Origin of the sequence: Allobosea sp. UNC402CLCol (assembly GCF_000745475.1) — a bacterium.
GTDB classification, from domain to species: Bacteria; Pseudomonadota; Alphaproteobacteria; order Rhizobiales; family Beijerinckiaceae; genus Allobosea; species Allobosea spartocytisi.
The window spans coordinates 56,361-113,876 of the sequence record NZ_JQJJ01000016.1; the positions used below are offsets into that span (position 1 = coordinate 56,361).

The following is a 57,516-nucleotide window of genomic DNA, read 5'->3' on the forward strand; positions in this document are numbered from 1 at the left end:
GCGCGACGAGACCGCACGCGCCATGCGGCGCCAGATCAGGCCGAGACGGCGCCGCAGAGCCGCGCTCCAGCGGCTTCCCGCCGATGACGCAGGTGCTTCGTTGTCGACCGTTGCCATGCCTTGGGTCTGTACTCGCTCCAGCCGCGCCCCAGCCCGATCCGGCACGCGGGATCCCAGCATCGATATCCGGCAGGCTCGCCTCAGGTTTCCTTGAAGCGATAGCCCACGCCGTAGAGCGTCTCGATCATGTCGAACTCGGGATCGACCTGATTGAACTTCTTGCGCAGCCGCTTGATGTGGCTGTCGATGGTGCGGTCATCGACATACACCTCATCGTCATAGGCCGCATCCATCAGGGCGTTGCGGCTTTTGACCACACCGGGACGCTGCGCCAGCGACTGCAGGATCAGGAATTCCGTGACGGTCAGCGTCACCGGCTCGCCCTTCCAGGTGCAGGTATGCCGCTCGGGGTCCATGCGCAGCAGGCCGCGCTCCAGCGCCTTGGCATCCTCGGAACGGGGAACGGCGGTGGGGTCCTTGGCGCCGGCGCGGCGCAGGATCGCCTTGACGCGCTCGACCAGGAGGCGCTGCGAGAACGGCTTCCGGATGAAATCGTCGGCGCCCATCTTGAGCCCGAAGAGCTCGTCGATCTCCTCGTCCTTCGAGGTCAGGAAGATGACGGGCAGGTCGGATTTCTGGCGCAGCCGGCGCAGCAGTTCCATGCCGTCCATGCGCGGCATCTTGATGTCGAAGATCGCGAGGTCCGGCGGGTTCTGCTTCAGCCCGTCGAGGGCCGAGGCACCGTCGGTATAGGTCATGATGCGGTAGCCCTCGGCCTCGAGCGCGATGGATACCGACGTCAGGATGTTGCGGTCGTCATCGACCAGCGCAATCGTTGGCATAAGGGTTTCATCTCTTGCTCTTGTTGCAATAAAGGGGTCCACTCCCCTGCGAGAGCGGCCAAAGCATGGCAGCAATCTAGCGCCTCGGAGGCGGATTCGCTATGGCGCAACGCTCGAACGCCCCAAGCGTTCATGTTTTTGCAGAAGAAATCGGACCGGCAGGAAGCAAACGGAGATGACCGAGGCCGTCGCCCCCTCCGCCATCACGCCGCGCGGCCTCGAACTCGGCGGCTCCGCGCCGGATGATTTCGACGCCGTCGCCATGGCTCGCGCGACATTGCGCAAGGCGCGGATCGCGGCGCTGGCGACGCTCGACCCGATGAGCGGCTTCCCGCTCGCGACGCTGACGAACATCGCCACCGATGTCGATGGTTCGCCGCTGTTCCTCGCCTCGAAGCTTTCGCTCCACACCCGCAACATCGAGGCCGATCCGCGCGTTTCTGTTCTCGTCTCGTCGCTGGGCAAGGGGGATCCGCTCGCCAATTCCGCCCGGCTCAGCGTCGTCGGGCGGGCCGAGCGCTGCGCCGACGAGAACGCCAGGCGCCGCTTCCTCGCGCGCCACCCCAAGGCGAAGCTCTATGCCGACTTCCCGGATTTCTCGCTGTTCCGCCTCTCCGTCCAGGGGTTCCACCCCAATGGCGGCTTCGCCCGTGCCGGCGAGATCGCGGTCGGTGCGGTGCTGCTCGACCTTGCCGGCTGCGAGGCGCTGATCGCGGCCGAGGACGACGCGATCGCCCATATGAACGAAGACCATGCCGAGGCGCTGAGCCTCTATGCGACGAAGCTTCTGGGCCTCCCCGAAGGACGCTGGAAGGTGACCGGCCTCGACCCGGAAGGGCTCGATCTCATCTGCGGCGACGAGAACGGGCGGCTCGTCTTCCCCTCGCGCGTCACCGAGCCGGCCGGGCTGCGGCATGTCCTCGTCGCGCTCGCGCAGGAGGCACGGGCGCGCGGATGATCGGGGCGCGGGGATATTCACCATCCTCGCTCACCATCCCCCGCGAATTCAAACGATTTAGCCGAAGTTGCGAAGTTTTTTGCGATTTCCGTGACTTGAGCGCCGTGCCGCCGAGGCTTAAAGACCGGACACGGCCGCAAGGTCTCCGCCCGGCGCTGGATCTTCTTCAAGGTCCGAGCGTACGCGTTCGACAACAGGCTGCCACGATGCGGCGGCTGCCGGAGGATTTCAGTGAACACGATCGGTCAGTTCAACGCCGCCCAGGGTGCCGAGGGCTTCGGCTTCCGCAAGCTCAAGGCCGTGTACTGGAACCTGGAGGCGCCACAGCTTTACGAGGAGTCGCTGCGCCGGGGCGAATCCCAGCTCGCGCGCGGCGGTGCGCTCTGCGCCGATACCGGCAGCCATACCGGCCGCTCGCCCAAGGACAAGTTCACGGTGCGCGACGCGCTGACCGAGAACACGGTCTGGTGGGACAACAACCAGGCGATGAGCCCTGAGCATTTCGAGACGCTGCTCGCCGATTTCCTGGCGCATGCCGAAGGCAAGGAGCTGTTCGCGCAGGATCTCTATGGCGGTGCCGACCCGGCCCATCGCGTCAAGGCCCGGGTCTATACCGAGATGGCCTGGCACTCGCTCTTCATCCGCAATCTGCTGATCCGCCCGGCGCGCGGGGAATTGGACGATTATGTCCCGCAGATGACGATCGTCGACCTGCCGAGCTTCAAGGCCGACCCGGCCCGGCATGGCTGCCGCAGCGAGACCGTCGTCGCGATCGATTTCACCCGCAAGATCGTGCTGATCGGCGGTTCGGCCTATGCCGGCGAGATGAAGAAATCGGTCTTCACCTATCTGAACTACGTGCTGCCGACCAAGGGCGTGGTGCCGATGCACTGCTCGGCCAATGTCGGCCCCAAGGACGACCCGGCGATCTTCTTCGGCCTGTCGGGCACCGGCAAGACCACGCTCTCGGCCGACCCCGCGCGCACGCTGATCGGCGACGACGAGCATGGCTGGTCGAAGGAGGGCATCTTCAACTTCGAGGGCGGCTGCTACGCCAAGACGATCCGTCTCTCGGCCGAGGCCGAGCCCGAGATCTTCGCCGCCTCGCTGCGCTTCGGCACGGTGCTCGAGAACACCGTGATGGACGAGCTGACCCGCGAGGTCGATTTCGACAATGAGAGCAAGACCGAGAACACCCGCTCGGCCTATCCGCTCGACTTCATCCCCAACGCCTCGCGCACTGGCCGCGCCGGCATCCCGAAGAACATCGTGATGCTGACCGCCGACGCCTTCGGCGTGATGCCGCCGATCGCCAAGCTGACCCCGGCCGAGGCGATGTACCACTTCCTCTCCGGCTACACCGCCAAGGTCGCCGGCACGGAGCGCGGGCTGACCGGCGTGCAGCCGGAGTTCTCGACCTGCTTCGGCTCGCCCTTCCTGCCGCGGCACCCGTCGGAATACGCCAATCTGCTGCGCGACTTCATCGCCAAGCACCATGTCGATTGCTGGCTGGTCAACACCGGCTGGACCGGCGGGCAGTACGGCACCGGCCGGCGCATGCCGATCCGCGTGACGCGCCGGCTGCTCTCGTCCGCGCTCGACGGCTCGCTCAACCGCGCCGATTTCCGCCGGGATCCCTATTTCGGTTTCGCCGTCCCCACGTCGGTGCCCGGCGTCGAGCCGCACATCCTCTATCCGGTGAAGACCTGGGCCGACAAAGCCGCCTTCGCCGAGACGGCGAAGAACCTCGTCGGCATGTTCGCCAAGAACTTCGCGAAGTTCGAGGCCCATGTCGACGACGCGGTGAAGGCGGCGGCGCCGAGCAATTCGCTCGCAGCCTGACGTCAAGCGGCTGCGGCTATGCTAGGAGAGGCGGCCATGCGCCGCCTCTTTCTCATTGTGCTGAAGCTCGTCCTGACCCTCGTGATCCTCGGTGCCGCGCTCTGGGGCGCGGGCTTCCTTTATTTTCGCCTGTCCGGTGCGACGGCCGGCATCGCGGCCATCGGCTTCGGCATCGCCGCGTTGGCCGGGCTCGTCGGCATCTGGACGAGCGAGGCGCGGCTGCCGCTGGGCTTCGCCGCCCTCTTCATTGGCCTTCTGTCCTGGTGGAGCAGCTTCCTGCCCTCGCATCAGCGCGATTGGATTCCCGAGCTCGCCCGCCTGCCGAGCATCGCTCGCGAAGGCGAGGTGCTCACGGTTTCGAATGTCAGGAACTTTCGCTGGCGCAGCGAGCAGGATTACGACCAGCGCTGGGAGACGCGCCGCTATGACCTCGCCGCGATCAGCGGCGCCGACATCGTCCTGAGCTACTGGTCGGGCGAGGCGATCGCGCATCTGCTCGTCAGCTTCACCTTCTCCGACCAGCCGCCCCTGACCTTCTCGGTCGAGATCAGGCGCGAGAAGGGCGAGGAGTATTCGGCCATCGCCGGCTTCTTCCGCAGCTACGAGATGGCCTATGTCGCCGCCGACGAGCGCGACATCGTCGGCCTGCGCACCAACGCACGCAAGGAGGATGCGCGTCTCTTCCGGCTGAGTGCCTCGCCGGCCCAGGCGCGCGACCTGCTGCTGGCCTATGCCAAGGACGTGAACGACCTTGCCGCCAAACCGCGCTGGTACAATACGCTGACCACGAACTGCACCACCGTGGTCTACCACCTCGTCGGCACGGTGGCGCCCGAATGGAAGTTCTCGCTGCCGCTCGATCCGCGCGTCCTGCTCTCGGGCTATTTGCCGGGCTATCTCCAGCGGATCGGCGCGATCCGGCAGGATGTGCCCCTCGACGAGTTGGTCCGCCTCGCGCGCATCGGCGACAAGGCGCGAACGCTCTCGCTCGACGATCCGGATTTCTCGGCGAAGATCAGGGAAGGCGTGCCGACGGGGCGGCCGTAGCAGCGCTCTCCCGTCATGGTCGGGCTTGACCCGACCATGACGGAAACCAGTGCCCTCTCGTCCAGCGCTTCTCGGGTCTGCGCCCGAGAATGACGATTGGATGCCCGGCGTTACCGGAAGAACAGGAAGGTCTGCAGGATGAACACCGGGATCAGGATCGCGCCGGACCAGAGCATGTAGCCGAAGAAGCTGGGCATCGCGATCTTGCGGTCCTTGGCGATGGCGTAGACCATGAAGTTCGGCGCGTTGCCGATATAGGTGTTGGCGCCCATGAAGACCGCGCCGCCCGAGATCGCCGCCAGCGTCAGCGCGCCCGTCGTCATCAGTTCCTTGGCATTGCCGCCCGCCAGCTCGAAGAAGACGAGATAGGTCGGGGCGTTGTCGAGGAAGGAGGAGAGCAGCCCGGTCAGCCAGAAATAGGCGACGGTGTTGTGGCTACCGTCGGGATGGTTGACCAGCGCGACCAGCGACGAGAAGGCGCCCTCGCGTCCGGCCTGCAGCATCGCCAGCACCGGGATGATGCAGATGAAGATGCCGGCGAAGAGCTTCGCGACCTCGAGAATCGGCCCCCAGGAGAACTCGTTGCCGGCGCGCACCTGCTTCGGGGTCAGCACCAGCGAGAGCCCGGCGAGCCCGAGCAGAATGACGTCTCGGACGAGGTTTTGCAGCTCGACATGCACGCCGTGGATATCGAAGACGACGCCCGGCTTCCAGTTGGCGGAGAGCAGGATCGCGGCGATGACGCCGGCGAGCAGGGGGATGTTGACCTTGCCCCAGAGCTTCAGGTTGCGGTCCGGCGTCGGGTCCTTCAGCGACGGCAGGCTGTCGTCCTTGCTGTAGAGATAGCTGTCGAGCGCGTAGAACAGCGGCAACAGGACCACGACGGCGAAGCCGGTCTCCGGCAGCAGGTGCCAGGTCGTCCAGAAGAAGTCGACCCCGCGCAGGAAGCCGAGGAAGAGCGGCGGGTCGCCGAGCGGCGTCAGCGATCCACCGATATTCGAGACCAGGAAGATGAAGAAGACCACGACATGGACGTTGTGGCGCCGGTTGTCGTTCGCCCGCAGCAGGGGCCGGATCAGGATCATCGAGGCGCCGGTCGTGCCGACGATGCTGGCCATCACCGTGCCGATCGCGAGGATGACGGTGTTGGTCGCCGGCGAGCCGTGCAGGTTGCCGGTGATCAGGATGCCGCCCGCGATGGTGAAGAGCGCGAAGAGCAGGATGATGAAGGGCAAATATTCGAGCAGGGCCGTATGGAGCACGGCGCCGAGCGAGGCGTCGAAGCCGCGCAGGGCGACGAGCGGCACCAGCAGCAGGAGCGCCCAGAAGGCCGCGAACTTGCCGTAGTGCAATTCCCAGAGATGGTGGAACAGGATCGGCCCGAGCGCGATCGAGAGCAGCATGCCGGCGAAGGGCAGCGCCCAGAGCGGCCCCATCGTCGCGCCGCCGATATCCCCGGCCGCGAGCGCGGCTCCTGGCAATAGGCTGATCACACCGGCGCCGGCCAGCGCCTTCCACCATTTCGCCATGCTGTCTCCTTGCTCAGGGCTTGGGTGGATCGATCGCCGGCGGCGCGGTGAAATCGAAGCCGCCCGGACCGCCGATGGTCGGAACCTGGATCGAGTCGAACTGCTTGTCGATCGCCTTCTGGTCGAGCTGCACGGCCGAGGCCTTGTAGTGCATCACCATCTGCGGGAAGAGCACGACGAGCGCGACCATGATGCACTGGATCACGACGAAGGGCACGGCGCCCCAGTAGATCTGCCCGGTGGTGACGGGCTGCATCATCCTGCCGGTGATCTTGTCCTTGTAGGGGTTCTTCGGCGCGACCGAGCGCAGGAAGAACAGCGCGAAGCCGAAGGGCGGGTGCATGAACGAGGTCTGCATGTTCACGCCCAGAATGACGCCGAACCAGATCAGGTCGATGCCGAGCTTGTCCGCCGCGGGGCCGAGCAGCGGCACGATGATGAAGGCCAGCTCGAAGAAGTCGAGGAAGAAGGCGAGCAGGAACACCATCACGTTGACGACGATCAGGAAGCCCGTCGCGCCGCCCGGCAGGCCGACCAGCAGGTGCTCGACCCAGACATGGCCGTTGACGCCGTAGAAGGTGAGCGAGAAGACGCGCGCGCCGACCAGGATGAAGAGCACGAAGGCCGAGAGCTTGGCGGTCGACTCCGTCGCCTGCCGGAGCAGCTCGAAATTCATGCGCTTCTTGCCCCAGGCGAGCAGGATCGCGCCGGCCGCGCCCATGGCGCCGCCCTCCGTCGGCGTGGCGACGCCGATGAAGATCGTGCCCAGCACCAGGAAGATCAGAGCCAGCGGCGGCACCATCACGAACACGACCTGCTCGGCCATGCGCGAGAGCAGGTTGAGGCCCAGCGCCTTGTTGATGAGCGCGATCACGAAGGACACGCCGACCGCGATCGACATCGTCAGCACGACGAAGTCCGACCCCGCCGTCACCTTGGTGAAGAGCTTCATATAGGCGTAGGCGATGGCGAAGGAGATGACGGTGACGACGAGCAGCGAGAACCGCCGGGTCTTGCCGTCGGCGTCGCGCAGCGTCTGCGCTTCCGGCGGCAGGCCCGGGGCGCGCTTCGGATAGACGATGGTGACGAGGAAGACGTAGAGCGCGTAGAGGCCGGCCAGGACGAGGCCGGGAATGAAGGCGCCCTCATACATGTCGCCGACCGAACGGCCGAGCTGGTCGGCGAGCACGATCAGCACCAGCGAGGGCGGGATGATCTGGGCCAGCGTGCCCGAGGCCGCGATGACGCCCGAGGCGAGGCGCCGGTCATAGCCGTAGCGCAGCATGATCGGCAGCGAGATCAGGCCCATCGAGATCACCGAGGCCGCGACGACGCCGGTGGTGGCCGCAAGCAGCGCGCCGACGAAGATCACGGCATAGGCGAGGCCGCCACGGACCGGGCCGAAGAGCTGGCCGATCGTGTCGAGCAGGTCTTCGGCCATGCCGGAGCGCTCGAGGATGAGGCCCATGAAGGTGAAGAACGGGATCGCCAGCAGCACGTCGTTGTTCATCGTGCCGTAGATGCGCTCCGGCAGAGCCTGCAGGAAATTCTCCTGGAACAGGCCGAGATCGATGCCGATCAGCGCGAAGAGCAGGCCGTTGGCCGCGAGCGCGAAGGCGACGGGATAGCCCAGCAGCAGGAAGACGACGAGCGTGGCGAACATCACCGGCGCCATGTTGACGCGCAGGAAATCGCCGATGCCGCCGCCCGCCGCGAAGGCGTCGCCGGTGTGCAGGCTGAAGAAGGCGAGGACGGTGAGCGCGAGCAGCAGGCCGGCGGCGCGCGGAAGGCGAAATGCGTGCATGGCGAGTTTCCGGACTTCTTGCGGGCCGCTCACGAAGCGAGGCCCTGTTCCTTGGCTTGATCGAGCAGGCGCTGGGCTTCCGCCTCCGCCGCGGCGGCGTGACCGGCAGCCACCTCCTGATCCTCGAGATCGCCGCGCATGATCGCGATCTGCTTGATGATCTCGGAGACGCCCTGGATCGTCAGCATCAGGAAGCCGACGATGACGAGGCCCTTCGCCGGCCATTGCGGCAGGCCGCCGGCCGAGAGCGACTGCTCGTTGATCTCGTAGGAGCGCAGGAAGAACGGCCAGGAATGGTAGACGATCAGCAGGCAGAACGGCATCAGGAAGAAGAGATGGCCGAGCAGCTCGATCCATTGCCGCACGCGCTTCGGCAGCATGCTGTTCACGATGTCGATGCGGATGTGCTCCTTCACCTGCATCGTCCAGGAGGCGCACATCAGGAAGACCGCGCCGAACAGCATCCATTGCAGTTCGAGCCAGGCATTCGACGAGACGTTGAAGACCTTGCGGATGACGGCGTTGACGGTCGCGACGATCACCGCCGCAAGGATCAGCCACGCGATTTTCCGGCCGATGAAGCCGTTGACCGCGTCGATCACGCGGCTGACTGCAAGAAGGCCCTTCACGTCCCCGCTCCCATCGAGATGCGCGCAGGCCCGGTCATGCTTCGCCCGTCTGCCGGTTATGCGCCGTTTACGTGCTGGGTATAGGAGCACATGCAGCGGCGCAAGACGGGGGACGCCTTATCCATTAGACGAAAGAAGCACGTGTCCGGACGGGCTGCGAGAGGGTTCCGCAGGGCGCCCAGCTTCCGTCCTCACGGTCGCGGCGCCATGGCGGGGAACGATCATTATGTCGCCATTCATTTTTGAAGAATATTATTCTCGACCATCCGCCCCGGCCGATTCGAGCCCTTCATGTGCCGCTTCCTTGCCTATTCCGGCGTGCCCGTCTTTCTCGAGGACTTCATCGCCTCGCCCTGCCACTCGCTGATCCACCAGTCGCTCCATGCCGAGGAGGCCAAGACCGGCACGAATGGCGACGGCTTCGGCGTCGGCTGGTACGGGGAACGCTCCGAGCCCGGGCAGTATCGCGAGGTCAGGCCGGCCTGGTCGGACGAGAACCTGCTCTCGATCGCGCGGCAGGTGCGCTCGCATCTGTTCTTCGCCCATGTCAGGGCCGCGACCGGCACGGCGACGACGCGCGCCAACTGCCACCCCTTCGTCCATGGCCGCCATCTCTTCATGCATAACGGCCAGATCGGCGGCTATGGCGCGATCCGCCGCAAGCTCGAGAACCTGATTCCCGACGCGCTCTACGGCGTGCGCGCCGGCACCACCGATTCCGAAGCGATCTTCCTGCTGGCGATGGCGCAGATGGCGCGCGGGCTCGCCGCCGGCGAGGCGCTGGCTGCGGCGCTTTCGACGGCGCTGTCCCTGATGGAGGAGGCCGGCACGCGCGAGCCGCTGCGCTGCGCGGCGGCCCTCGCCGATGGCGAGACCATCCATGCCGTGCGCTGGTCCTCCGACGACCGGCCGCCGAGCCTCTATGTCTGCCAGAAGGCCGACAGCGTCGTCATCGCCTCCGAACCCGTCGATGCGGCGCGCGAATGCTGGCAGGCGCTGCCCTGCAACACGCTGGCCACGGTGCGGGGTGGCACGGTCAGCCTCACTCCCTTCGAGATCGCGCTGCGCCAGGCGGCCTGATCGAGGGGTGTCCACGCGTCGCGGAAGCGAAAAAAGGGGCCGTGCGGGACGGCCCCTCTTCGGTTCTGCTCGACGAGCGCTCAGTTGTGGTGCGGCAACGTTCCGGCCGGAACGAAGGGCCGGGTCGGCTGCCCCTTGAAGTGCTCGTGATAGGCGAGATACTGGCTCTGCTCGGCCAGGGCGCGGTTATTTTGCGCCTGCTCATGTACGATGCTTTCCGCCCCGAGCTCGGCGGCATAGGCCGTGGAACCGGCTGCGGACAGCAGAAGCGCGGCGGCGACGGCAATAGTCTTGCGCGAAATCATGACAATCTCCTGTTCTTACGCCCACAAGCACCCAGCTAATTGTCGGAACCTGATTTCCAATGCCTCCGCGAATTCACTAGCATTCACGTCACCGTGAATGGCCGTCGTCGGCATGAATACAAGCGACGACTTGCCGCATTTACTTTTCTTCCTCCGTCAGGCGGCGCCTCCGGGCCACGCGAGTGCCTGGTCGGGGCCACGGCGCCCAGGCGGAAGCCGCCATGCGCGAGGCGCGCTCGTAACTCCGTGGTTGCCTTCCTACGTCGGGAGCCTAGCGTTGCTGACCTGGCAGGGCAGCTCGACGGAAAGGCGACGACGATGAAGAAGGGTTCCGATCTTCTGGTTGCGGCTTTGGAGAATGAAGGCGTCGACCGCGTTTTCGGCGTTCCGGGCGAGGAGAATCTCGATGTCGTCGAGTCCCTGCGCAAATCCAAGATCGAGCTGGTTCTGACGCGGCACGAACAGGCGGCGGCCTTCATGGCCGCGACCCATGGCAGGCTCACCGGCAAGCCCGGTGTCTGCATCGCGACGCTCGGCCCCGGCGCGCTCAATTTCTCGACCGGCGCGGCCTATGCCCATCTCGGCGCCATGCCGATGATCCTGATCACCGGGCAGAAGGCGATCATGACCGCCAAGCAGGCGCGCTTCCAGATCGTCGACGTCGTCGCCTCGATGCGCCCGCTGACCAAGATGACGCGCCAGATCGTCAGCCCGGCCAGCATCCCCTCCGTGGTGCGCGATGCCTTCCGCGTCGCGATGGAGGAACGGCCGGGGCCGGTCCATCTCGAACTGCCGGAGGATGTGGCCGCCGAGGAGATCGACGACATCCCGCTCATCCCCGTCCATCCGCTCGACCAGCCCGTCGCCCCGGCTGTCGCGCTCGACCGCGCGACGCAGATGATCCTCGCGGCCAAGCGCCCGCTGGTGATGATCGGTGCCGCCGGCAACCGGCCGCGCCTGGTCGAGCCGCTCTCGGCCTTCGTGCGCAAGATCGGCGTGCCGTTCTTCAACACGCAGATGGGCAAGGGCGCCGTCACCGGCGGCTCCAACCTCTATCTGGGCACCGCTGCCCTGTCCGAGGGCGATTATGTCCACGAGGCCGTCGCCGCGGCGGACCTCATCATCGCGGTCGGCCACGACACGGTCGAGAAGCCGCCCTTCCTGATGCGCAGCGCCGGCGGGCCGAAGGTCATCCATGTCGGCTACCAATCGGCCAATGTCGAGCAGGTCTACCATCCCGATGCGGAGGTGATCGGCGATATCGGCGCGAGCGTCACCGCGCTCGGCGACAGGCTCGGCGGCAAGCTTCCGGAGCAGGCCAAAATGCTCGAGCTGCGCCAGCGCATCCTGGCGAAGATCAACGACCGGGCCGAGGAGGACCGCTTCCCGGTGACGCCGCAGCGGCTCGTCCATGACGTGCGCGCGGTGATGCCGGAGGACGGCATCGTCTGCCTCGACAACGGCATGTACAAGATCTGGTTCGCGCGGAACTACCGCACCCATGTCGCCAACACGCTGCTGCTCGACAATGCGCTGGCGACGATGGGCGCCGGCCTGCCCTCGGCGATGATGGCGGCGATGCTGCATCCGCGCCGGCGCGTCATGGCCGTCTGTGGCGATGGCGGCTTCATGATGAACTCGCAGGAGATGGAGACGGCGGTCCGCCTGGGCCTCGACCTCGTCGTGCTCGTCCTCAATGACGGCGCCTATGGCATGATCCGCTGGAAGCAGGCCGTCGACAAATTCCCCGATTACGGCATGACCTTCGGCAATCCCGATTTCGTGCGCTATGCCGAGGCCTATGGCGCCAAGGGCTCGCGCGTGACCTCGGCGGAAGCGCTGGTGCCGACGCTCGAAGCCGCGTTCAAGGGCGGCGGCGTCCATCTCGTCGATTGCCCGATCGACTATTCCGAAAACACCCGCGTCCTCGTCGAGGAACTGCGCAACCGCGTGCCCGACGTCGATCTGGCCTGAGCTTTCACATTCATCGCGTTTTTAAAGGAGACGACCATGCTTCAGGTTGTTCAGGCTTATGACCGCGCGCCGATCACCGAGATCGAGACCGACGACGCAGCCGCTCTGGAACGCAAGCTGCAGGCCGCGCAGGCCGTCTTCAAGGACCGCGACAACTGGCTGAAGCCGCATCAGCGCATGGCGATCCTGCGCAAGCTCGCCGGGTTGCTCGAGGCGAAGCGCGACCATTTCGCCATGCAGATCGCCCGCGAGGGCGGCAAGCCCCTGCCGGACGCCATCGTCGAGGCCAATCGCGCCGTCGACGGCGTCAACAATGCCGCCGACGAATTGCGCAATTTCGCCGGCCGCGAGATTCCGATGGGGCTGTCCGCCGCGGCCGATGGCCGCTGGGCCTTCACCACCAAGGAGCCGATCGGCATCGTCGCGGCGATCTCGGCCTTCAACCACCCGCTCAACCTGATCGTTCACCAGGTCGCGCCGGCGATCGCGACCGGCTGCCCGGTCATCGTCAAGCCGGCCGGCACGACGCCGCTTTCCTGCATCGACTTCGTCAGGCTGGTGCATGAGGCCGGGCTGCCCGAAGCCTGGTGCCAGACCTTCGTGCCGGCCGAGACCGCGCTGGCGGAAAAGCTCGCGACCGACCCGCGCATCGCCTTCCTCAGCTTCATCGGCTCGGCCAAGGTCGGCTGGTACCTGCATTCGAAGCTTGCGCCCGGCGCGCGCTCGGCGCTGGAACATGGCGGCGTCGCGCCGGCGATCGTCGACAGGAGCGCCAATCTCGAGGCGATCATCGAGCCGATCGTGAAGGGCGGCTACTACCATGCCGGCCAGGTCTGCGTCTCGACGCAGCGCATCTATGTCCATGATTCCATCGTCAACGACTTCACCGAGCGCCTCGTCGCGCGGGTGAAGAAGTTGCGCACCGGAGACCCCACGCTCAAGGACACCGAGGTCGGCCCGCTGATCACCCCGAAGGAGGCCGACCGCGTCGCCGACTGGATCGACGAGGCGGTGAAGGGCGGCGCCAAGCTGCTCGCCGGCGGCAAGCGGCTCTCCGAGACGACGCTGGAACCGACCGTGCTGGTCGATCCGGCGCCGGAAGCGCGCATCTCGCAGGAGGAGATCTTCGGGCCGGCGGTCGCGATCTATCGTTTCCGCGATCTCGACGACGCCATCGCCCGGGCCAATTCCCTGCCGGTCTCGTTCCAGTCCAGCATCTTCGCGCAGGATATCGATGTCGCGCTCCGGGCCGCCAATCGGCTCGATGCCTCCGCCGTGATGATCAACGACCCCACCACCTTCCGCACCGACTGGATGCCTTTCGCCGGCCGGCGCGTTTCGGGCTACGGCACTGGCGGCATCCCCTTCACCATGCACGACATGACGCAGGAGAAGATGATCCTGATGAAGCGGCGCTGAGGGGCCCGGGGCCCGGCCGCCGCGGCTCCGCCGCGTCGCGACCACGCGGTGGGCGTGCCTGCCGGGGAAGCCGCCACGGCCGCGACGCCAAGCTGCCGATTGTGGCAATAATACAGTGATATCAGTAGTTTATTATGCTTCTAAACTGAACGGTTTTGGTTGACCGGCCGGCGCGGGATGCCTAGGCAACAGGGCATCTGCGCCGCGAACGGCATCGGCCGCGACGCGCAACCGGACCTGGTTCGCCGTGATCGTACCGTTTCTCATCATGCTTCGTGAAGGCATCGAGGCCGCGCTGATCGTCGGCATCGTCGCGAGCTATCTGGTCAGGACCGGGCGGTGCGAATGGCTGCCGGCGCTGTGGGTCGGCGTCGGCCTCGCCTGCGCCGCGAGCCTGGTGGCCGGCGCGGCGCTCGACATCGTCGCGGGGGAATTGCCGCAGCGCGGGCAGGAACTGTTCGAGGCCGTCATCGGCCTGATCGCCGCCGCCATGCTCGTTTCGATGGTGTTTTGGATGCGCAAGGCGGCGCGTTCGATCAAGGGCGAATTGCAGGCCGGCGTCGATGCCGCGCTTTCCGGCGAGCATCAGGGCTTCGCTCTGGTCGGCCTCGCCTTCCTCGCCGTGGTGCGCGAGGGGCTGGAATCGGTCTTCTTCCTGCTCGCCATCTTCCAGCAGAATGGCGGCTGGGGACCTGCGCTCGGCGCCGGGCTCGGCATCCTGCTCGCCGTCGCGGCCGGCTACGCCATCTATGCGCTCGGCGTGAAGCTCAATCTGCGCGTCTTCTTCCGCTGGACCGGCATCCTGATCCTGTTCGTCGCGGCCGGGCTCGTCGCGAATGCCGTGCGCTCGCTGCACGAGGCCGGGCTCTGGAACCACCTGCAGCAGAACGTCTACGATCTCGGCACGACCTTGCCGGCCGATGGCCCGCTGGGCGCAATCCTCTCCGGCTTCTTCGGCTATCAGGAACGGGCCGCGCTCGGCGAGGTCATCGCCTATCTCGCCTTCCTGGTGCCGGCGCTCGTGCTTTTCCTCAGGGCGGGCGGCCAGGACCAGGCCGCCACGGTGGCGCGCGCCGGAACCCGCCATTCGCCGCGCCTGAAGCTTGCTGGCATCGCCACGCTGCTGCTGATCTGCGGCGGCATCAGTGCCTTCGTCTATGCCGCCGGCAACCGGCGCGCCGCCACGCCGGACCGGAACGAGATCGCCGTCGCCATCACCGACAAGAGCTGCGAGCCGGCAACGCTGACGGTCCCCGCCGGCAGGCTGAGCTTCGTCGTGACCAATCGCGGCGCACGCGTGCTGGAATGGGAAATCCTCGACGGCGTCATGGTGCTGGAGGAGCGCGAGAACATCGCGCCCGGCCAGTCGCGGCGTCTGACCACGCAGCTCCATCCCGGCGAGTACAGCATCACCTGCGGCCTGCTCAGCGCCCCGCGCGGCCGCCTGATCGTCCAGGCTTCGACGGCGCAGCCGCGCGTGGCGCTGACGCTGATGGACATGGTCGGCCCGGCCGCCGAATACCGCGCCGTCCTGAGCGAGCGCTCGGCCGCGTTCGGCAGCGCGCTCGATGCCTTCGAGCAGGCGCAGGCGGTAGGAGACGCGCAGGCCGCGAGCAAGGCCCGCCATGACGCCATTGCGCTCCTCCCGGTGCTGCGTCCCGCGACGGCGGGCGATAGCGAGCTCGAAACGCTCTTCGCCAAGGTGCAAACCGCCCTTGCCGGCGACACAGCGGCCGTCCCCGCCGAGATCCGGCAGGCGGGCGAGGCTTTCCGCACGGCGCTCAGCCAGCGCACCGTGCTGCCCGATACCATGCTGGCCGGGGCGATCACACTGTTGTCGCCGCAGGATGGCGAGACGGGCGCGCCCGAGGATGTCGCCGCCGCGAGTGCCATCGCGCGGCTGCTGCTGCCGCTGACGGCGCGCATCGATCCCGATCTGGCGGCGCGGACCGGGGCCGATCTTGCCGGCCTGCCGCGCGACGCCAAGCCGGGCGGCGCGACGCGGGCGCTGGCCGAGGATCTCGCGGCCATGCGCAAGGCGCTCGCCCTGCCCGAGACGGAGCGCAGATCGTGACGAAACCGGGCAAGGGCTTCGCCCCCTCGCGGCGTTCGCTGCTGACCGGCGGCGCGGCAACCATCGGCGGCGCCACGCTGGCGCAGGCGGCGCCTCAACCGGCCCAAAACCCGGCCGCAGCGCCCGAGAGCGACGCGACCGCCCAGCGCCAGCCCTTCCACGGCCTGCACCAATCCGGCATCGTGACGCCGCGTCCCGCGACCGGTCTCGTCGCCGCCTTCGATGTCGCGGCCACCTCGCTCGACGAGCTCGACCGGCTCCTGCGCATCCTGACCGAGCGCATCGCCTTCCTGATGCAGGGCGGTCCCGCCCCGACCGCCGATCCCGGCTTCCCGCCGCCCGACAGCGGCATCCTCGGCCCGGTGATCGCGCCCGACAATCTCACCGTCACCGTCGCGCTCGGCGCTTCCCTGTTCGACGAGCGCTTCGGCTTGAGCCCGTTGAAGCCGAAGCGCCTGCAGCGGATGAAGCGCTTTCCGAACGACGCGCTCGACGGCGCGCTCTGCCATGGCGATCTCCTGCTGCAGATCTGCTCGAACACCGCCGACACCAATATCCACGCGCTGCGCGACATCCTGAAGAACACGCCCGATCTGTTGCTGCTGCGCTGGAAGCAGGAAGGCAGCGTGCCGGTGCGCCAGGCCAGATCGACCGATGCCAGGCCGGGCGAACCGCCCGAAAGCGCGCGCAACCTGCTCGGCTTCCGCGACGGCACGGCCAATCCCGACACCACCGACAAGGCGCTGATGGGCCATCTCGTCTGGGTGCAGGAAGGCTCCGACGAGCCGGGCTGGGCAGCGCATGGCAGCTATCAGGTCGTGCGTATCATCCGCAATTTCGTCGAGCGCTGGGACCGCACCGCGCTCAGCGAGCAGCAGGACATCATGGGCCGCATGAAGGCGTCGGGCGCGCCGATGGGCGGCAGCCGCGAATATGACGAGCCCGCCTATGCCGACGATCCCGAAGGCAAGCGCACCAGGCTCGACGCCCATATCCGGCTGGCCAATCCGCGCCGGCCGGAGACGGAACCGAGCCGCATGCTGCGCCGGCCGTTCAACTATTCCAACGGCGTCACCCGCGCCGGTCAACTCGACATGGGGCTGCTCTTCATCTCGTTCCAGCAAGATCTGGAGCGCAGTTTCATCGCCGTGCAGAAGCGCCTCGATGGCGAGCCGCTCGAGGAATACATCAAGCCCGTCGGCGGCGGCTACTTCTTCGCGCTGCCTGGCGTGCCTGACGCGGGCAGCTATCTCGGCGCAGGCCTGATCCGGGCCGCGCGCGGCATCGTTCCCGCCGCGGCTTCGACTTCCCCCCGCAAGACAGGAGATTGATATGAGCTTGCGCTTCGCATGGCTGGCCGGCGCCAGCCTGATCGCCGCTGTGACAGCCGGATCGGCGCAGGCCGCCTCGCCGCTCGATCTCGTCGCACCCGTCGCCGCGTACAAGCTCTATGTCTCGCAAGGCGTCGACAAGCTGGTGAAGGACACCAAAGCCTTCACCGACGCGGTCAAGGCCGGCGACCTCGCCAAAGCCAAGGCCCTCTATGCGCCCACCCGCGTCTCCTACGAGATGATCGAGCCGGTCGCGGAATTGTTCAGCGATCTCGATGGCAAGATCGATTCGCGCGCCGACGATCACGAGAAGAAGGAGGAGGACCCGGAGTTCACCGGCTTCCATCGCATCGAATACGGGCTCTTCGCCAAGAACAGCACCGAGGGGCTTGGCCCCTTCGCCGACACGCTCATGGCCGACGTCACCGAGTTGCAGGGCCGCATCAAGGGGCTGACCGTTCCGCCGGACAAGATGGTCGGGGGCGCGGCGGCGCTGATCGAGGAGGTCGCCGCGACCAAAGTCTCCGGCGAGGAGGATCGCTACAGCCACACCGATCTCTGGGACTTCCAGGCCAATGTCGACGGCGCCAAGACGATCGTCGACCTGCTGCGCCCGCTCGTCGTCAAGGACGACAAGGCGCTGGCCGAGAAGATCGACGCCAATTTCGCCACGGTCGACAAGACGCTGGCCAAATACAAGCTCCAGGACGGCGGCTTCGAGACCTATGACAAGCTGAGTGAGGCCGACCGCAAGGCGCTCGCCGCGACGATCACCACGCTCGCGGAAGACCTCGCCAAGCTCAAGGGCGTGCTCGGCCTCGGCTGAGCGCCCCCGACACAGAACGGTCACGCTGGCGCGGCACTCGACAGGTGGAAGCCGATGCGCCAATGACGGCACATCGGCGTCACCGCCTTTCAAGCCACCATCAACGGACTGCCAGCATGACCGCCTCTTCCGCGAACGCACCCGCCTCCCAGGGCCGCATCGCCCTGCTCGGCGCGCCGATCGAGGTCGGCGCCTCCCGTCGCGGCGCGCTGATGGGCCCCGCCGGACTGCGCACCGCCGGGCTCACGCGCGTGCTGGAAGAGCTCGGCTACACCGTCGAGGACCATGGCGACATCCTGCCGCGCGACCTGACGCCCGTCGACGGTCCGGCGCCCGAGAACGCCCGCTTCTACCCTGAGATCGCCGCCTGGATGCGCGCGCTCAGCGCCCGCGCCTATGAGCTCGCCCGCACCGGCGCGACACCGATCTTCCTCGGCGGCGACCACAGCCTGTCGATGGGCTCGGTCAACGGCGTCGCGCGGCACTGGCAGGAGCAGGGCCGCAAGCTCTTCGTGCTCTGGCTCGACGCCCATGCCGATTTCAACATGCCGGCCATCTCGCCCTCCGGGAACATGCATGGCATGTCCTCGGCCTTTCTCTGCGGCGAGGCGGGCCTCGACGATCTGCTCGGCACGGAACCCCGCGCCTCGATTACCCCGGCCCAGCTCAGCCTGTTCGGCATCCGCTCGGTCGATCCGCTCGAGAAGGCGGCCGTGAAGGCACGCGGCGTCGATGTCGCCGACATGCGCGCCATCGACGAGCACGGCGTCGGCGTGCTGATCCGCCAGGTCATCGAGAAGGTGCGCGCCGCCAACGGCGTGCTGCACGTCTCCTTCGACGTCGATTTCATCGACCCGCCGCTGGCGCCGGGCGTCGGCACCACCGTTCCGGGCGGGGCGACCTATCGCGAGGCGCATCTGGTGATGGAGCTGCTGCACGATTCCGGGCTGGTGCGCTCGATGGACATCGTCGAGCTCAACCCCTTCCTCGACGATCGCGGCCAGACGGCGCGTCTCGCCGTCGAGCTGGCGGGCAGCCTGTTCGGCCAGCAGATCACCGACCGCCAGACGCCGTCCAACGCGATCGGCGCGGCCTGAAGTCGCGCTTTCGCGAAAGCCGATCTTCATTCTTGGATGGCATAGCCTGTTTCGCCGGCTGCAAGGCTGGCGGAACGGAACCGCATCATGAAGATCGCGCTCGTCGGCACGGGCTTCGTCGCCGACTATTACATGACGACGCTCGCGAACCACCCGGCACTGTCGCTCGCCGGCGTCTGGGATCGCGACGGCGCGCGTCTCGAAGCCTTCCGCAGCTTCCACAATGTCCCGGCCTATCCCGATCTCGGCACCCTGCTGGCCGATCCGGCCGTGCAGATCGTCGTCAACCTGACGACGCCCGAAAGCCATTACGAGATCACCCATCGCGCGCTGGCTGCCGGCAAGCATGTCTATTGTGAGAAGCCGCTCGCCATGGAGCTGGCGCAAGCCGAGGCGCTGGTCTCGCAGGCGCAAGGCTCCGGGCTGACACTGGCGACGGCCCCTGCCAACGGGCTCAGCGACGCGCATCGCCTTGTCGATGAAACGCTGCGTGCGGGACGTATCGGCGCGCCCCGGCTGGTCTATGCCGCCATGGAGGACGGACCGGTCTTCCGCGACAATTGGGCTCGCTGGCGCTCGCGCTCGGGTGCGCCCTGGCCGGGGCTGCACGAATTCGAGATCGGCTGCACGCTGGAGCATGCCGGGTACGCGCTCTCCTGGCTGGTGACGCTGTTCGGCCCGGTCGAGAGCCTGACCGCCTTCTCCGCCGTGACATTTCCGGACAAGGGGCCGGGCACCGGGCATATCGCGATGGCGCCGGATTTCTCGGTCGGCTGCCTGAGCTTCCGCTCCGGCGTCGTGGCGAGGCTGACGAACGGGCTGGCAGCACCGCGCGACCGCTCATTGCAGATCTTCGCGGAAAAGGGCTCGCTCACGGTGCGCGACCTCTGGGACAACCGCTCCACCGTCCATGTCGAGGAAACCGACGCGCCGCGCCCGCTGCTCGGCCGGCTCCTGACCCGCGCCGAGGCGAAGCTCGGGCGTGCCTTGCCCTGGAAGCCGACGCCCGGCCGGCGCCTGCCCTATCCGGCGCAGGCAGCGAGCAAGGCCCTGCCGAACTTCCCCTCGCAGATCGATTTCATGCGCGGCATCGCCGATCAGGCCGAGGCGATCGCTCGCGGAGAGGCGCCACGCTTCTCCGGCGCGCTGGCGCTGCACATCACGGAACTCGCGCTGGCCCTGAACAATGCGCGCGACCTGCCGCAGCCTTATCGGGTGAGGTCGCGTTTCTGATCAGTCGCGCCCTGCCGGCGGCTGGGCCAGCACGGTTTCGATGATGCGCAGCACGGCCGCGCTTTCCGAGAGCGGCATCGTCGCGCAACGCGTCTCTCCGGCCCGAACCGCAGCCATCACCGCCTCCGCCTGAAATTGCAGGCCGTGACCGGGAAAGGCGAAAACCTCGCTGCGGCGTCCGACCTTCGGAATGCGGTCGAGAAAGCGCGTGGCGAGACCCTGTCCGCGCTCATAGACCGCTGAAGCCCGAACGGGATCGCTGACGAAGCTCAGGCGCTGCCCCTTCAGAAACGGGGTTTCGATCAGCAGCGACCCTCGCGTGCCTTCGATCAGGAAACGATTAGTGCCATTGCGGTCGAAGCCGCAGGAAAGCTCGGCCACGGCCTGCGGATAATCGAGCCTGAATTCGCTGCGCAGATCGACGCCGCTCGCCGCGGCGAGCCAGCGCCCGCTGGCGGCCTGCGGCTCGCCGAGCAGATGCAGCACCAGCGACAGCGGATAGACGCCGAGATCGAAGGCCGCGCCGCCGCCCAGCGCCGGATCGAAGAAGCGGCTGCCCGGTTCCTGCGGGTGGGCATAGGAGAGATCCGCGCGAATGCGCCTGATGTCTCCGATCCGCCCTGCCGCGAGCTGTTCGCGGACCGCGCGGACCGCTGGCAGGAAGCGGCTCCACAGCGCCTCCATGGCGAAGACGCCGTGCTCGCACGACGCCTGCGCAATCGCCTCGACATCGCCGCTCCTCAGCGCGATCGGCTTCTCGATCAGCACCGGCTTGCCGGCGGCGATGACCTTCAGCGCCAGCGCGGCATGGAGATGGTTCGGCGTCGCGATATAGACCGCTGCGACGGCCGGATCGGCGAGAAAGGCTGTTTCGTCGTCATAGGCCGTCGCACTGAGGCGGCCGGCGAAGGCCTGCGCCTTGTCCTGCGAGCGCGAATGAACGGCCGCGATGCGTGCCTGCGGCAGCAGGCCGAGATCGGCGGCGAAGAGCCCGGCGATGGCGCCGGTGCCCATGATCCCCCAGCCGAATGACCGTTCCTGCGCCACGCGCCCCTCCGTCGCTGTCGCCAGCGATAGCGGGCACGCGGTTAAGGGGGCGTTCCTCAGACCGCCAGCGCCATGCCGTCCTTGCGATGGTCGGAGGCGCCGAACATCACGCCGCGGGCGTGATCGACCCAGATCGCCTGGCAGCCGCCGAGCGGCTCCTCGGCCCAGACCACGTCATGGCCGCGTGCCTTGAGATCGGCCGCGACGCTTTCGGGGATCGTCGGCTCCAGCGAGAGCTTGCCGTCATAGGCGAAGCTGCGGGCTGTGTCGGATGCCTGCTGCGGATCGAGGCCGCGATCGAGAATGCCGGAGATGAAATGGGCGTGGCCGGTCGACTGGTACTGCCCGCCCATCACGCCGAAAGGCATCACCGCACGACCACCCTTGGCGAGCATGCCGGGGATGATGGTGTGGAAGGGGCGCTTGCGCGGCGCGATGGCGTTGGGATGGCCCTCGATCAGGCGGAAGCCCGAGCCGCGGTTCTGCAGCATGACGCCGGATTTCTCCGCATAGATGCCGCTGCCGAAGGCCGAGAAGATCGAGTTGATGAAGGAGATCATGTTGCCGTCGCCGTCGACGACGCAGAGATAGATCGTGTCCTTGTGCAAGGGCATGTCGAAGGCTTCAGGCTTCGCCGCCTTCTCCAGGCTGATCTGCGCCCGCAGCCGGCCGACGAATGCGTCGGACAGGAACGCCTCGGTGTCGAAGGGGCTCGCAGCCGGATCGGCGACCAGCGCGTCGCGCTGGCGATAGGCCGCCTTGCTGGCCTCCGCGAGGAGATGGATGCGGTCAGCTTCGCCGAGCTTGCCGTCCTTCAGGTCGAAGCCGTCGAGGATGCGCGCGATCAACAGCGCCGCGATGCCCTGGCCGTTCGGCGGGCACTCCCAGAGATGGTGGTCGCGATAAGTGGCGCCGATCGGATCGACATAATCCGGCTTCGCGGTGGCGAAATCCTCGACCGCCATCAGGCTGCCGGCCTTGTTCAGGACGGCGACCATCTCCTCCGCGGCCTCGCCCTCATAGAAGGCGGCACGGCCTTCGCGAGCGATGCGGCGCAGCATCCTGCCGAGAGCGGGGTGGACCATCTTGTCACCCGTCACCGGCGCCTTGCCGCCGGGCAGGTAGACGGCATTGCCGAGGCCGTGCTTCTCGATGCGGCCGCGATAGCGGTTCCAGTCGAGCGAGACGCGCGGCGTCACCACGAAGCCCTCCTCGGCGGCGCGGATCGCCGCAGTGAAGATCTCGTCGAGGCTCTTGCTGCCGTGATCGGCGTTGAGGCGGCACCAGGCGTCGATCGCGCCCGGCACGGTGACGGCATGAGGCGAATCCGGCGCGATCGCGGTCAGGCCCTGGTCGAGGAACCAGCCGAGCTCGGCCTTGGCGGGCGCGCGGCCCGAGCCGTTGATGGCGACCATCTTGCCGCCGGCCGGGGCATAGATCGCGAAGCAGTCGCCGCCGATGCCGGTCATGTGCGGATCGACCACCGCCTGCACCGCGACCGCCGCGATGGCCGCGTCGACGGCGTTGCCGCCGGCGCGCAGGATGTCGACGGCCGCCAGCGTCGCCGCCGGATGCGAGGTCGCGGCCATGCCGCGCTCGCCGACCGCCACCGAACGGCCCGGCACCATGAAATCGCGATTGCCCCAGCTCATATCCCGCTCCATCCGTTCCCGGTGCCGATTCCGGCATCCTCGTTTCGGGCAAGGCTTTGACCGCAGAAACCGGCGCTGACAATCCCGTGCCGCGCATGGCCGGCATGGTTCCGCGGTGCCGGCAGGAGCGAGCGCCGCCTGGCCGGGACCCGCGGCAGGGACGGTGTGGTCTGCGGCCTTGTCTGCTAGCTTCGGTCGACGAACAGGGAGAGATTCGCGTGACCAAATCCGCCACGCCGCCGATCCGCCGGGCCATGGTGCTCGCAGCGGGCCTCGGCCAGCGCATGCGCCCGATCACCGATACGCTGCCGAAGCCGCTGGTGAAGATCGGCGGGCGAGCCATGCTGGACCATATGCTCGACCGGCTGGCCGATGCGGGTGTCGAGGATGCGGTGGTCAACGTCCATCACCTTGCCGGCCAGGTCGAGGCCCATCTCGCCGCCCGGCAATGGCCCCGCATCACCATCTCCGACGAGCGCGCCGAATTGCTCGAGACCGGCGGCGGCGTGAAGAAGGCGCTGCCCCTGTTCGGCACGACGCCGTTCTTCCACACCAATTCCGACGCGCTCTGGCGCGAGACGGGCCGGCCGGCGCTCCCGGCGATGGCGCGGAGCTGGGACCCGGAGCGCATGGACATCCTGCTGCTGCTCGCCGATCTCGAAACCAGTCTCGGCTTCGACGGTGCGGGCGACTTCTTCCGCGGCGCGGACGGGCGCCTGACACGCCGTGGTTCGGCCGCGCGCGCGCCATGGGTCTATGCCGGCGTCGCCATTCTGAAGCCCGGGCTCTTTGCCGACACGCCCGACGGTCCGTTCTCGCTCAACCTGCTCTTCGACCGTGCCATCGCGCAGGGCCGTCTCTTCGGCGAGGTGCTGGAAGGCCGCTGGCTCCATGTCGGCACGCCCGACGCGATCGCGCCGGCCGAGGCCGCGCTCGCCGCTCAGCCTGTCGATGCCTGAGCTCAACCTGTTCAGCATCCCGGCCGGCGCGCCGTTTCTGGAGGTGCTGGCCGGGGCGATGGTCGAGGGCCGCTTCGGCCCGGTCTACGACCCGGCCGATCCCGCCGCCATGGCGCGCGCGACGCTCTATCTGCCGACGCGCCGCGCCGCCCGCGCCTTCACCGCGATCCTGGCGGGCAGGCTCGGCGGCAGGCCGTTGCTCCTGCCCCGCATCGTCCCGCTCGGCGATGTCGACGAGGCCGAGACGGCCCTGATCGGCTCCGGCGCCTGGGCGGGCGAGCGCGTCGCGCCGATCGAGCCGCTGACGCGCCGCATGCTGCTGACCAGGCTGGTCGATGCGTGGGGGCGCACAGCCAATCGCAGCCATCTCCGGCTCGACCCGTCCGAGCCGTCATTGGTGCCGGCGACGCTGGCCGAGGCCTATGGGCTGGCCGGCGATCTCGCCGCCCTGCTCGACCAGATGCAGACCGAGGGCGTGCCTGTCGAGCGGCTGGGCACGCTCGATGCCGCGCGCTTCGACAAGGTCTGGCAGCTCAATGCCGGCTTCCTCGGCATTCTCGGCGAGGCCTGGCCGCAGATCCTTGCCGAACTGGACGCTTGCGATCCCGCCGATTTCCGCAACCGGATGCTGGCGGCCGAACGCGAGCGGCTTCTCGCGGGCGAAGCGAAGGGGCCGATCATCGCCGCCGGTTCGACCGGCACCGTGCCCGCGACGGCGGAACTGCTCGCGGCGATCGCCCGGCTGCCGAACGGGGCCGTGGTGCTGCCCGGCATCGACCTCGGGCTCGACGAGCGGAGCTGGACGGCGATCGAGGCCGAGCCCGCGCCGTCCCACCCGCAAGCCGCGCTGCACCGCCTGATGGAGGTGCTTCAGGCGACGCGCGCCGATGTGCGCGAGCTCGCCGTGCCCGATGCCGCCCGCAGCGCCCGTGCCGACCTCGTACGTGAGGCGACGTTGCCTGCCTCGGTCACCGAGCTCTGGTCCGATCTCGGCCGGCGCGTGCGGCAGGATATGGCCGAGGCCGCCTTCGATGGCCTGCGCATCGTCGAGGCGGCGGATGAGCGTGAGGAGGCGCTGGCCGTGGCGCTGGCGCTGCGCGAGACATTGGAGCAGCCGGGGAGCCATGCGGCACTGGTGACGCCGGACCGGGGTCTCGCCGAGCGCGTGGCGGTCGAGCTGAGGCGCTGGGGCGTCGAGGTCGACGATTCCGCCGGCCTGCCGCTGGGCCGCTGGCCCGCGGGCGCGCTGCTGCGGCAGATCCTGGAGGCGGCGCTGGCGCAGATGACGCCGGCGACGCTGGTGCCCTTGCTCGCCCACCCGCTCTGTCGATTGGGCTTGAGCCGCGAGGCGGTCGCGCGTGGCGCGGCGGCGCTGGAGATCGGCACCTGGCGCGGCAATGCGGTCGGCAAGGGGCTCGCCGGCCTCAATGTCGCGCTCGACCAATGGGACGAATTGCGCAAGGACCGGCACGTGCCCGGCCCGCAGGCGCGGCTGACGGCGGAGGATCGTGCCACTGCGGCCACGCTGCTGCACGCCATCGAGCGGGCGAGCGCGCCCCTGCTCGAAGCCTTGTTTCTCGAAGAGCCGTCGCTTGCCCGCGTGGTTCGGGCGGCCCGCGAGGCCGTCACCGCCTTCAGTGCGGGCGAAGCCGGTCAACCGCTCGCCTTTGTCGGGCCGGATGGCGAGGCGCTCTCCGGGCTGTTCGACGAGCTGGTTGCTGCCGAAAGCGTGATGCCGCCGGGCGGCCGGGCGCAGGATTTCGTCGCGATCCTCGACGGCTTGCTGGGCGAGCGCGCAGTCGCGCGCAAGGCGCCGGGCCATCCGCGCGTCGCCATCTGGGGCTTGCTCGAGGCGCGCCTGCTCGAAGCCGACCATATCGTGCTGGGTGGGCTGAACGAGACGGTCTGGCCGCCGCAGACCACGACCGATTCCTTCATCAACCGCCCGATGCGCGCCGAGCTCGGCCTGACGCCGCCGGAGCGCCGCATCGGCCAGACGGCGCATGACTTCATCCAGGCGCTGATGGCGCCGACCGTCACGCTGACGCGCCCGCGCAAGGCAGGGGAGGCGGAAACCATCGCCTCGCGCTTCTGGCAGCGCCTGCAGGCGGTGGCGCCGGCGGAGATCTGGAAAGCCGCCGTTGAGCGAGGCGATCGGTTGCGCGGCTTTGCGGCCCTGCTCAGCGCGCCGGCGGCTGCGAAACCCGTGGCGCGCCCGGCGCCGCGCCCGCCGCGCGAATGGCAGCCGCTCTCGCTCAGCGTCACCGAGGTCGAGACGCTCTATCGCGACCCCTATCAGATCCATGCCCGCAAGATCCTGAAGCTCGATGCGCTCGATCAGCTGATCGAGGACCCGACCGCGCAGGATCGCGGCAAGCTGCTGCACGGCATCGTCGAGGACTTCACCAGGACCTATCCCGAGCAATTGCCCGCCGATGCCTTGGGGCAGGTCGTCGCCATCGGCCATCGCCTGTTCCAGGCCTATGACGACGTGCCCGAGGTGCGCGCCTTCTGGTGGCCGCGCTTCCTGCTGACGGCAGGCCACTTCGTCCGCTGGGAGGAGCGCCGCCGCGGCGAGATCGCCCGCATCGGCGTCGAACTCGGCACCGGCGCGAGCTTCACTCTGGCCGATGGCAGCGAGTTCCGCCTGCATGGCCGCGCCGACCGTATCGAATTGACCCGCGAGCCGAGCCTGCGCATCGTCGATTTCAAGACCGGCGCACCGCCGAGCAAGGCGCAGGTGGAAAAGGGCTTCGCCCCCCAGCTCACGCTCGAAGCCGAACTTGCCGCCCGCGCCGGCTTCAAGGGGTTGGCCGGCCCGACGCCGGTCTCAGGCCTGCTCTACATGAAGCTGCATCACGATCCGAAGGGCTGGGCCAAGGACAAGCCGCTCGATTTCGACGGCGAGCCGCTGGCGGATGTCGCAGCCCGGCACCTCGACAACCTGCTGAAGCATCTCGATGCGCTGCGCTCCGGCCGCGAGGCCTATGTCTCGCGCCGCGCGCCGGACTATATCCGCTACGCCAGCCCCTACGATCATCTCGCCCGGGTCAAGGAATGGTCGGCCGCTCCCGCCGGAGACGAAGGGGGCGAACCATGAAGCCGGGCTGGATCGTTCCGCCGCTGACCAATCAGCGGCAGGCGCGGGCCGCCGATCCCGGCCTCTCCGCCTGGGTCTCGGCCAATGCCGGCTCCGGCAAGACCCATGTGCTGGTCAACCGGGTGCTGCGCTTGCTGCTCGACGGCGTTCCGCCCGGCCGGATGCTGTGCATCACCTATACCAAGGCGGCGGCCGCCAACATGGCGAACCGCATCTTCAAGGCGCTCGGCAACTGGGCGACGCTCGACCCGGAAGCCTTGCGCCGGGAGCTGACGCGACTGACCGGCGGTATGCCGACCATGGCCGAGCAGGCCAAGGCGCGCCGCCTTTTCGCGGAATCGCTGGAGACGCCGGGCGGCCTGCGGATCGAGACGATCCACGCCTTCTGCACCCGCGTGCTCCAGGCGGCGCCTTTCGAGGCGAACGTGCCGCCGCGCTTCGAGGTCGCGGATGATCTCGCCCAGGCGCAGATGCTGCGCGAGGCGCGGCGCGAATTGCTCGCGCTCGTCGCGGCCAATCCGCAAGGGCCGGAGGCGACGGCGCTCGACCTGCTGGCGCGGCTCGCGGCGCAGGACTCATTCGAGAGCATGGTGCAGGAGGCGCTGCGCCAGCGCGCCTTGTTCAGCGATGCGAACGGCCGTGCCCGTGATCCCCAGGAGATGCGCGCCGGCATCGCCGCCTTCCTCGGCATCGCGCCCGATCTGACAGCCGATGCGGTCAAGGCCGCCTTCCGCGCGGAATTCACCGCGCTGTCCGGCCTGCAGGCGCTGATCGAGGCGCTCGCCGCCGGCAGCAAGACCCGGCAGGATTTCGCCGCGACCTTGCGCGCGCTGCTCGCCGGGCAGGATGACGGCGACCCTGTCGCCTTTTGCCGGCGCGGCTTCATCACCGCGGAAGGGGCGATCAACAGTAATGTGCGTGGGCGGGGCAACTCCGCCTTCGACGGCGCCCTGCTTGCGACGCTCGAGGCGCTGGCGGATTGTCTGCTGACGGCGTCCGACCGGCTGAACGCCATCGCCATCCGCGACCGCAGCGCGGCGCTCGCCTTGCTGGTGACGCGCATGCTGGCTTCCTACCAGCGCCAGAAAAGCCTGCGCTCGCTGCTCGACTATGACGACCTGATCGCGCGGACGCGCTCGCTGCTGGAGCGGGTCGAGGCCGCCTGGGTGCTCTACAAGCTCGACGCCGGCATCGACCACATCCTGCTCGACGAGGCGCAGGACACCGGCGAGGCGCAATGGGCGATCCTGCGCAAGCTCGCCGAGGAGTTCACCAGCGGCGGCGACCTCAGGGCGAAGCCGCGCACCATCTTCGTCGTCGGCGACGAGAAACAGTCGATCTATGGCTTCCAGGGAGCCGCGCCCGCAGCCTTCGGTGAGGAGAGGCGCGCATTGGAAAGGCGAATCGAGGCCGCGCAGCTGGATTTCGAGGCGATCAGCCTCAACACCTCCTTCCGCTCGGCGCCGGACATCATGCAGGCGGTCGATGCCGTCTTCGCCCTGCCCGGGCATGCGCGCGGACTCGTCTTCGACGGTGCGGCGCGGCCGGAAACGCACGACACCGTGCGCCGCAGTGCGCCCGGCACGGTCGATATCTGGCCGCTCGCCGCCAACGATACCGGCGAGCCGCCCGATGCCTGGACGACGCCGGTCGACGCGCCCGAGCGCCGCAGCGGCACGGTCAAGCTCGCCGAACGCATCGCCCGCACCTTGCAGCGCTGGCATCGCGACCGCCGCGACGATCGCGGCAATCCGTTCAAGGCCGGCGATGTGATGATCCTGCTGCGCCAGCGCGGCGCACTGTTCGAGGCGATCGTCAAGGCGCTGAAGGATGCCGATGTCCCCGTCGCGGGGCGCGACCGCCTGACGCTGGCCGAGCATCCGGCGGTGGAGGATCTCGTCGTGCTCGGCCGCGCTTTGCTGCTGCCGGATGACGACCTCACTCTGGCGACCGCGCTCAAGACGCCATTGATCGACCTGAACGACGACGATCTTCTGCGCCTCGCCCCCGGCCGCAAGGGCTCCTTGCGCGCCGCCTTGCAGGAGGCCGCCGGAACCGAGCCGCGCTATGCCGCCGTGGAAGCGAAGCTGATCCACTGGACCCGTGAGGCCGGGCGTTGTGGCCCCTTCCGCTTCTTAGCCGATCTGCTCGGCCCCGGTGGCGGGCGCAGTCTCGCTCTGGCGCGGCTGGGCGCCGAGGCCGGCGACGCGCTCGATGCCTTCCTTAATGCCGCGCTCGACTATGAGCGGCGCTACGGCCCCTCGCTCGCGGGCTTCCTCCAGCATGTCAGCGGCAGCGCCGCCGATGTGAAGCGCGACCTCTCGGCCAGCGCTGGCGAGGTGCGCGTCATGACCGTGCATGGCTCGAAGGGGCTGGAGGCGAAGATCGTCATCCTCGCCGATCTCGGTCCCGAGCCTGGCGCCAAGCGCCTGCCGAAGATCATGGCCGTTCCGGCACCGGGCGGCTCACTCGTGCCGATCTGGCCGCCGGCCAGCGCCGAGGACATCGCCGCGACGGCTGGCGCCAAGGCGGTCGTGGTGGCGCAGATGGTCGAGGAGCATCACCGCCTGCTCTATGTCGCGATGACCCGCGCCGAAGACCGGCTGATCGTCTGTGCCGCGCAAGCCAAGGGCGAGGCGCCGGAGGGAAGCTGGTACGCGATGATCGCCGAGGGGCTCGCAGCCTCCGAGGCCGGCCTGCGCGAGATCGGGGAGGGGGATGAGGCGATCCTGCGCTTCACCGTGACGCCGCCGGCGCCCCCGGAGGATGAGCCCGAACCGACCCCCGCTCCGGCAGGGCTTGCGCCCCCCGATTGGCTGGCGCGCCCGGTCGTGCGGGAGGCCGAGCCGGCCCCGCCGCTGAAGCCGTCCGGCGCGCTCGCCGCCGCCGATCGCGAGGAGCGTCCGGGCGATGGGCCGTTCCTAGCCGAGGCCGCTGCGGCCGGCCGGCTGGCGCATCTCCTGCTCCAGCTCCTGCCCGATGTCCCGGCCGAGCGCCGCGCTGCAACAGCCGAAGCGCTGGCGCAGGCGCGCGGCGGCGCGCTGCCGCCCGAGCACCGCGCCCGTCTCGCCGCCGACGCCTTGCGCCTGCTTGCGGTGCCCGATCTCGCTGCGCTCTTCACCGAGGGGGCGCTGGCGGAGGTTCCGGTCGCCGGCATGATCCGGCTTCCGGGCGGGATCGAGCGGGCTGTGTCGGGCCGGATCGACCGGCTGGCGATAACGCCCGACAGCGTGATCGTCGCCGATTTCAAGACGACGGCGAACCCGCCGCGCGGCATCGAGGCGATTCCGGCCGGCACGCTGGCCCAGCTCGCGGCCTATGCCGCGCTGTTGGCGGATATCTATCCCGGCCGGCAGGTGCGGGCGCTGGTGGTCTATACGGCGAACCTCGCCTGCTTCGAGTTTTCCGCTGAGCGCCTCTCGGCGGCGCTCGCGACCTTGGCCGGGGCGGCGCCGGGCGCTACGGTCGAATTCCCTGCTGGATCCCGCCCATGAAACTCCTGCCGTCGCTGCTCCTGCGTCCACGGCTTCTGGTGGCACTGGCCGCGGGCGCCGGGCTCACCGTCCTGCTGCCCGGCGACTGGCGCTGGGCGACGCGATTGCTGATCGCCTGGGATGTCGGCGCGGTCTTCTATCTCGTTCTGCTCGCCTCGACCATGTTCACCGAGAGCGTCGATGAAATCCGGGCGCGCGCCGAGCGACAGGACGAGGGCGCCTTCGCGATTCTCATCATCGCCTGCCTGGCGGCGAGCGCGAGCCTGGTCGCCATCGTGCTTCAGCTCACCGGCATCGGGGCGGTGCCGGCGCCGGATCGCGGCCTGCATCTGGCGCTCGGCGGCGCCACGATCCTGTGTTCGTGGACGCTGCTGCATGCGTTCTTCGCCCTGCACTATGCCAGCATCTATTATCGCGGCGGCAAGACCACGCCCTGCCTCGGCTTTCCGGGCAAGGGCGACCCGGACTACATCGATTTCCTGTATTTCTCCTACACGATCGGCTGCACCTCGCAGACCTCCGATGTCGGCGTGACCACGCGCGAGGCGCGGGCCGTCGTGCTGCTGCACTCCGTCCTGACCTTCATCTTCAACACGTCGATCCTGGCGATGGCGATCAATGTCGGGGCAAGCCTGGTTTCGGGGGGATCGTGACGCGTCAGCCTCGCCTCTGCCCTGCGATACACGCGTCTTGACCGAAGGGGCGGTCGTTCATAGCTTCGCTGCGAAGGGTGGCATTGCCTCCCACTGAAACCGAAAGGCGGCCAGTCATGGCAACGAGCAAGGTAACCGACCAGAGCTTCGAGGCCGATGTCCTCAAGTCCTCCGAGCCGGTGGTTGTGGATTTCTGGGCGGAATGGTGCGGCCCCTGCCGCATGATCGGCCCGGCGCTTGAGGAGATCGCGACCGAGCTCAACGGCAAGGTCAAGATCGTCAAGATGAATGTCGACGAGAATCAGCAGATCCCGGCTCAGTTCGGCATCCGCTCGATCCCGACGCTGATGCTGTTCAAGGACGGCAAGCTCGCCTCCCAGAAGGTCGGCGCCGCTCCCAAGAGCGATCTCTCGCGCTGGATCTCCGCGGCCGTCTGATCCGCTTTCAACGATCGCATCAAAAAAAGGCCCGCTTCCATGAGGAGGCGGGCCTTTTCGATTCGGGGGACTACAGCGGCTTCAGGCGCGGCTGTCCTTGTCGATCGCGAAGGCGCCGGCGCCGGCGAAGACGAAGTAGAGGAAGACGAAGCAGTAGAGGATCGCCGCATCGCCGCCGTTCAGGGCCGGATAGAGGCTCTTCGGCGCATGCGCCATCCAGTAGGCGAAGGCCATCTGGCCGGAGAGGATGAAGGCCACGATCCGGGTCTGGAAGCCGACCAGCACAAGCAGGCCGCCGACGAATTCGAGCACGCCCGCGAACCAGTAGAGCGTGAAGACCGCAGGCAGGCTGGGGCCGGGAGGGGCCGGGAAGCCGAAGAGCTTCTGCGCGCCGTGCACGATGAAGATCAGCGCGGTGACGATACGCAGCAGGCCAAGCATATGAGGCGCATAGCGATTGAGGGAAGTCATCTGGATCCTCTGTCGAAGAAGCGGTGGTGGGCGGCGGGTTCCTGCGCGTTTCCTGCTCGGCTTTTAGGCAGGGCTTCCGACTTTGCGCAACATCCCGAACGGGCTCATCCTCGTTTGCGCATTTGCAAAATAATCACGTTCCCGCGACGACTGTGTTATCCTTGCCGCACTGCACGCTTTACGAACCCTTAAAAGCGCCATGTTTGAATTCTGATTGGCCTGACCGCATTGAAGGGCGGGCTAGCGGCCGAACGGGACAGGATGAACGACCGGCTTTCACGAGGCGAGCGGCGCGAGCCCTCCTTTGATTCTGGGCGCGGCGAAAGCCGCGACGACGGTGACATGCGCCTTTCTCCAGACGATCGCCCGACTCGATTCCAGCGGGCTCCGGCCCGGACCGAACCCGAGCGGCAACTGCGCAATCTGCCACGCCGCGACAAGCGCAATGGCAGCGGCGGTGGTGGTGGTGGCAGTAAGAAACGCGGCAGGCGCCGGCGGCGTTCCCTCTTCGGCGGGCTGATCTACTGGACGATGGTGCTCGGCCTCTGGTGCGTCATCGGCGTCGGCGGCGTCGTGGCCTATTACGCCTCGCAATTGCCGCCGATCGATCAGCTCACCGTGCCGCGCCGGCCGCCGAACATCGCGATCCTCGCCGCCGACGGTTCGCTGCTCGCCAATCGCGGCGAGACGGGCGGGCGCACCGTCACGCTGGGCGAGATACCGCCTTATCTGCCGAAAGCCTTCGTCGCCATCGAGGACAAGCGCTTCTACGACCATTTCGGTGTCGATCCGGTCGGCATCTCCCGCGCCGTCGTCAACAATCTGCGCGGCCGCAACGGCGTGCAGGGCGGCTCGACGCTGACCCAGCAGCTCGCCAAGAACCTCTTCCTGACGCAGGAGCGCACCGCCGCCCGCAAGATCCAGGAAGCGATCCTGGCGCTCTGGCTGGAGCGCACCTACAGCAAGGACCAGATCCTCGAGCTCTATCTGAACCGCGTCTATTTCGGCTCCGGCGCCTATGGCGTCGAGGCGGCGGCGCAGCGCTATTTCAACAAATCGGCCCGCTCGGTGACGATCGCCGAGGCGGCGATGCTGGCCGGCCTCGTCCAGGCGCCGTCGCGGCTGGCGCCGAACCGCAACCCCGATCTGGCCGAGAAGCGGGCGCAGCTCGTCATCGCTGCCATGGCCGATCAGGGCTTCATCTCGCAGGACGCGGCCAAGACCGCGATGACCGCCCCGGCCGAAGTGCCCGAACGCACCGGCGCGGGCTCGGTCAACTATGCCGCCGACTATGTCATGGACGTGCTCGACGACTTCATCGGTGCGGTCGAGGGCGACGTCACCGTGCTGACCACGATCGACACCAAGCTGCAGGGCTCGGCCGAGACCATCCTCGTCGATGCGCTCTCGGCGCAGGGCGCCAAGCTGCATGCCTCCCAGGGCGCGGTTGTCTCGCTCGCGCCCGATGGCGCCATCCGCGCGTTGATCGGCGGGCGCGACTACACCAAGAGCCAGTTCAACCGCGCGACCGCGGCGCGCCGCCAGCCGGGCTCCTCCTTCAAGCCCTTCGTCTATCTGACGGCGATGGAGAAGGGGCTCACCCCCGACACGATCCGCGACGATGCGCCGGTCTCGATCAAGGGCTGGGAACCGGAGAACTATTCGCGGACCTATCGCGGCCCGGTGACGCTGCGGACCGCGATGCAACATTCGCTCAACACGGTCGCCGCCCGGTTGATCCAGGAGGTGACGCCCAAGGAGGTCGTCCGCACGGCCCAGCGCCTCGGCATCAGCTCGGCGCTCCAGCCCAATATGTCGCTGGCGCTCGGCACCTCCGAGGTGACGCCGCTCGAGATGACGGCGGCCTATGCCACCTTCGCCAATGGCGGCCAGTCGGTGCTGCCCTATGTCATCCGCGAGGTCCGCCAGACCAGCGGCAAGGTCGTCTATGCCCGCAAGGCCAACAGCTTCGGCCCCGTCATCCAGCCGCAGCCGCTGGCGATGATGGACACGATGTTCAATGGCGTCATGAATGGCGGCACCGGCAGCAAGTTCAACATTCCGGGCTGGGAGGTCGGCGGCAAGTCGGGCACGACGCAGGATTACGGCGACGCCTGGTTCGTCGGCTTCACGGCCAAGCTCGTCACCGCCGTCTGGGTCGGCAACGACGACAATTCGAAGATGAAGCGCGTCACCGGCAGCGGCCTGCCCGGCGAGATCTGGGGCAAGTACATGAAGCTGGCCCATGCCGGTGCGCAGCCGATCCCGCTGCCCGGCGGCTTCTGGCAGGGCGCGCCGACGCCGGTGGAGGCGCCGATCGCCCAGGCCGCGCCGCAACAGGGCGGCCCGATGCCGCTCGAGGGCGACCGCGCCTGGGTGCCGCCACCGCCGCAGGAGAAGAACTTCCTGGAGCGGCTGTTCGGGGGCTAGCATCGGTCCGAAAAGTGGAGTGCACTTTTCGGAGCAAGCCGATGCGTGACGCCTAGAGCCCCCTTCAGTGCTTCGCGGCCCTGACCCGGCCGCTGAGCTTGAACAGCACGAAGGCCGCGACGCCGAGCGCCGACATCACCAGCGGCAGGGGCAGCGCCGCCCCCTTCAGCAGGTGGCCGACGAGCAGCCCGACGCAAGCCGAGAGCAGCATCTGGCACAGCCCGTTGAAGGACGAGGCCGCGCCGGCACGGTCCGGAAACGGCATCATCGCCGAGGCCTGCGCCTGCGGCATGGTGAGCCCGACACCGCAGGCATAGACCGCCCAGGACAGCACCACCCCGAAGGCCCCGCCCGCGCCCGTCGCTACGGCGCCCAGCATCATCAGGCCGCCAAGCGCCAGGCAGAGCACGCCGAGCCCGATGATCCCGTCCATGCCGCGCGACCCGACGAGCCGCTGCGCCAGAATGGTGCCGCCAATGAAGCCGACGACGCCGAAAGAGAAGGAAAGCCCGTATTGCACCGGCGTCAGCCCGTAGACGCCGGTCAGCACGAAGGACGAGCCGGAGATGAAGGCGAAGAGCCCGGCATAGGCAAGCGCCGTCAGCGCGACATAGACGCGGAAGGCGCGGTTCTCCAGCAAAGTGCCGAAGCCTTTGAAGATCGTGACGAGCGAGAGCGGCTGCGGCGAGCGCTTGCGCAGCGTCTCCGGCATCACGGTGACGATCACCGCCGCCAGCCCGAGCGCGAAGACGAGCGAGGCGATGAAGGTCGAGCGCCAGCCGAAGGCGACCTGCAGCACGCCGCCGATGACGGGCGCCACCGCCGGCACCAGCCCCATGATCATGCCCATCCGGGCCAGTTCCTTGCCGGCACGCGCGCCTTCATAGAGGTCGCGCACCATGGCGCGGCCGAGCACGATCGGCCCGGAAGCCCCGAGCGCCTGCAGGGCCCGCGCCGCGGTCAGGGCCTCGATCGAGGGCGAGAAGGCGCAGGCCAGCGTCGCCACGGTGAAGAGGCCGAGCCCCGCCAGCAGAACGGGCTTGCGCCCGAGCCGGTCCGAGAGCGGCCCCCACAGGATCTGCCCGGCGGCGAAGCCGAAGAGGAAGGAGGAGAGCGTCGCCTGCGCGCCGGCGACGTCGGTCCCCATCACGTGCACGATGTCGGGCAGCGAGGGCAGGTAGAAATCGGTCGAGAGCGGACCCAGCGCCGTCAGCATGGCGAGGACGGCCGTCATCGCCAGCGTATCGGGACGAAGCTTCATCGCGGGTCTCCGGCACACGGCCGGATCGCGGGCCGCGCGCCCCTGCTACGACGTCAGCCGGTCATCCGGCAATGGTCGTGGCCGGCGGAGCATCCTGCGTCTCACCGGAATAGTCCGTCGCCCGCATCGACGGGCGCTCGGAAAAAGCCTCGTACCACCGGGTCAGCCGGGGGCGGCCGGTGCGGAAATCCGGCAGCGCGCGGAATTCCAGCCAGGCGAGCGCGGTCGCCAGTGCGACATGGCCGAGATGCACGGGCCCTTCGAGTCCATTCTGCCGCTCGATGAGGTCGTAGGATTCGACGAGCTTGGCGGCCTGCCCCTCGGCCAGCGGCGGATGGCGCAGATGCGCGGGGCGGCGCTCGGTCTCCCAGCGCAGCGCGATGCCGGCATCGCAGAGGCCCTGCGCGATGGCGTGCAGACGCAGCGCCTCCCAGCGCGTCGGCCCGCCGGGCGGGATCAGCCGCCGGCCGGCATGAAGCCGGTCGAGATAGTCGCAGATCACCAGCGAATCGAAGATCGCGCCAACTTCCGGCGTGATCAGAACCGGCACCTTGCCGAGTGGGTTGACCGCGAAGACGGCGTTGTTCCGGTTGGTCGGGCTGGTCTCATGGTCGATCACCGCGAGCCGTTCGGCGAGCCCCGCCTCATGGGCGAAGACGATGACCTTGCGGGCATAGGGTGAGTGGCTCTGCGAATAGAGCGGCAGGCGCGCGCCGGTGCTCGCCGCCGGCGGGGTCATGGCGCCACCGCGCCGGGCGAAAGCCCGACCAGCTCGGCATAGCGCGCCGGGTCGGTCGCACCCTCGGTGTTGACGAGGAAGACGCGCGAGGTCCCGTCGAGCTTCAGCGCCGCGCGCGTATCGGGATTGCGCAGCGCCGCCAGTAGTCCCGCAAGCCCTGCCGCGCCGCTTTCGCCGGCGACGATCGCGGGATCGCCCGCGACCGGGCGGGCGAGCCGGTTCATCGCCTCCACGGCATCGGAATCCGCTGCCGTGAGGAAGGCGTCGGCGGCGCGGTAGAGCACGCGCAGCGCCAGGGGCGAGGGATCGTAGCATTCGAGCATCGCCATCACCGTCGGGGCGCCATGGGCGATCTTGACCGGGCGGCCCTGCTGCGCGGCCGCGAAGACGCAAGCGGCGAGTTCCGGCTCGACCACGGTGAAGAACGGGCGGTTGGCGCCGAACTGCGTCTGCATCTGTGCCGCCAGCGCGGCGGCGATGCCACCGACGCCGGCCTGCACGAAGACATGTGTCGGATGCTCCGGGAGCTGGGCGAAGGCCTCGCTCGCAATCGCCGTATAGCCCTGCATCACCAGGCCCGGAATGCGCTCATAGCCGTCCCAGGAGGTATCCGAAACGACGGTCCAGCCCTGTTCGGCCGCGACCCGCGCGGCTTCGACGACCGAATCGTCATAGGTACCGGCGACCCGCACCATCTGCGCACCGAAGCGTGCGATCGCCGCGACGCGCTCCTCGCTGACGCCGCCATGCACGAAGATCACGGCCTTCGCCCCGATGAGCTGCGCGCCCTGAGCGACCGAGCGCCCGTGATTGCCGTCGGTGGCGCAGGCGAAGGTCATGCCGGCGGCGACCGCCCGCATGGCGGGGTCGTTGATCTCGGTGTCGTCCAACCTCCGGCCGAGCCTGGCCGACGCTTCCTCCAGCGCGAGCCGGATCACCGCATAGGCGCCCCCCAGCGCCTTGAAGCTGCCGAGCCCGAGGCGCCGGCCTTCATCCTTGATGAACAGCCCGCCGATTCCCAGCGCTGCTGCGAGCCCGGGCAGGGCATGGAGCGGCGTCGGCGCATGGCCGGCGCGCTGGGCGAGATGCCGCGCGATGGCTTGCGCCCCAGACGGCCCGAGCATCGCGACATCGGCCGGGTCGAGATCACGTCCATAGTCGTGATGCGTGTTGAGCAGGAACATGGATCGCCTCGCCATTCCACCGGATAGCGAATGGATATTGCAACGCAGGCGAAAAAGGTGCTGCAATCCAGCCCTTCGGATGCAAGTTTATTTCGCGGAGCAGGGCGTGCCCGAGCCGGATATGCAACTCGACGCTTTCGACCGCGCGATCCTCGCCATCCTCCAGCAGGACAACACCACGCCGCAGCGGGTGATCGGCGAGCGGGTCCATCTCTCGGCGCCGGCGGTGCAGCGCCGCATCCGCCGCATGGAGGCGCAAGGTGTCATCCGGGCCAATGTCGCGGTGGTCGATCCCGCCGCGCTCGGTCATCCGATCACGCTCTTCGTCGAGATCGAGCTCGTCAGCGAGACGGCCGTCGACATCGACGCCGCCAAGACCGCCTTCCTCGCCGCGCCGGAGGTGCAGCAATGCTACTACGTCACCGGCGAGGTCGACTTCATGCTGGTCGTGCTGGTGCCGAGCATGGCGGCCTATGAGGCGCTGACCCGCCGGCTCTTCTTCGCCAACCCCAATATCCGCAAGTTCCGCTCATTCGTCGCCATGGACCGGGTCAAGACCGGGCTGACTGTCCCGGTCTAGGGATCGCTCTCGAGCCCTAGCCGGTCATTCCGGACAAGCCGCCGCTGGCGGCGCCGACCCGGGATCCATGCCGGAGCGAATCCGCTGAAGGTTCAGGCATGGATCCCGGGTCTGCGCTGCGTTCCGCCCGGGATGACCGCGCGAGGGAATGCCGCGCAGTCCCTATCGCGTCAGCGCCGCCCGCAGATCCTTGACCTGCCCGGCTGTCACGGGCGGGGCGGCATTGCCCCAGCTGTTGCGGACATAGGTCAGCACATTGGCGACATCGGCGTCGCTCAGGTTCCAGCCGAAGGAGGGCATCGCCGGCGTCGTCGGCTTGGCGGCGGTGCTGGCCGCCTGGCTGCCTTCCAGCACGACGCGGATCAGCGATGTCGGGTCGGTACCGTTGACCGTCGGAGTCTTGGCCAGCGTCGGAAACAGAGAGGGCTGACCCACGCCGGAGGAGATGTGGCAGGCCGAGCAGCGGTCGAGATAGATCGCCTTGCCGGCGGTCATGGCGGCATCGGTCGCAACGACCGGGGTGGGTGCTGGCGCGCCGTCGCCCTTGACGTCCTTGAGATAGGTCGCGACGGCTGTGAGGTCGGCGTCGTCCCACAGGCGCGTCGAGTGACTGATGGCCTCGGCCATCGGGCCCGACGCGATATCGAAGCGGTTCGCTCCGGTCTTGAGATAGGCGACGATGTCGTCGGTCGCCCAGCTTCCGATGCCCTTATGCGGATCGCTGGTGATGTTCGGCGCAAACCAGCTCTGCAGATTGCCGCCGCGCAGGAATTCGTCGCCCTTGTCGGCGCCGGTCAGGCTCTTGGGCGTATGGCAGGTGCCGCAATGGCCGGCGCCGTTGACCAGATAGGCGCCCCGGTTCCACGCGGCCGATTTGTTGGGATCGGCCTCGAACTCCTTCGGCGAGAAGTTGAGGAGGTTCCAGCCGATCATCGTGGCGCGGATATTGAACGGGAAGGGGAGCTGGTTCGAGACGACGCGGTTCGAGACCGGCTCGACCTTCTGGAAATAGGCCCAGAGATCGGCGACGTCGGAATCCTTCATCGTCGCATAGGCCGGGTAGGGCATCGCCGGATAGAGACGCTTGCCGTCCTTGCCGACGCCGGTCTTCACCGCGCTGCGGAAATCCGCATAGGTCCAGCTTCCGATGCCGGTCTCGAGGTCTGGCGTGATGTTGGACGGCACCAGCGCGCCGAAGGGCGTCTGCAGCGGCGCCCCCCCGGCGAAGGGCTTGCCGCCGGGCTTGGTGTGGCAGGCCGCGCAATCGGCCAGAATCGCCTGGTAGCGGCCGGCATTGATGCGGTCGAACAGGTCGGAGGCGAGGACTTTCGCCCCGAAGAGCGTGGCGGCCGCGAGGCCGGCGAGGAGCGCTGCCTTCTTCATGCTTCCACCAGCTTGCCGGGGTTTTTCAGATAGTGGTTGCGGATCGAATCCGCGGCCCAGAAGGCAAGCGCGCCGACCGGCCCGGTCGGGTTCTTGCCGGCATTCTGCGGGAAGGCCGAGGCGCCGATGGCGAAGACGTTCGGCACGTCCCAGCTCTGCAGGTGCCGGTTGACCGCGCTGGTCCTCGGGTCCGTGCCCATGATCGCGCCGCCGGTGTTGTGCGTGCTCTGATAGGGCACGGAGTTCCAGCCCTTCTGCTGCTTGCCGACGACCGCCTGCTTGCCGCCGAGCGCGGTGGCGATCTCCTGCATCCGGTCGCTCACCCAGTTCGACATGCGGATGTCGTTGTCCGGGAAGTCGAAGGTGACGCGCAGCAGCGGCCGGCCGAAGCGGTCCTTATAGGTCGGATCGAGGTCGAGATAGTTGCCGCGCGTCGCATAGGAGGAGCCCTGCGACGAGAAGGTCAGGGTGTTGTTGTAATACTGCCTGGTCGCCTTCTTCCAGGCCGAGCCCCAGCGCGGCGTGCCGGGCGGCACGGGCCGGTACTGGATCGGGCGGCCATTCGTCGGGATGCAGTTGATGCCGGCGCCGCCGACGAAGTTCAGCGCGCCATGGTCGAAGGCATCGCCATTATAGTCGTCCACCGTCTGGCCGAGCGCGCCCGCCGCGATGAACGGGTTCATCGACTTGCCCTCGAAGAAGACCTGCGCCGAAGCATTGGTCTGGTAGCAGTAGTTGCGCCCGACCACGCCTTCGCCGGTCGCAGGGTCGTAGGGCTTGCCGATGCCCGAGAGCAGCATCAGCCGGACATTGTGCAGCCCGTAGGCGTTGAGCAGCACGATATCGGCCGGCTGCTCGAAAGTTTCGCCGTTGACGTCGATATAGGTGACGCCCGTCGCGGTCTTGCCGTCGGGCGCCAGGTTGATCTTGAGCACCTCGCATTCGGTGCGCGCCTCGAAATTCGACTTGCGCATCAGGACGGGCAGCACGGTCGTATGCGCGCTCGACTTCGAATAATTGGCGCAGCCGAAGCGCTCGCAGAAGCCGCAGGCGGTGCATTGCCCCATGGCGATGCCGAGCGGGTTGACATAGGCCTTGGACAGATTGGCCGAGGGCGTTGGGAAGGGGTGCAGCCCCCTGGACCGCGCGGCTTCCGCGAACAGCGTCGGCGCATAGGTCATCTGCATCGCCGGCAGCGGGTATTCGCGCTTGCGCGGCCCCTCGAAGGGGTTGCCGCCCGGCTGGATCGTGCCGTTGAGGTTCCCGGCCTTGCCGGAAATGCCGGCAAGGTATTCGAAGCGGTCGAAGGCGCTTTCGAGCTCGTCATAGCTCACGCCCCAGTCCTGGATCTGAAGCTCGGAGAGCCTGTCTGCGCCGTAGCGCTCGGTCAGATGCGTCTTGAGCGTGAAATCGCTCGGAAAGAAGCGCCAGGTGTGGCCGTTCCAGTGCGTGCCCGCGCCGCCGACGCCGGTGCCGGGCAGGAAGGAGCCGTAGTCGCGCATCGGCAGCGCCGTCTGCGTGACGTTGTTGCGCATCGTCATTGCTTCCTGCGCCGGCTGCAGGAACAGGTCCTTGCGCACGGCATAGCGCAATTCGTCGGGGGCGTAGGCGACGTTGAAGTCGGTCGCGGTGTCGCGCCAGGGGCCGCGCTCGATCGCGACGACGTCGAGGCCGGCATCCGTCAGCTCATGCGCCAGGATCGAGCCGGTCCAGCCGAGCCCGACGATGACGACATCCTTGCGGGGGAGTTTGCGTGCCATCTGTCAGCTTCCCGCCTACTTGTCGCCCGTCTTCCATTCCGGCCGGCCCGCGATCGACAGCGGCGGCAGGGGGAAGGGCTGGTTATGGGCCGTGATGTAATCGCGATAATCGTAGCGGGCGCCGGGGAAGCCGATGAACTTCCAGCCGGCCATGTCCTTGTTGCCGCCATAGATCGGGTCGGCGAAGAAGCCTTCCATCGTGTTCTGCAGCACGAGGTTGAAGAAGCCCGCGGCGGGCTTGTAGTCGACCTTGCCGGTCTCGAAATCCTTCAGCACCTGGTCCTGCTCGGCGGCGCCGAGATCGAAGAATGCTTTGCCGCCGAAATTCGCCCTTGTGTGCTTGTTGAGTGCGTCGAGCCCTTCCCGATAGCGCCGGGTCGGCGCCGCGCTGCCCTGATAGCCCTGCGTCGGCAGCCCGGCGGCAAAGGGGCCTTGCGTGTAGAGTCGTTCCGAGGAGCCGTAGCTGCCGGCGAGCTGCCGGTCGATGAAGCCTGCGCAGCCGGCCTCCCTGCCGCCGATGCTGAGCTCGTCGGCCGGGATCAATCGGTCGACGATCGCCTCGACGGTGCGGGCTTCCTCCGGGGAGAAGACGTACCAGCGCCCGCCGGGCAGCGTCGTGGGAGGCAGGGCCGCGAAGGGCTTCCACGGCAGCGAACCGGAATGCTCCGCGGCGCGCGCCCCGGGAGCCGAGGCGATCAGCAGCAACATACCGGTGGAGGAAAGAAACTGGCGCCGACTGGGAGAGAGGGACGGCATAGACGGGCCTCGCTGGGCTGGTCTTCTGCGGCGAAGCGCCGCGGACCACATCGCCGAAACTTCACTTTGGAACGATGACAATCAACCGCGCATCGAGCGCGGCCGTCATGCGTCGAGGGCATGCAAACGGACATCTTTTTGAAACCACTTCACCCGAAAGCATGATGATCGCATCGGGTGACTCCCCGGCCCTTGTTATCGCCACGGCAATATGCGACCGCCGGCCAACGCAAACCCGCCTCACGGGCCGCTGCCTTGATCACCGTCAAAGCCACCCCTCCCGACACGTCGTCTCCCGATACGCCGCAGGGCCTGCGCGCGCTGATCCGGTCCAGCGAAATCGGGATCGTCGTCCTGGCGTCGGTGGTTGGCGTCCTGGCCGGCATCGTCGTCGTCGCGATGTCGCTGGCGACGCAGTTCCTGCACGAGCTGATCTTCGGCATCGCCAGCGGCCAGCGGCTTTCGATCGCGAGCGGCATTCCGCCCTGGCGGGCCATTGCCGGGCCGGTGGCCGGTGGCCTCGTCGTCGGTTTCGCCTCCTGGTTCTTCTTCCGCCGCCGCAGCCAGCCGGTCGACCCGATCGAGGCCAACGCGCTGCATGGCGGGCGCATGTCGATGCGCGACAGCATCATCGTCGCGCTCCAGACCATCGGCTCGAGCGGTTCCGGCGCCTCGGTCGGGCTTGAAGCCGGCTACACGCAGGCCGCCAGCGGGCTCGCCTCCCATATCGGACGCCGGTTGCGCCTGCGCCGGGCGGATATGCGGCTCATCGTCGGCTGCGCTGCCGGCGGTGCGATCGGCGCCGCCTTCGACGCGCCGCTGACCGGCGCCTTCTACGCCTTCGAGCTCATCCTCGGCAGCTATTCGATCGCGGTCTTCGTGCCGGTCATGGCCGCGACCTTCATGGCGACCGTCACGCATGATCTGCTCTCGCCGGCCCTGCTCTCGGTCGAGGTGCCGGCGATCGGCTCGATCACCATCTCGGACCTGCCGCTGGTCGTCCTGCTCGGCTCGGCCTGCGGCCTCGTCGGCATCGTCGTGATGCGCGCCGCCGCCTTCGTCGAGGCGGCCTTCCGCCGCTCGCGCATCCCGACCTATCTGCGCCCGGCCTTCGGCGGGCTCGTCGTCGGCGCGCTCGCCATCTGGATTCCCTCGGTCTTCTCGGCCGGTCACGGCGCCATCAACCTCTATCTCGGCATGGATGCGAGCCTCGGCCTGCTGGCGCTGGTGCTGGTCGCCAAGGCGCTGGCCTCCTCGGTCTCGATCGGCTCCGGCTTCCGCGGCGGCCTGTTCTTCGCCTCGCTGCTGCTCGGGGTCCTGACCGGCCGGCTCTTCATCGGCCTGCTCACCCCGTTCTTCCCCAATCTCGTCGGCCACGAGACCTTGTTCGCGCTGGTGGGGATGAGCTCGCTTGCCGTCTCGATCGTCGGCGGGCCGATGACGATGGCGCTCCTGGCGCTGGAGATGACGGGCAATCTCAAGCTCACCTTGGCGGTGATGGGCGCGGCTGGCGCCGCCTCGCTGGTGACACGCCGGCTCTTCGGCTACTCCTTCGCCACCTGGCGCTTCCATCTGCGCGGTGAGAGCATCCGCGGCGCCTATGATGTCGGCTGGATCCGCGATCTCACCGCCGGCAGCATGATGCGTCTCGAAGTGCCGAAGATCGAGGCGGACGCGCCGATCGCCGAGGCCCGGCTGAAATATCCGCCCGGCTCGATCAATTATCTCGTCGCCGTCGGCCAGAACGACGCCTATGCCGGCATGATCCCGCCGGGCGCGCTCTACGAGCCCGACCCCGCGCTCGACGAGCAGGCCGCGGCCGAGCCGGCGCCGCGCACCGTGCGCCATCTCCTGCGCAACGGCGACAAGATGCTCCTCGCCAACATGTCGGTGCGCGACACGCTGAAGCTGTTCGACGAGGCGGAGAGCGAGGCGCTGCCGGTCGTCGCCGATCGCGAGAGCCGGCGCCTCGTCGGCATCCTCAGCGAGGCGCATGCGATCAAGCGCTACAGCGAAGAGGTCAGTCGCCGCAACCGCGAGCTGACGGGCGAGTAGCCTGCCTTCCCTTTTCCGCCGATGATCTGAGAAGCCGTCGACTCAGGCCGAGCGCAGGCTCACCTGCGCGACCACCCGCCATTCCGCGATCGGGACATCCTGCCCCGAGGTGACGACGCCGATCCGGTCGAAGCGGATGCTGCGGCCGGCGAGACGGTCATTCACCTCCCGGATCGCCGCTGCCTTCGCCGCCGGTTCGACCGGGCCGTAGAGCAGCGAGACATGCGGTATGAAGCTGTCGAGGCCGTCTGGATCGAGCGCGCGCTTGAGCTTCGCCAGCGGCGACGAGACCGCGAAACGCGCGTAGAATGAGCGGAAGAAGGCGTCGCTTCCCTCGACGACGGCGACCGGTTCCGCAAAGGCTTCGACCGTCGCCGCGGCCTCCGCCACCGCGCGTTCCAGGGCGGCAGGGGGCGTCGGCGTGTCGCCGCGCAGCGTCAGATGCGGGGCGAAGATGGGCGTGCCGAAACGGCCCGATAATTCGCCGACGAGAGCCGCCATCATCGCCTCGTCATCGGCGGCCGGCAGAAGCCAGAGGGAATGAATTCCGGTTGTCATCCAAGTTTCACAAAGCTCTTGCATAGACTGCGCCCCGTACGTAACATTTATTTCAAAAGGATCGGCAATGGAAGAAATATTCCAGTTCGCCGGCGGCCGGGGAAGGGCCAGGGAGTAGCTGTCTTGCAGGTGGAAACGCAGCCCAAAACCGGCAGCGGCGCGGCGATCAGCGTGCGCGGTCTCGAGGTCGCCTATAGCGGCACGCGGGTGCTGCACGGCATCGATCTCGACTTCGCGCCCGGCAGCTTCACGGCGCTGCTCGGCTCCTCCGGCTGCGGCAAGACCACGCTGTTGCGCTCCCTTTCCGGCTTCGTTCCGGTCGAGGCCGGCTCCATCGTCGTCGGCGGCAAGGATATCGCCGGCCTGCCGCCTGAGAAGCGCGGCATGGCGATGGTCTTCCAGTCCTATGCGCTCTGGCCGCATATGACCGTGCTGCAGAACATCGGCTATGGCCTCAAGCTGCGCGGCAAGTCGAAGGCGGAGATCGCCGCCCGGGTCGCCGAGGTGCTGAGTTTCCTCGGCTTGTCCGGCTACGAGGAGCGCAAGGTCACGGCGCTGTCGGGCGGCCAGCGCCAGCGCGTTGCGCTCGGCCGTGCGCTTGCCATCGACCCCGGCATCCTGCTGCTCGACGAGCCGCTTTCCAATCTCGACGCCAAGATCCGCATGACGATGCGCCATGAGATCAGGGCCATCCAGCAGCGGCTCGGCCTCACCGCCGTCCATGTCACCCATGATCGCGAGGAGGCCATGACCATGGCCGACCGGCTGGTGATCATGCAGGCGGGCCACATCGCGCAGGTCGGAACGCCGGAGGAGGTCTATGACCGCCCGGCCAGTGCCTTCGTCGCGAATTTCATGGGCGCCGAGAACGTATTGCCGCTGAGCGTCGAACGCGGCGAGGGGCAGGCTGCCATCGCCGCCGGCCAGGCCCGCGCGACGCTCGCGGGCGAAGCCGCCGCCGCTTTGCCGAACGGCGAGGCGCTCGCCTATTTCCGCGACGATGTCGCGAGCCTCGACGCGCATGACGCGGTGGCTGCTGGCGGCGATCTCGTCGTTCCCGGCACCATCGCCGCGCGCGCCTATCCCGGTGGCATCTACCGCTACAAGGTGGAAGCCGCCGGCCGCCAGATCACGGTCGACGATGCCGGCCGTCACGAACTCGGAACGAAGGTCGGTCTGCGCATTCCGCTGCAGCGCCTTCACATCTTCCCGGCGACCGAGGCCGGGATTGCCGCCTGACAGGAGTCAGACACATGCGCATTATCACGCTTGCCTGCTCACTCGCTGCGCTGATTGTGGCATCGCCGCTATCCGCGCAGACCCTCAACGTCGCCTCCGCGGGCGACCAGAACATGGTCGACTACGTCAAGGACTATCTCGGACCGATGTTCGAGAAGAGCCATCCGGGCGTGAAGGTCGTCTCTGTCGGCACCGGCCCCGGCGATGCCGGCTCGCAGAAGATCTACGAGAAGCTCGACGCCCAGAAGGGTTCGGCCACGACCGATTTCGACGTCGTCGTGATCCACCAGAAGGCCGCCGGCCAGATGGTCAAGGAAGGCCTGCTCGCCAAGTACACGGCCAATGTCGACACCTCGAAGCTCGTCTCCAGCGAGACCGCCAAGAATTCGCTCGGCGCCGACGTTTCCGGCTATGTCATGCCGATGTTCCAGTCGCAGACGGCGCTCGCCTACAACGCCGACATGCTGAAGAACCCGCCCGCCAACTTCACCGAGCTGAAGGAGTGGGTGAAGAAGAACCCGAAGCAGTTCGGCTATAACGGCATCAAGGGCGGCATGTCCGGCGTCGCCTTCGTCGCCGGCTGGGTCTACGCCTTCGGCGGCGACGCCAACAAGCTGATCCAGGGCCCTTATGACGCGGCCGAGAAAGCCAAGTGGGACGCCGCCTTCGGAGAGCTCAAGGAGTTCAACAAGAACGCCGTGATCACCCCCGGCAATGCCGGCACGCTCGACATGCTCAACCGCGGCGAGATCGCGATGGGCCCGGTCTGGGTCGACATGTTCTATTCCTGGCAGGCCGACGGCAAGCTGCCGCCGAGCATGAAGCTGAAGCTCGCCTCGCCCGGCATGCCCGGCCAGCCGATGTATTATTCGGTCCCGGAGAAGTCGGCTCAGAAGAAGCTGGCCGAGGAGTTCATCGCGCTCGCCACCTCGCCGCAGGTCCAGGCCGACGGCATCGTCAAGAAGTTCAACTGGTATCCGGGCATCGACGCCAAGAACCTCGAAGGCAAGCTCGACAAGGCCGCCTGGGACAAGCTCTTCACCGACATCACCCCGGCCGACCTGTCCAAGAACGCCAAGCCCTTCCCGATCGCGCCCTACTTCAACGACATCCTCGAGGGCTACGAGAAGAAGGTCGCGAACTGATCTGCTTACGACGGGATGATGCGGGGAGACACCGCGTCATCCCGGGCTGAGCGAAGCGAACACCCGGGATCCATGCCGGAACGGTTCAGGCATGGATCCCGGATCGGCGCGGCTGACGCCGCTTGTCCGGGATGACCTCGCGGTTCCGGATGCCCACCACCCATTCGTCGCTGAGAGCGCCGCTCGCCATGAGCCTTTCCCAACGCAATCTCGCCTTGCTGCTGATCGCGCCCGGCCTCGTGCTCGTGGCCGCGCTGTTCATCTATCCGCTCAGTTTCTCGCTGATCTCGGCCTTTACCGGGCCGGAGGGGGGCTTCTCGCTGCAGGCCTTCGGCAAGGCCTGGGAGCTCTATTCCGGCGACGTCGTCTTCACCGTCGTCATCGTGCTCGCCTCCTGCCTGTTCACCGCGATTGCCGCGATCGTCATCGCCGGCACGCTGACGCTCGGCGAGAATCCTTACATCGTCGGCACGCTGAAGGCGCTCTATCGCTGGCCGCTCTTCATCCCCTTCATCGTGGCGGCGCAGTGCATGCGCACCTTCCTCGCCAAGAACGGGCTGATGAACAACAGCTTCGTCTCGCTCGGCCTGATGGAGCCGCTGCAGGCCGTGAGCTTCCTCGACTGGCGCGGTATCATCGCGACCTTCGTCTGGAAGCAGACGCCCTTCGTCGCGCTGCTGCTCGCCGGCGCGTTGGCCTCGATCGACCGCGCCACGCTCGAAGCCGGCCGCAATCTCGGCGCTTCGCGCCTGCGGGTGATGATCGAGCTCGCCTTGCCGCAGGTGATGCCGACGCTGCTCGTCGCGCTCGTCCTCTCCTTCGTGACGATGCTCTCGGTGCTCTCGGTGCCGATGATGGTGGCGGGCTCGCAGCCGACCATGCTGACCGTCGACATGGCCTTCCGCATCAATGCCTATGGCGACTACGCCACGGCCAACGCACTCGGCGTCATCACCTATCTGATCTCGGCCGGGGCGGCGATCATCTATCTCAAGCGCGGCATGGCGAAGGAGGGCACGCCATGATGCGCCTTGCTTCCACGGCACGGGCGACGCTCGCCGCCTTCCTGCTCGCCGCCTTCGCCTTCGTGCTGATCGGCCCGCTCGCGAACCTCGCGCTCTGGTCCGTCGCCGAGCGCTGGTACACGCCCTACAAGCTGCCGGTCGTCTACGGCACGCGCTACTGGGAGCAGGTCTTCCGGCCGACCGGCGACGCCATGGCTTCGCTCGGCACCTCGGTCTGGATCGCGGTGCTGACGGTCATCGTCGCGCTCGCGCTGTCGATCCCGGCCGGCTACGCGCTGGCGCGATTGAAGCTGCCGGCGCGCGCCTTCTTCATGATCCTGTTCCTGCTGCCGCAGGCGTTTCCCTCGGTCGCGATCTACATCAACGTCGCCCGCATCTTCTACCAGCTCGGCATCAACGGCACGGTCTTCGCCGTCGTGCTGGTCCATGCCGCCCATGGTCTCGTCTATTCCGTCTGGATCGCGGCGGCCGCCTTCGGCGCCGTCGACCGGGATCTGGAACTGGCCGCCCGCAATATCGGCGCCTCGCCGCTCAAGGCCTTCTTCTCGGTGACGCTGCCGCTGGCCGCGCCCGGCATCATCGCCAGCGGCATCTTCGTCTTCCTGGAATCGCTCGACGAGTTCACCGGCACCTTCTTCGTCGGCGTGCCGCAGGTCACGACGCTGCCGCTGCTGCTCTACAACGCGGCGATGGGTGGCAATTATCAGGTCGCCTCGATCACCGCGCTGATCCTGCTGGTGCCCTCGGTGCTGTTCATGCTGTTCATCGAGCGCTTCCTGCGGGCCGATGTCCTCGCCAAGGTCGGTGCCTGAACGGCATCGGCCGATTGTCCGGCGTCTCCGGCGGGCGTAAGCGCTTGTCGATGACGATCGGTCAGAGATTAGCCTTCGACCTGCGCCAGCTCGCGGTCTTCTGCGCCGTCGTCGAGACGGGCAGCATGACCAGGGGCGCCCGCCAGCTCGGCCTGACGCAATCGGCCGCCTCGCAGCTCGTCGCCGCGCTGGAGAAGGCGATGGGCGTTCCGCTGATCGACCGCGATATCCGCCCGCTCCGCGCTACCATGGCCGGGCGACTGCTGGCCGAGCGCGGGCAGGAGTTGCTGCGGCAGGCGCATGAGCTCGACACCGCCCTGCGCCTCAATGCCCGCGACGCCATTCCGGCGCTCAGGATCGCGATGATCGATTCGCTCAGCACGACGCTGGGGCCGGATTTCATCCGTGAATTGCGCAAGAGCTTTCCGCGCTGCGCCTTGATCGCCAATCCGCGCGAGCTCAGCGAGCAGCAGTTCAACGCCCGCCAGATCGACATGATCGTCGGCGTCGACTTCCTGCAGGAGGTCGAGACGGCGATGGCGATTCCGCTGCTGGCGGAGCCTTTCGCGCTGGCCTTGCCGGCCGAGTGGGACATGGAGGTCGGCAAGCTTTCCGATCTGACCGGCCGCAGCATGATCCGCTACACGCTGCGCACCAGCACGGGCCGGCAGGTCGAGCAGGCGCTGAGCCGGCTGCGGCTCGATTTTCCGCGCGAGGTCGAGAGCGATACGGCCGAGACGGTGCTGACCATGGTTTCGGCCGGGCTCGGCTGGGCCATCACCACGCCGCTGATGGCGCTGCAGGCCCGTTCGCGCCTGGCCGGCGTGCGGCTGCTGCCGGTGCCGGGGCTGAGCCTGCGGCGGCGGGTCGATCTCTACGCCCGCAAGGGCGAGCTCGGCGCGATTCCCCAGGAGATCGCCGCCATCCTGCACACGCTCATCCAGGACAAGCTCGTGCCGGAATTGCGGGAGGTCGCGCCCTGGATCGGCGACGGCTTGCGGGTTTTCCCCCAGCCTCGCGGCTGATGCGCTTCAGGCCTTCGCGCCTGCCGAGCCGAGATAGTCGATGGCGCAGGCGATGTGCAGCTTCATCACCGCGATCACCTCCTCCAGCGTCGCATGCTCCTCATCCGTGCCCATGCTGATCGGGGAGGGGCCGCAGATCAGCGCCGGTACGCCGCGCCAGCGCCAGTAGCGTGTGTCGGTGCCGCCGAGGCTTGAGACGGGCGGTGCGTCATGGCCGAGCAGGTCGCGGATATTGCCGCGCAGGATATTGGCCATCTCGCTGAAGGGGTCGGTCAGGCTCGCCGGATAGCTGTGGTCCTCGTTCACGACCATCTCGCAATCGGCTTCGCGGGCGAGGGCTTCGAGATCGGCGCGGATCGCGTCGCGGTCCGAGCCGATGGGCACGCGCATGTCGAGATGAGCGATGCAATGCGTCGGGATCTGCGTCGCCTTCTGCCCGCCCTGCATGATGCCGACATTGACGGTGATGCGCCGGGCGATGTCTGCGGCACCTTTCCCAAGATTGTGGTCGGCCGCCGCGATGGTCTCGGGCGAGGTCAGCACCGCGTCGATCTCGGGCGGCAGCGTCGCGAGCTTGAGGTGGTAGCGGTCATAGATCAGGTTCACCAGCCGGCTGACATCGGCGATGGGGTTGCGCGCCCGATGCGAATAGCCGCCATGGCCGCCGATGCTCTTCGCCGAAAGCGAGAAGCGCAACGTGCCCTTTTCGGTGAACCGCAGATTGGAGAGGCCGCTCGGCTCGCCATTGAGGCAGCAATCGCCGACCATCTCGCTCTCGAAATTGTCGAACAGGAATTTCGTGCCGTAGCGCCCGCCCGACTGCTCGTCGGAGACGACGGTCAGCGTCAGCGCGCCGTTCAGCCAGCCGCGATAGGGGTAGAGCCAGCAATAGGTCAGGATCGAGGCGAGCGTGCCGGTCTTCATGTCGGCAGCGCCACGGCCCATGATCTTGCCGTCGACGATCTCGGCCTCCCAGAGCTTCTCATTGGTGACCGGGAAGATGTCCATATGGCCGTTGAGCACGAGATGGCGGCCGGGATTTCCGGTCTCCCAGCGGCCGATGATGTTCGGCATCTCCGGCGTGAAGGCCTCGGTACGATGTGGCACGCCCGCCTTGTCCAGCAGCTCGCGCACGAAGTCTGCGGCCTCGCGTGTATCGCCTGGCGGATTGACGCTCTTGATGCGCAGGAAGCGTTGCAGCAGCGCCAGAATCTCGTCGCGGCGCGCATCGACGGCCTGGAGCAATTCGGCCTTGAGCTTGGCGGGGTCCCTGGTCATCGTGCTACCGGCGGCCTGCATGGTTGGATCGTCGATGGCGCGATCCAACCATGGCGAGGCTCGTGGCTGGCTCTTCATGGCGAAATCTAATGAAGAGCATCAGCTTGCCTTCTTCTGTGGCGGGGGGCTCTGCCCTCAGCCCTTGCCGCGCAGTGACATGGCGCGGGTGATCTCGGTCTTCTCCAGCCGGCAGGCGACGCAATAGGCCGGGTTGAAGACGTTCGCGATATCGTAGCGCACCGCCTGTCCGAGCAGATGGCTGGCCTCGACGGCATCGACGCCGAGATCCCCGCCGATCCAGCGCAGCATCTCGGTGGTGGCGAATTGCAGCGGCTGGTCGAGCGGACGCCCGCTCGCGATGACGATGAGATCCGTCTTGGTCTCGCAACGCGGCCAGCGCAGCCCGGCCTGCTTCACGAGTTCGACCGAGAATTCCACCTCGAACGAGGTCTCGACGCCGGTGCCGGCGATCTCGCCGTCGCCCTGGCAGGCATGGCCGTCGCCGAGGAAGAACAGGGCGCCGGCCGCGAAGACCGGGAAGGCGATGGTCGCGCCCGGGCCGAAGAACCGATAGTCCATATTGCCGCCATAGGGGCCGCTCGTCGCCGTCGAGATCGCCTGGCCGCGCTCGGGCGCGACGCCGAAGCAGCCGAGCATCGGCGCGAGCGGGAAGCTCCACTCCTTGATGCGCGGCGAGGGATCGAGCAGCTTCACCGTGCCGGCCGTCGCATCGATCGCCCATTCATACCGTTCGCGCTTCGGCAGATCGGCCAGCGCGGCCGGGTCGAGCACGCCGGGCGCCAGCGGCGAATAGGTCCAGCCGGTGCCGCGATTCGGCGTCATCCGCTCGATCGTCACCAGCAGCGCGTCGCCGGGCTCGGCGCCGGTCACGAAGAACGGACCGGTCATCGGGTTGCCGCGCGGCGCCTTCTGGCTGCCGTCATGCCCGACCCCGGCCGCGTCGAGCGTCGTCGTGACGACGCTGTCGCCGCTTGCGATTTCCAGCACGGCCGGCAGGGTGCCGATCACGTTCGAATACTGCGTCGGCTGGAAATGATGGCGCGTCATGACGGACCTCTGCTGCGGCAAGCTTACGCGAAGCGGCGATCCGCTCCGTGGTGAAATCGTAAGGAAAGAAGCGCGGCCGGGAAGGGGCAATGACGGCAGGGCGCCCCGCTCGTTTCGCCGGGACAGGTCGGTGCCGAGTGCGAGACGCATGGATCGTCCGCCCCGGCGCGGCGACAAAGGGAAGGCGATCGGCGGCTTGTCATCAGCCTGTCGCAAGAGGGCTTGCAGAAGCACCTTCCCCATCTTCTGCACCCGATGTCGATGTTTCGTTTCCTGGCCCTTCGCAGTCTGCGCGCTTTGCTGACCATCGCGATCTGCGTGTCGGCCGTGTTCCTCGCCTTGCGCCTAGCCGGCGACCCGGCCGAGATCATGCTGCCGAGCGATACGCCGCCGGATGTGCGGGCCCATTATCGTGAGGCCTGGGGCCTCGACCGGCCGCTGGCCGAGCAATATCTGCGCTATGTCGCCAGCGTGGTTCGCGGCGATTTCGGGCTGTCCTTCGCCGATGACCGGCCGGCCTTCGCCGCCGTGGTCGAGGCCCTGCCGAAGACCTTCCTACTCGGCTCCTCCGCGCTGATGCTGGCGCTCCTCGTCGGCCTGCCGCTCGGCGTCCTCGCCGCCTTGCGCCACAACCGCGCCGCCGACCGGCTCGCCATGGCGGTGGCGGTGTTCGGCTACGCCATTCCCGTCTTCTTTTTGGGCATTCTCCTCATCCTTCTCTTCGCCTTGAAGCTGCGCGTGCTGCCCTCGGCCGGCTCGGACAGCCCCTGGCATCTGATCCTGCCGACAGTGACGCTCGGCTTGCCGCTCGCCGGCCGGCTCGCGCGCTTCGCGCGCACCGCGACGCTGGAGGTACTGGGCAAGCCCTATATCCGGGCGGCGCGCGGGCGGGGCGTCATGCCACTCGGCGTTATCCTCCGGCACGCCTTGCCCAATGCGGCGGTGCCGCTGCTGATGTTCATCGGCATCGAGATCGGCCATATCCTCGCCGGCAGCGCGGTGGTCGAGACCATCTTCGCCTGGCCGGGGGGCGGCCGGCTCCTGGTCGATTCGGTTTCGACGCGCGACCTCGCCGTGGTCCAGGCCGTGATCTTCACCGTGACGGTCATCATGGTCGGCGCCAATCTCCTGGTCGATATCGTGCATATCCTCATCGATCCCCGGCTCGGCGGCTTCTCCCGCGCCCTTGGGAAACAGGCCTGATGGCGGCCGTCGACCTTTCCGCCGCGCCGGCGCCGGCCACCCGCGCCTCCGGCAACCGGATGTCGCCGGTCGTCAAGCTCTCGGCCGGTTTCCTGCTCGCCGTGGTGCTGGTCGCGCTGCTCGCGGATTGGCTGGCGCCGCTGCCCTACACCGCGCAGAACCTCGCCGCCCGGCTGAAGCCGCCTCTCACGGAAGCCGGGGGCACGACCCACTGGCTCGGCACCGACCAGCTCGGCCGCGACATCCTGAGCCGGATGATCTTCGCGGTCCGCACCTCGATCCTGATCGCCGTGATGGGCACCCTGATCGGTGCCGTGTTCGGCACGCTGCTCGGCTTCATCGCGGCGCGGCTGCGCGGCTTCGTCGACCAGGCCATCATGATGCTGGTCGATGCCCAGGCGGCGATTCCGGCGCTCTTCCTCGCGCTGACCATGCTGGCCTTCTTCGGCAACAACATCGTCCTGTTCATCATCCTCGTCAGCATCGACGGCTGGGATCGCTATACGAGGCTGGCGCGCGGGCTCGTCGTCTCCGAACAGGAGAGCGACTACATCAATGCCGTCGAGGCGCTGGGTGCGAGCCCGTCGCGGGTCGTCCTGCGCCATCTCCTGCCCAATATCGCCGCGGCGCTGGTGGTCCAGGCGACGCTGAACTTCCCCGGCACGATCCTGCTCGAAACCTCGCTCTCCTTCCTCGGGCTCGGCGTGCAGCCGCCGGGCACCTCGCTCGGGCTGATGCTGGGCGAGGGCCGCCGCTACCTGCTGAACGCCTGGTGGATCGCGGTCTTTCCGGGCCTGACGATCTTCCTGACGACGCTGTCGATGAGCCTGTTCGGCGACTGGCTGCGCGACCGTTTCGATCCGACCAGCGAGAGGCACTGACGCGATGCGACCCGGTTTCTTCGCCGCCGCTCCCCGCCCGCTCGCGATCGCGCATCGGGGCGGAGCCCTGCTCGGGCCGGAGAACACGGCCGAGGCCTTCGCGGCTTCCGCCGGGGTCGGTGCCGAGATGGTGGAAACCGATCTGCGCCTGAGCGCGGACGGCGCGTTCGTCTGTCTGCACGATGCCGATCTGACGCGCCTCGCCGGCTATCCGCGACGGGTCGCCGACACCGATCTCGCGACGCTTCGGACCATCCTGCCCGGCCTGCTGACGCTCGACGAGGCGATCTCGGCCTCCGCGCCGCTCGGGCTCCTGCTCGACGTCAAGCTGCGCGACCCCGGCATCCTGCCACCGATCCTGGCCGCGCTGGAGGCCGCCGATGCGCTTCCGCGCAGCCTGCTTGGCCTTCGCGACATCGATCTGATCGCGGCGGCGCGCCGGCTGTCGCCGGAGATCGCGATCCTGGCCTTGCTGCCCGACCCCGACAGCGTCGCCGAGGCCCGTGCTGCCGGTGCCGACGGGTTCCGCCTCTGGCAGGGCGATGCGACGCCGGAGCGGCTCGATGCCGTGCGCGATGCCGGCATGACCACCGTCATCATGGCCGGCCAGCCGCGTTCGGTGCCCGAGCCCGGCTATCCGCCTTTCCCGGTCGGCCGGATCGATGCGCTGGGCATCGCCCGCATTCTGGCGCTCGGTCCCGACGCCGTGATGCTCGATGATCCCAGCCTGCTTCTCTCGGCCCGAACTGTCACCGGCCCGTCGTCAATCTGATGCAAGGCAGCCGCATCGCGGCGCGGCTTGCCAGCGCCGCTCGATGTCTTGCGAGGAACCCCATGCCCGTCCTGTCCCGCCGCCGCTTCATTGAGGGCGCTGCCGCCTTGCCGGTCGCGTTCGCTCTGCCGACCGCCTTCGCCGCCGATGACGGTCGCCCGAACTTCACCGTCGCGGTGGCCGATCTGCCGGCGACGCTGGAACCGGCGCGCGAGCTCTCCAATGTCGGCACCCGCGTCACCTATTCGATCTTCGACACGCTGATCCGGCGTGATTTCCTCGGTGCTGCCGATGGCGGCGGCTCGGAACTCAAGCCGCATCTGGCGACGAAATGGGAGCGTGTCTCGCCGCAGGAACTCGTCGTCACGCTGCGCCAGGGCGTGAAGTTCCACAATGGTGACGAGCTGACCTCGGAGGACGTCGCCTACACCTTCCGCGAAGGCCGGATGTGGGGCGATAAGGCCCAGATCCCGGGCGGCAAGCCCTATTTCGGCATCCTCGCCGGCGTCGAGCCGATCGACCGCTACACCGTGCGCTTCAAGACCAAGGTCGCCGATGTGCTGCTGGAGCAGCGCCTCGCCTCCTGGTGCGCCTGGATCGTCAACAAGCGCGCCTATGAGGCGATGGGCTTCGAGGCCTATTCGCGCAAGCCCGTCGCGACAGGCCCCTACCGCGTCGTCTCGCATTCGGCCGCCGACGCCACGGTGCTGGAAGCCTTCGACGACTATTTCATGGGCAAGCCGACGGCCAAGCGCGTCATCTTCAAGCGCGTGCCGGAGCTGGCCGCGCGCGTCGCCGGCCTCGTCGCGGGCGATTACGACCTCGTCACCAATATACCGCCCGACCAGATGAGCGTCGTCGGCGGCTACAAGGACATCGACGTGCGCTCGGTCGTGCTCGCGAATGTCCATGTCCTCGCCTATAACGAGCAGGACAAGGTGCTCTCCGACAAGCGCGTCCGGCAGGCGTTGAACTACGCGATCGACCGCCAGAAGCTGGTCGAGGCGCTCTGGCAGGGCACGGCGCAGGTGCCGGCGAGTCATAATTTCCCGGAATACGGCCCAATGTTCGTCGAGGGCCGCAAGCTCTCCTACGACCCAGCCAAGGCGCGGACCCTGCTCAAGGAAGCCGGCTACAAGGGCGAGCCGATCGTCTACCGGACGCAGGCCAACTACTACACCAATGCGCTCGAGGCCGCGCAGATCCTGACCGAGCAGTGGAAGGCCGTCGGCATCAATGCCTCGCTGCAGGTCGTCGAGAACTCGACCCAGATGCGCGGCGCCAACACGCAGATCTTCAACTGGTCGAACTCGACGCGCCTGCCCGATCCGCTCGGCTCAATCTGGGTGGCCTGGGGCCCGGCCGGCGAGATCCAGGTCTCGAAGTTCTGGACCTCGACGCAGACCTTCAACAAGGCAGGCACGGCGCTGGAGGCCGAGACCGACCCAGTGAAGCGCAAGGCGCTCTTCACGCAGATGCTCGACATCTGGGAGGACGAGGCCCCGGCGACGATCCTCTATCAGCCGAGCGAGGCCTACGCGATCAAGAAGTCGATCGGCTGGCGGCCGACGACCTTCTACTTCATGGATCTGCGACCGGACAATCTGAGCTTTGCCAGGGCCTGAGGCTTCGGTTCGGCCTCTGCAATGGGAAAGGGCGGCCATGGGCCGCCCTTTTTGCATTCGACGTCGTCATGGGCTTGCCGCGCCAGGTTGGAAACCCGTGAGCTCTACTGCCCGCCGCCGAGGATGAAGCGCCGGCCGTCCTGCTCGACGATATCGACATGCTGGGTGAAGGCGCCGGTGCTGGCCGAATGCCGCGCGACGCGGGCCTCCTCCCGGGGCGGAGCGGCGAGATTGCGCCCCATCATCGTCGCCGCCGGCGCGAGATCGAGCAGCCCCAGCACGGTCGGGCCGATATCGATGATACCGGCGGGTTCCTGCGAGACGCCGCCATGGCCGCTGGCATCGCCGAGGATCAGCACGGTGTTCAATTCATGCGGGTTGATGCCGCCATGCATGCCGCCACCGAGCGGTACGTCGCCCGGCGTCATCGCGCCGAGGCCGGGCAGGCCGTACTGATCGGCCTCGAGCGTCGATTTCAGGATGAACATCAATTCCGGCTGGCGCTCGGCATGGCCCGTATTCATCAGGCTCAATGAGAGCGTGCCCGCGACTTCGCCCTCGACGCCGTTACGGTCGCGCGAGAAGACATGGCCGATGGTGGGATGCTCCATCAGCCAGCTTGCGATGCGCTCGACTTCGCCGCGCTCGCCCTCGCGCAGGCGGATTTCACCGCTCATCCCGCCGGTGGCGACAAGGGTCGCGCCGTTGATCGCCTTCTCCGCGCTGAGGTCGAAGCCGGCCTCGCGCGCCGTCTCGAACAGCGGCTCGACCGAACCGGTCGAGATCTGCCCATGGTCGGAAGCGACGATCACCGCGATGCGCTCGGCATCGGCTTGAGCCTCGACCCAGTCGAGAATGCTGCCGAAGGCGCGGT

General features: G+C 67.9%; 47 protein-coding genes and 1 pseudogene (2 of these 48 running past the window's edge). 29 read left to right on the plus strand and 19 right to left on the minus strand.

The window, feature by feature from the left end:
• Together GY40_RS21375 and GY40_RS21380 are read right to left on the minus strand one after the other, a co-directional pair.
• On the minus strand, positions 1-117 hold the 5' end (the start) of the coding sequence (locus GY40_RS21375; protein ID WP_081925583.1) for a stimulus-sensing domain-containing protein. Its footprint begins 1,683 nt before the window's first position; only the first 117 of its 1,800 coding nucleotides appear in the window; it begins with the start codon at positions 115-117; its stop codon lies beyond the left edge, outside the window.
• Between the two features lie 83 nt (positions 118-200).
• Entirely contained in the window at positions 201-902 is a 702-nt protein-coding gene (locus GY40_RS21380) for a response regulator transcription factor (protein ID WP_038366741.1), read from the minus strand.
• 175 nt (positions 903-1,077) lie between these two features.
• Between GY40_RS21380 and GY40_RS21385 the strand changes: the two genes are divergently transcribed.
• The 3 genes from GY40_RS21385 (at position 1,078) to GY40_RS21395 (ending at position 4,749) form a co-directional block, all read left to right on the plus strand.
• Positions 1,078-1,860 (plus strand): HugZ family pyridoxamine 5'-phosphate oxidase, encoded by a 783-nt coding sequence (locus GY40_RS21385; protein WP_051988376.1) that lies wholly within the window; start codon positions 1,078-1,080, stop codon positions 1,858-1,860.
• A gap of 231 nt (positions 1,861-2,091) precedes the next feature.
• Positions 2,092-3,702, plus strand: a complete 1,611-nt coding sequence (locus tag GY40_RS21390) for a phosphoenolpyruvate carboxykinase (protein ID WP_038366744.1) — start codon at positions 2,092-2,094, stop codon at positions 3,700-3,702.
• A 36-nt stretch (positions 3,703-3,738) separates the two neighbouring features.
• A complete protein-coding gene (locus GY40_RS21395; RefSeq protein WP_038366747.1) occupies positions 3,739-4,749 on the plus strand; it encodes an Lnb N-terminal periplasmic domain-containing protein in 1,011 nt (336 codons plus the stop codon).
• A 110-nt stretch (positions 4,750-4,859) separates the two neighbouring features.
• Here the strand turns inward: GY40_RS21395 and GY40_RS21400 are convergent, their stop codons facing one another.
• The 3 genes from GY40_RS21400 to GY40_RS21410 all read right to left on the minus strand — a co-directional run bounded on the left by GY40_RS21400 (position 4,860) and on the right by GY40_RS21410 (position 8,711).
• Positions 4,860-6,278, minus strand: coding sequence for a sodium:proton antiporter (locus GY40_RS21400; protein WP_038366750.1), 1,419 nt, complete (start codon positions 6,276-6,278; stop codon positions 4,860-4,862).
• A 13-nt stretch (positions 6,279-6,291) separates the two neighbouring features.
• Positions 6,292-7,977: a TRAP transporter large permease gene (locus GY40_RS21405; protein WP_112763919.1), complete on the minus strand. Its 1,686-nt coding sequence runs from the start codon at positions 7,975-7,977 to the stop codon at positions 6,292-6,294.
• Between the two features lie 134 nt (positions 7,978-8,111).
• Positions 8,112-8,711 (minus strand): TRAP transporter small permease subunit, encoded by a 600-nt coding sequence (locus GY40_RS21410; RefSeq protein WP_038366753.1) that lies wholly within the window; start codon positions 8,709-8,711, stop codon positions 8,112-8,114.
• Between the two features lie 291 nt (positions 8,712-9,002).
• Here GY40_RS21410 and GY40_RS21415 point away from each other — a divergent pair, with 291 nt between their 5' ends.
• Positions 9,003-9,791 (plus strand): class II glutamine amidotransferase, encoded by a 789-nt coding sequence (locus GY40_RS21415; RefSeq protein ID WP_038366756.1) that lies wholly within the window; start codon positions 9,003-9,005, stop codon positions 9,789-9,791.
• A gap of 80 nt (positions 9,792-9,871) precedes the next feature.
• Here the strand turns inward: GY40_RS21415 and GY40_RS21420 are convergent, their stop codons facing one another.
• Positions 9,872-10,096 (minus strand): hypothetical protein, encoded by a 225-nt coding sequence (locus GY40_RS21420; RefSeq protein ID WP_038366758.1) that lies wholly within the window; start codon positions 10,094-10,096, stop codon positions 9,872-9,874.
• A gap of 318 nt (positions 10,097-10,414) precedes the next feature.
• Between GY40_RS21420 and GY40_RS21425 the strand changes: the two genes are divergently transcribed.
• The 8 genes and pseudogenes from GY40_RS21425 (at position 10,415) to GY40_RS21455 (ending at position 20,050) form a co-directional block, all read left to right on the plus strand.
• Positions 10,415-12,070, plus strand: a complete 1,656-nt coding sequence (locus GY40_RS21425) for an acetolactate synthase large subunit (protein WP_038366760.1) — start codon at positions 10,415-10,417, stop codon at positions 12,068-12,070.
• A gap of 36 nt (positions 12,071-12,106) precedes the next feature.
• On the plus strand, positions 12,107-13,489 hold the full coding sequence (locus tag GY40_RS21430) for an aldehyde dehydrogenase family protein (protein ID WP_038366763.1): 1,383 nt from the start codon (positions 12,107-12,109) through the stop codon (positions 13,487-13,489).
• Positions 13,490-13,736: 247 nt separating this feature from the next.
• Positions 13,737-14,522 (plus strand): annotated as a pseudogene (gene efeU, locus GY40_RS28380) (iron uptake transporter permease EfeU); the annotation flags it as partial.
• A gap of 30 nt (positions 14,523-14,552) precedes the next feature.
• The gene (locus tag GY40_RS28385) at positions 14,553-15,563 is read left to right on the plus strand and encodes a cupredoxin domain-containing protein (RefSeq protein ID WP_248311252.1); all 1,011 of its coding nucleotides are present in this window, start codon (positions 14,553-14,555) and stop codon (positions 15,561-15,563) included.
• A complete protein-coding gene (gene efeB / locus GY40_RS21440) occupies positions 15,560-16,894 on the plus strand; it encodes an iron uptake transporter deferrochelatase/peroxidase subunit (RefSeq protein ID WP_197062798.1) in 1,335 nt (444 codons plus the stop codon). Before GY40_RS28385 ends, efeB begins: the two co-directional genes overlap by 4 nt.
• Position 16,895: 1 nt before the next feature.
• Positions 16,896-17,720 (plus strand): iron uptake system protein EfeO, encoded by an 825-nt coding sequence (efeO, locus tag GY40_RS21445; protein WP_038366765.1) that lies wholly within the window; start codon positions 16,896-16,898, stop codon positions 17,718-17,720.
• Between the two features lie 116 nt (positions 17,721-17,836).
• Complete coding sequence (gene rocF / locus GY40_RS21450) at positions 17,837-18,817, plus strand: arginase (RefSeq protein WP_038366767.1); 981 nt, start codon at positions 17,837-17,839, stop codon at positions 18,815-18,817.
• Between the two features lie 87 nt (positions 18,818-18,904).
• Positions 18,905-20,050, plus strand: coding sequence for a Gfo/Idh/MocA family protein (locus tag GY40_RS21455; RefSeq protein WP_038366769.1), 1,146 nt, complete (start codon positions 18,905-18,907; stop codon positions 20,048-20,050).
• On the opposite strand, the gene GY40_RS21460 is transcribed toward GY40_RS21455, so the two are convergent.
• The gene (locus GY40_RS21460; RefSeq protein WP_051988379.1) at positions 20,051-21,064 is read right to left on the minus strand and encodes a Gfo/Idh/MocA family protein; all 1,014 of its coding nucleotides are present in this window, start codon (positions 21,062-21,064) and stop codon (positions 20,051-20,053) included. It lies immediately after the preceding gene.
• A gap of 89 nt (positions 21,065-21,153) precedes the next feature.
• Positions 21,154-22,749 carry a gamma-glutamyltransferase gene (gene ggt, locus GY40_RS21465; protein ID WP_038366919.1) on the minus strand — a complete coding sequence of 532 codons (1,596 nt, stop codon included), beginning with the start codon at positions 22,747-22,749 and terminating at the stop codon, positions 21,154-21,156.
• Between the two features lie 254 nt (positions 22,750-23,003).
• Here ggt and GY40_RS21470 point away from each other — a divergent pair, with 254 nt between their 5' ends.
• The 5 genes from GY40_RS21470 to trxA all read left to right on the plus strand — a co-directional run bounded on the left by GY40_RS21470 (position 23,004) and on the right by trxA (position 31,392).
• Positions 23,004-23,708 (plus strand): nucleotidyltransferase family protein, encoded by a 705-nt coding sequence (locus GY40_RS21470; RefSeq protein WP_051988401.1) that lies wholly within the window; start codon positions 23,004-23,006, stop codon positions 23,706-23,708.
• Positions 23,701-26,808: a double-strand break repair protein AddB gene (gene addB, locus GY40_RS21475; protein WP_038366922.1), complete on the plus strand. Its 3,108-nt coding sequence runs from the start codon at positions 23,701-23,703 to the stop codon at positions 26,806-26,808. The genes GY40_RS21470 and addB overlap by 8 nt, the downstream gene beginning before the upstream one ends.
• The gene (gene addA, locus GY40_RS21480) at positions 26,805-30,302 is read left to right on the plus strand and encodes a double-strand break repair helicase AddA (RefSeq protein WP_051988381.1); all 3,498 of its coding nucleotides are present in this window, start codon (positions 26,805-26,807) and stop codon (positions 30,300-30,302) included. Before addB ends, addA begins: the two co-directional genes overlap by 4 nt.
• Positions 30,299-30,955: a DUF1345 domain-containing protein gene (locus GY40_RS21485; RefSeq protein WP_038366776.1), complete on the plus strand. Its 657-nt coding sequence runs from the start codon at positions 30,299-30,301 to the stop codon at positions 30,953-30,955. The genes addA and GY40_RS21485 overlap by 4 nt, the downstream gene beginning before the upstream one ends.
• Positions 30,956-31,071: 116 nt before the next feature.
• A complete protein-coding gene (gene trxA, locus GY40_RS21490) occupies positions 31,072-31,392 on the plus strand; it encodes a thioredoxin (protein ID WP_038366779.1) in 321 nt (106 codons plus the stop codon).
• Positions 31,393-31,473: 81 nt separating this feature from the next.
• Here the strand turns inward: trxA and GY40_RS21495 are convergent, their stop codons facing one another.
• Positions 31,474-31,863, minus strand: a complete 390-nt coding sequence (locus GY40_RS21495; protein WP_038366781.1) for a DoxX family protein — start codon at positions 31,861-31,863, stop codon at positions 31,474-31,476.
• Between the two features lie 342 nt (positions 31,864-32,205).
• On the opposite strand from GY40_RS21495, the gene GY40_RS21500 reads away from it, so the two are divergent.
• A complete protein-coding gene (locus tag GY40_RS21500; protein ID WP_156116035.1) occupies positions 32,206-34,293 on the plus strand; it encodes a transglycosylase domain-containing protein in 2,088 nt (695 codons plus the stop codon).
• A gap of 64 nt (positions 34,294-34,357) precedes the next feature.
• Here the strand turns inward: GY40_RS21500 and GY40_RS21505 are convergent, their stop codons facing one another.
• The 3 genes from GY40_RS21505 to GY40_RS21515 form a co-directional block, all read right to left on the minus strand.
• Entirely contained in the window at positions 34,358-35,554 is a 1,197-nt protein-coding gene (locus tag GY40_RS21505) for a multidrug effflux MFS transporter (protein ID WP_051988382.1), read from the minus strand.
• 61 nt (positions 35,555-35,615) lie between these two features.
• Positions 35,616-36,260: a glutathione S-transferase family protein gene (locus GY40_RS21510; protein ID WP_038366930.1), complete on the minus strand. Its 645-nt coding sequence runs from the start codon at positions 36,258-36,260 to the stop codon at positions 35,616-35,618.
• A 29-nt stretch (positions 36,261-36,289) separates the two neighbouring features.
• A complete protein-coding gene (locus tag GY40_RS21515) occupies positions 36,290-37,477 on the minus strand; it encodes a diaminopropionate ammonia-lyase (protein ID WP_038366784.1) in 1,188 nt (395 codons plus the stop codon).
• A 121-nt stretch (positions 37,478-37,598) separates the two neighbouring features.
• Between GY40_RS21515 and GY40_RS21520 the strand changes: the two genes are divergently transcribed.
• Entirely contained in the window at positions 37,599-38,057 is a 459-nt protein-coding gene (locus GY40_RS21520; RefSeq protein ID WP_038366932.1) for an Lrp/AsnC family transcriptional regulator, read from the plus strand.
• Positions 38,058-38,219: 162 nt separating this feature from the next.
• On the opposite strand, the gene GY40_RS21525 is transcribed toward GY40_RS21520, so the two are convergent.
• The 3 genes from GY40_RS21525 to GY40_RS21535 are packed head-to-tail and all read right to left on the minus strand — an operon-like array spanning position 38,220 to position 41,956.
• Positions 38,220-39,440, minus strand: coding sequence for a c-type cytochrome (locus tag GY40_RS21525; protein ID WP_038366787.1), 1,221 nt, complete (start codon positions 39,438-39,440; stop codon positions 38,220-38,222).
• Positions 39,437-41,200 (minus strand): GMC family oxidoreductase, encoded by a 1,764-nt coding sequence (locus tag GY40_RS21530; protein ID WP_038366790.1) that lies wholly within the window; start codon positions 41,198-41,200, stop codon positions 39,437-39,439. The genes GY40_RS21525 and GY40_RS21530 overlap by 4 nt, the downstream gene beginning before the upstream one ends.
• Positions 41,201-41,215: 15 nt before the next feature.
• Positions 41,216-41,956 carry a gluconate 2-dehydrogenase subunit 3 family protein gene (locus GY40_RS21535; protein ID WP_038366793.1) on the minus strand — a complete coding sequence of 247 codons (741 nt, stop codon included), beginning with the start codon at positions 41,954-41,956 and terminating at the stop codon, positions 41,216-41,218.
• 255 nt (positions 41,957-42,211) lie between these two features.
• On the opposite strand from GY40_RS21535, the gene GY40_RS21540 reads away from it, so the two are divergent.
• Positions 42,212-44,011, plus strand: coding sequence for a chloride channel protein (locus GY40_RS21540; RefSeq protein WP_191125026.1), 1,800 nt, complete (start codon positions 42,212-42,214; stop codon positions 44,009-44,011).
• Between the two features lie 42 nt (positions 44,012-44,053).
• Here the strand turns inward: GY40_RS21540 and GY40_RS21545 are convergent, their stop codons facing one another.
• Positions 44,054-44,569 (minus strand): 2'-5' RNA ligase family protein, encoded by a 516-nt coding sequence (locus tag GY40_RS21545; protein WP_038366797.1) that lies wholly within the window; start codon positions 44,567-44,569, stop codon positions 44,054-44,056.
• Positions 44,570-44,698: 129 nt separating this feature from the next.
• Here GY40_RS21545 and GY40_RS21550 point away from each other — a divergent pair, with 129 nt between their 5' ends.
• From GY40_RS21550 to GY40_RS21570, 5 genes are all read left to right on the plus strand, one after another.
• The gene (locus GY40_RS21550) at positions 44,699-45,808 is read left to right on the plus strand and encodes an ABC transporter ATP-binding protein (RefSeq protein WP_248311253.1); all 1,110 of its coding nucleotides are present in this window, start codon (positions 44,699-44,701) and stop codon (positions 45,806-45,808) included.
• 14 nt (positions 45,809-45,822) lie between these two features.
• Positions 45,823-46,953, plus strand: a complete 1,131-nt coding sequence (locus tag GY40_RS21555) for an ABC transporter substrate-binding protein (protein ID WP_038366801.1) — start codon at positions 45,823-45,825, stop codon at positions 46,951-46,953.
• 188 nt (positions 46,954-47,141) lie between these two features.
• Positions 47,142-47,978 carry an ABC transporter permease gene (locus GY40_RS21560; RefSeq protein WP_038366804.1) on the plus strand — a complete coding sequence of 279 codons (837 nt, stop codon included), beginning with the start codon at positions 47,142-47,144 and terminating at the stop codon, positions 47,976-47,978.
• Positions 47,978-48,790 (plus strand): ABC transporter permease, encoded by an 813-nt coding sequence (locus GY40_RS21565; protein ID WP_038366941.1) that lies wholly within the window; start codon positions 47,978-47,980, stop codon positions 48,788-48,790. The genes GY40_RS21560 and GY40_RS21565 overlap by 1 nt, the downstream gene beginning before the upstream one ends.
• A gap of 50 nt (positions 48,791-48,840) precedes the next feature.
• Positions 48,841-49,815 carry a LysR family transcriptional regulator gene (locus GY40_RS21570; RefSeq protein WP_156116036.1) on the plus strand — a complete coding sequence of 325 codons (975 nt, stop codon included), beginning with the start codon at positions 48,841-48,843 and terminating at the stop codon, positions 49,813-49,815.
• Positions 49,816-49,821: 6 nt separating this feature from the next.
• Here the strand turns inward: GY40_RS21570 and GY40_RS21575 are convergent, their stop codons facing one another.
• Positions 49,822-51,114 (minus strand): M20/M25/M40 family metallo-hydrolase, encoded by a 1,293-nt coding sequence (locus tag GY40_RS21575; protein ID WP_197062799.1) that lies wholly within the window; start codon positions 51,112-51,114, stop codon positions 49,822-49,824.
• A gap of 114 nt (positions 51,115-51,228) precedes the next feature.
• Positions 51,229-52,161, minus strand: a complete 933-nt coding sequence (locus tag GY40_RS21580) for an acetamidase/formamidase family protein (RefSeq protein WP_038366807.1) — start codon at positions 52,159-52,161, stop codon at positions 51,229-51,231.
• A gap of 261 nt (positions 52,162-52,422) precedes the next feature.
• On the opposite strand from GY40_RS21580, the gene GY40_RS21585 reads away from it, so the two are divergent.
• The 4 genes from GY40_RS21585 (at position 52,423) to GY40_RS21600 (ending at position 56,642) form a co-directional block, all read left to right on the plus strand.
• On the plus strand, positions 52,423-53,364 hold the full coding sequence (locus GY40_RS21585) for an ABC transporter permease (protein WP_156116037.1): 942 nt from the start codon (positions 52,423-52,425) through the stop codon (positions 53,362-53,364).
• A complete protein-coding gene (locus tag GY40_RS21590; protein WP_081925591.1) occupies positions 53,364-54,245 on the plus strand; it encodes an ABC transporter permease in 882 nt (293 codons plus the stop codon). Before GY40_RS21585 ends, GY40_RS21590 begins: the two co-directional genes overlap by 1 nt.
• A gap of 4 nt (positions 54,246-54,249) precedes the next feature.
• The gene (locus GY40_RS21595; RefSeq protein ID WP_038366813.1) at positions 54,250-55,017 is read left to right on the plus strand and encodes a glycerophosphodiester phosphodiesterase; all 768 of its coding nucleotides are present in this window, start codon (positions 54,250-54,252) and stop codon (positions 55,015-55,017) included.
• A 62-nt stretch (positions 55,018-55,079) separates the two neighbouring features.
• Positions 55,080-56,642 (plus strand): ABC transporter substrate-binding protein, encoded by a 1,563-nt coding sequence (locus GY40_RS21600; RefSeq protein WP_038366816.1) that lies wholly within the window; start codon positions 55,080-55,082, stop codon positions 56,640-56,642.
• A 104-nt stretch (positions 56,643-56,746) separates the two neighbouring features.
• On the opposite strand, the gene GY40_RS21605 is transcribed toward GY40_RS21600, so the two are convergent.
• Positions 56,747-57,516 carry the 3' portion of an alkaline phosphatase family protein gene (locus tag GY40_RS21605; RefSeq protein WP_051988386.1) on the minus strand. 700 nt of this gene lie beyond the right edge of the window, so only the last 770 of its 1,470 coding nucleotides appear in the window; its start codon lies off the right edge, out of view; it ends in the stop codon at positions 56,747-56,749.

Excerpts from the sequence above, each read along its gene's own strand:
- GY40_RS21505 (WP_051988382.1), bottom strand. The coding sequence starts at position 35,554 with ATGAAGCTTCGTCCCGATACGCTGGCGATGACGGCCGTCCTCGCCATG.
- GY40_RS21560 (WP_038366804.1), top strand. The coding sequence starts at position 47,142 with ATGAGCCTTTCCCAACGCAATCTCGCCTTGCTGCTGATCGCGCCCGGC.
- GY40_RS21600 (WP_038366816.1), top strand. The coding sequence starts at position 55,080 with ATGCCCGTCCTGTCCCGCCGCCGCTTCATTGAGGGCGCTGCCGCCTTG.
- trxA (WP_038366779.1), top strand. The coding sequence starts at position 31,072 with ATGGCAACGAGCAAGGTAACCGACCAGAGCTTCGAGGCCGATGTCCTC.
- GY40_RS21460 (WP_051988379.1), bottom strand. The coding sequence starts at position 21,064 with ATGGGCACCGGCGCCATCGCCGGGCTCTTCGCCGCCGATCTCGGCCTG.
- rocF (WP_038366767.1), top strand. The coding sequence starts at position 17,837 with ATGACCGCCTCTTCCGCGAACGCACCCGCCTCCCAGGGCCGCATCGCC.
- GY40_RS21495 (WP_038366781.1), bottom strand. The coding sequence starts at position 31,863 with ATGACTTCCCTCAATCGCTATGCGCCTCATATGCTTGGCCTGCTGCGT.
- GY40_RS21555 (WP_038366801.1), top strand. The coding sequence starts at position 45,823 with ATGCGCATTATCACGCTTGCCTGCTCACTCGCTGCGCTGATTGTGGCA.
- ggt (WP_038366919.1), bottom strand. The coding sequence starts at position 22,749 with ATGAGCTGGGGCAATCGCGATTTCATGGTGCCGGGCCGTTCGGTGGCG.
- GY40_RS21400 (WP_038366750.1), bottom strand. The coding sequence starts at position 6,278 with ATGGCGAAATGGTGGAAGGCGCTGGCCGGCGCCGGTGTGATCAGCCTA.
- GY40_RS21415 (WP_038366756.1), top strand. The coding sequence starts at position 9,003 with ATGTGCCGCTTCCTTGCCTATTCCGGCGTGCCCGTCTTTCTCGAGGAC.
- GY40_RS21515 (WP_038366784.1), bottom strand. The coding sequence starts at position 37,477 with ATGTTCCTGCTCAACACGCATCACGACTATGGACGTGATCTCGACCCG.
- GY40_RS21595 (WP_038366813.1), top strand. The coding sequence starts at position 54,250 with ATGCGACCCGGTTTCTTCGCCGCCGCTCCCCGCCCGCTCGCGATCGCG.
- GY40_RS21590 (WP_081925591.1), top strand. The coding sequence starts at position 53,364 with ATGGCGGCCGTCGACCTTTCCGCCGCGCCGGCGCCGGCCACCCGCGCC.
- GY40_RS21535 (WP_038366793.1), bottom strand. The coding sequence starts at position 41,956 with ATGCCGTCCCTCTCTCCCAGTCGGCGCCAGTTTCTTTCCTCCACCGGT.
- GY40_RS21520 (WP_038366932.1), top strand. The coding sequence starts at position 37,599 with ATGCAACTCGACGCTTTCGACCGCGCGATCCTCGCCATCCTCCAGCAG.
- GY40_RS21530 (WP_038366790.1), bottom strand. The coding sequence starts at position 41,200 with ATGGCACGCAAACTCCCCCGCAAGGATGTCGTCATCGTCGGGCTCGGC.
- GY40_RS21570 (WP_156116036.1), top strand. The coding sequence starts at position 48,841 with ATGACGATCGGTCAGAGATTAGCCTTCGACCTGCGCCAGCTCGCGGTC.
- GY40_RS21580 (WP_038366807.1), bottom strand. The coding sequence starts at position 52,161 with ATGACGCGCCATCATTTCCAGCCGACGCAGTATTCGAACGTGATCGGC.
- GY40_RS21425 (WP_038366760.1), top strand. The coding sequence starts at position 10,415 with ATGAAGAAGGGTTCCGATCTTCTGGTTGCGGCTTTGGAGAATGAAGGC.
- GY40_RS21420 (WP_038366758.1), bottom strand. The coding sequence starts at position 10,096 with ATGATTTCGCGCAAGACTATTGCCGTCGCCGCCGCGCTTCTGCTGTCC.
- GY40_RS21565 (WP_038366941.1), top strand. The coding sequence starts at position 47,978 with ATGCGCCTTGCTTCCACGGCACGGGCGACGCTCGCCGCCTTCCTGCTC.
- GY40_RS21585 (WP_156116037.1), top strand. The coding sequence starts at position 52,423 with ATGTTTCGTTTCCTGGCCCTTCGCAGTCTGCGCGCTTTGCTGACCATC.
- GY40_RS21575 (WP_197062799.1), bottom strand. The coding sequence starts at position 51,114 with ATGCAGGCCGCCGGTAGCACGATGACCAGGGACCCCGCCAAGCTCAAG.
- GY40_RS21455 (WP_038366769.1), top strand. The coding sequence starts at position 18,905 with ATGAAGATCGCGCTCGTCGGCACGGGCTTCGTCGCCGACTATTACATG.
- GY40_RS21470 (WP_051988401.1), top strand. The coding sequence starts at position 23,004 with ATGGTGCTCGCAGCGGGCCTCGGCCAGCGCATGCGCCCGATCACCGAT.
- GY40_RS21430 (WP_038366763.1), top strand. The coding sequence starts at position 12,107 with ATGCTTCAGGTTGTTCAGGCTTATGACCGCGCGCCGATCACCGAGATC.
- addB (WP_038366922.1), top strand. The coding sequence starts at position 23,701 with ATGCCTGAGCTCAACCTGTTCAGCATCCCGGCCGGCGCGCCGTTTCTG.
- addA (WP_051988381.1), top strand. The coding sequence starts at position 26,805 with ATGAAGCCGGGCTGGATCGTTCCGCCGCTGACCAATCAGCGGCAGGCG.
- GY40_RS21395 (WP_038366747.1), top strand. The coding sequence starts at position 3,739 with ATGCGCCGCCTCTTTCTCATTGTGCTGAAGCTCGTCCTGACCCTCGTG.
- GY40_RS21380 (WP_038366741.1), bottom strand. The coding sequence starts at position 902 with ATGCCAACGATTGCGCTGGTCGATGACGACCGCAACATCCTGACGTCG.
- GY40_RS21485 (WP_038366776.1), top strand. The coding sequence starts at position 30,299 with ATGAAACTCCTGCCGTCGCTGCTCCTGCGTCCACGGCTTCTGGTGGCA.
- efeO (WP_038366765.1), top strand. The coding sequence starts at position 16,896 with ATGAGCTTGCGCTTCGCATGGCTGGCCGGCGCCAGCCTGATCGCCGCT.
- GY40_RS21545 (WP_038366797.1), bottom strand. The coding sequence starts at position 44,569 with ATGACAACCGGAATTCATTCCCTCTGGCTTCTGCCGGCCGCCGATGAC.
- GY40_RS21525 (WP_038366787.1), bottom strand. The coding sequence starts at position 39,440 with ATGAAGAAGGCAGCGCTCCTCGCCGGCCTCGCGGCCGCCACGCTCTTC.
- GY40_RS21385 (WP_051988376.1), top strand. The coding sequence starts at position 1,078 with ATGACCGAGGCCGTCGCCCCCTCCGCCATCACGCCGCGCGGCCTCGAA.
- GY40_RS21500 (WP_156116035.1), top strand. The coding sequence starts at position 32,206 with ATGCGCCTTTCTCCAGACGATCGCCCGACTCGATTCCAGCGGGCTCCG.